Here is a 41,936-nt window from a genome sequence, read left to right on the forward strand (position 1 = left end):
AGCGCCCTGATGCCCTGGTCGATATCCAGCACGTTGTCGAGCTGCAGCCGCCCTTCGCCCAGCGCGCGGGCGATCTCGATCAGCGCCGCCGCGCGCTTCAGCTGCACCCCGAGCGGGCGCAGTGCTTCGGGCTGCAGCTGCGCCACCCGTTCGGCGCTGGGGAAAACGTGGGTGATGCCCTCGTGCGGCGCCGCCAGCGGCTCTCCCCAGCGTTCGGCCATCCGCCCGGCGAAGGTCGCCGCCATTTTCACGCTGACCAACTGCCCCAGCACCGCCCGCGCCGCCTGCTCGAAGCTGTTCACGCAGCCCGGCAGGCGCAGCCCCGGCGCATCGGCCGCCAGCGAGCCCAGCGCCTCATTGATGCGATCCGGCGCGGCGTCCAGATCAAACAGCAGGCGCACGCGGCGCAGCACCTCCGTCGTCACCAAACTGAGCGCAGGCGCGATCTCGACCCTGACCCGGTTGCGCGCTTCCTCCGGCTGCACGCTGACCCAGCCGCGATATTCCGTGCCGCCCTGGTTGACGGCGATCGAACGCAGGTAGCGGCGTCCCTCGACCCGCTCCACCCCCTGCACGGCGCGCGCCTGCAGGAAATTCAGCATGCGATCCCAGTCATAGGGCGGCCGATAGCCCAGATGGAACACCAGCCCGCTGGCGGCGGCCCGCTCACCGCGCGCGCCGCCGCTGCGCAGCGCAGACGGGATCAGGCGATAGCGCGCCTTGAACAGCTCGTTGAAACGCCGCAGGCTGCCGAAACCGGCGGCGAACGCCACCTCGCTGAGCGGCAGATCGGTATCCGCCAGCAGGCGTTTGGCCTGCAGCAACCGGTGCGACTGCGCGTAATCGATCGGCGAAGCGCCAAACTGTTCGGCGAAGATGCGCCGCAGGTGGCGATCGGAAATGCCGAGCCGCGCCGCCAGCGCTTCGCAGCTGTGTTCGGACAGATAGCCCTGCTCGATGAGCTGCACCGCCACCTGCGCATAGCGGTTGCCCAGATCGATCAGCGCCAGGCCGGGCGCCAGCTCCGGCCGGCATTTAAGACAGGGGCGAAAGCCCGCCAGCTCGGCCGCCGCCGCGCTCGGATAGAAGGTGCAGTTTTCCAGCTTCGGCGTGCGGGCGCTGCACACCGGGCGGCAATAGATGCCGGTGGAAGAGACACCGACGAAAAAGCGACCGTCGAATTTGCGGTCACGCGCGCGCAGCGCGTCGTACAACGCTTGCTGTTGAGTATTCATGGCAACGCTCGGGTTCGGTTTTTTCTGCATTATGGGGCTCGCCTGGCGCGCTGACGTGCGGAATTCGGACATTAAGTTAAGCATGCCGATGCCGCGCCCGCTAAATTTTTCGACACTCGCGCATCGGCGCATTGCCCGCCGGCTCCGTCTCGGGTAAAGTCGCCCCCCTTCATTGGCATGGGGACAAAAAAGAGATGTTTATTGGATTCGACTACGGGACAGCCAACTGTTCCGTCGCGGTGATGCGCGACCACGGCCCCGAGCTGCTGACGCTGGAAAACAACGAACCGTATCTGCCTTCGATGCTGTGCGCGCCGACCCGCGAAGCGGTGAGCGAATGCCTGCACCGCCATTGGCAGGTGCCAACCGGCAGCGAAGAAAACCAACAGCTGCTGCGCCGCGCCATCAGTTACAACCGCGAAGAGGACATTCCGGTCAACGGCGACAGCGTGTTGTTCGGCCTGCAGGCGCTGGCGCACTACATGGAAGATCCGGAAGAGGTGTACTTCGTGCGCTCGCCGAAATCCTTCCTCGGCGCCAACGGCCTGAAACCGCAGCAGATCGCCCTGTTCGAAGACCTGGTGTGCGCCATGATGTTCCACATCAAACGCCAGGCGGAAAACGTGCTGCAGACCGGTATCGAGCAGGCGGTGATCGGCCGGCCGATCAACTTCCAGGGCATCGGCGGTGAAGAGGCCAACCGGCAGGCGCAGGGCATTTTGCAGCGCGCCGCCGAACGCGCCGGTTTCAAAGCCATTGAATTCCAGTTCGAGCCGGTGGCGGCGGGGCTGGACTTCGAGGCGACGCTGAGCGAAGAGCAAACCGTGCTGGTGGTGGACATCGGCGGCGGCACCACCGACTGCTCGGTGCTGCTGATGGGGCCGCAGTGGCGCGACCGCGCCGATCGCCAGCAAAGCCTGCTGGGGCACAGCGGCTGCCGGGTTGGCGGTAACGATCTGGACATCATGCTGGCCTTCAAACAGTTGATGCCGCTGTTCGGCCTGGGCGGCGAAACCGCGAAAGGCATCGCCCTGCCGGCGCTGCCTTACTGGAACGCGGTGGCGACCAACGACGTGCCGGCGCAAAACGATTTCTACAGCGCCGCCAACGGCCGCGTGCTGCGCGATCTGATCCTCGACGCGGCGGAGCCGGAAAAGGTCAAACGCCTGCTGAAAGTGTACCAGCAGCGCCTGAGCTACCGACTGGTGCGCGCGGCCGAAGAGAGTAAGATAGCCCTGTCCGGCCAAACCGCCATCAGCGCGCCGCTCGGCTTCGTGCAGGCCGATCTGGCGGAGAGCATCAGCCAGGCTCAGCTCGCCGACGCCATCTCGCAGCCGTTGATGCGCATCCAGGAACAGGTCAGCGCCGCGCTGGCCAGCAGCCAGACCGCGCCGCAGGTGATCTACCTGACCGGCGGCAGCGCGCGCTCCCCCCTGCTGCGCGCCGCGCTGCAACAGCAGCTGCCGGGCATTCCGATCGTCGGCGGCAACGACTTCGGCTCGGTCACCGCCGGGCTGGCGCGCTGGGCGCAAACGCTGTTCCGTTGACGGCCCAAGGGCGCGGCTCGCCGCGCCCTTGCTCATTGGAGGCTATGCATCATGTCAACCATCCTTACCCTCGACAGCGACAGGTTGCGGCTGCGCCCCTGGCGCGACGACGATCTGCCGGCCTTCGCTGCGCTTAACGCCGATCCGCAGGTGATGCGCTATTTCCCGGCGACGATGACGGCCGAAGAAAGCCGCACGCAGGCCGAACGCATCCGCGCCTTCATGCAACAACATGGCTGGGGGCTGTGGGCGGTGGAAGTGAAAGACGGCGCGCCCTTTATCGGGTTTGTCGGGCTGGCGCTGCCGGGCGACGATCTGCCCTGTTCCCCCTGCGTGGAGATTGGCTGGCGGCTGGCGGCGGCCCATTGGGGCAACGGCTACGCCGCTGAAGCGGCACGCGCGGCGCTGGCGTGCGCCTTCGACACGCTTCACTTGCCGGAAGTAGTGTCCTTCACCGCCGAAAACAACCAACCGTCGCGCCGGGTGATGACGCGCATCGGCATGCAATTTGACGGCGAAACCTTCCTGCACCCACGCCTGCCGGCGGGCCATCCGCTGCAAAAGCACGTCTTGTACCGGCTGAACCGGCAAACGTGGCGCGAACGCCGCGGCGATTAATACAGCGTATCCTTCAGCCGCTGCGGCAGCACCTGGTCGTACTCCTCACCGTCGAAGCGCGTTTGGCTCACCGCGGCCAAAATATGGCCGGGGCTGGGCAGCGCCGAACGTTCGAGGCGGCTGCCCTCTTCCCAGAGTCCCGAACGCAAGATCGCCCGGCTGCACTGGAAGAACACCGCCTCCACCCGAATGCGCAGCACCGAACGCGGCAGCTGATTGCGGTGGGCGAAGCGCTGCAGCACCGCCGGCGCCACCACGATCTCCGCCCGCCCGTTAATCCGCAGCGTTTCGCCGATGCCGGGGATCAGCAGCAGCAGCGCCACCCGGTTGTCGTGCAGGATATTACGCAGGCTGTCGATGCGGTTATTGCCGCGCCGATCCGGCAGCAGCAGGGTTTTCTCGTCTTCGATATGGATAAAACCGGCCGGATCGCCGCGCGGGGAGACATCCATGCCGTCCGGCCCGACCGTCGAGAGGGCGGCAAACGGCGCCGCCTCGATAAACGGGCGGTATGCCGGGTGGATATAGCTGACTTCTTTAAACACCGAGGGCGCGGCGGGTTTGCCGTACAGCTGTTCCAGCGTCGCGAGGTCGTTGATGGTATCGCCAGACATTGCAGTTTCCTGAATAAGTCATATTGACCCCTTCAGCATAGAGCAAAATCGCCGGCGGCTCTTACTCAGCGCTGGCGTGGTTCAGCGTCTGAATGTCGTCCGCATCCAGCGTCAGGCGAGTGGCGCTGACCAACTCATCCAACTGCGGCAACGAGGTGGCGCTGACGATCGGCGCGGTGATGCTCGGGCGCGCAATCAGCCAGGCCAGCGAGACCTGCGCCGGGGAGCTGCCGTGCTTGCCCGCCACCTGATCCAGCGCCGCCAGAATGCGGAAACCGCGCGGGTTAAGGTAGCGTTCGACGATGCGATCGCCGCGCTGGCTTTTGCCCTCGTCCGCTTTACTGCGGTATTTGCCGGTCAGGAAGCCGCTGGCCAGCGCGAAGAAGTTGATCACTCCGAGCCCGTGGCGCTGCGCCACGCCTTCCAGCTCGGCCTCATACCCTTCGCGCGCATACAGATTATATTCCGGCTGCAGGGTTTCGTAGCGCGCCAGCCCGTTGCTTTCGCTCACCCGCAGCGCTTCTTCCAGGCGATCCGCCTGATAGTTGGAGGCGCCGATCGCCCGCACCTTGCCGGCCTTGATCAGCGCATCGAACGCCGCCAGCGTCTCTTCCAGCGGCGTATCGCGGTCATCGTCGTGCGACTGGTAGAGATCGATATAATCGGTTTGCAGGCGGCGCAGCGAGTCCTCCACCGCCTGCTGAATATAGCGCGGCGACAGCCCCTGTTTGCCTTCGCCCATCGGTTTGCCCACCTTGGTGGCGATGATCACCTGGTCGCGCTTGCCGCTCTTCTTGAGCCATTCGCCGATGACGGTTTCCGATTCGCCGCCCCGGTTGCCCGGCACCCAGCTGGAATAGACATCGGCGGTATCGATAAAGTTAAGTTGATTGTCCACCAGCGCATCCAGCAGGCTGAAAGAGGTCGCTTGATCCGCCGTCCAGCCGAACACGTTGCCGCCGAAGGTCAACGCCGGCACCTGAATGCCCGAACGGCCCAGTTGTTTCTTGCTCATCACAAAGGCTCCATGGGTTAAATGATTTGCCTGTTAATTATTAGCGCCAAACACAGGAAATCGTTAAAACGCATTGGCTATAAGCCGGAATAAATCACTTATAAACATAGCACGCTCAAATCACCCACTTATTAGGACAATGCTGACGGTTCCTCCATATTTCCTTCATTTTTATGCCGTCTTCGCTGGCTAAACTAGTATCCTGTAAGGAGTGTCATTTTTGTGGCAATGAGTGCCCGCGCCCCTGCCTTTTGGAGAGAATTTTCACCACCATGAATGCAAAACCCCAACGTCGTTCCCTGCTGCTGCGCCTGCTGGTTGCGGCGATTGCGATCATCGTCGCCGTTCTGGCCTGGCGCCATTTCAGCGCCGCTCAACCGGCCGCCGGGACGACGCCGGGCGCGCACCAGGCCGCCGGTAAAACGGGAGCGGGCCGCGCGGCGGGCGGCAGACGCGGCGCGCCGATGTCGCCGGTGCAGGCGGCGACCGCCACCCGCCAGACGGTGCCGCGCTATCTTTCCGGCTTGGGCACCGCCACCGCCGCCAATACCGTCACCGTCACCAGCCGGGTCGACGGCCAACTGATGGCGATCCACTTTACCGAAGGCCAGCAGGTCAAAGCCGGCGATCTGCTGGCGGAAATCGATCCCCGGCCGTTCCAGGTTCAGTTGACCCAGGCTCAGGGGCAGTTGGCAAAAGATCAGGCCACGCTGGCCAACGCCCGGCGCGATCTGGCGCGCTATCAGCAGCTGGTGAAAACCAATCTGGTTTCCCGCCAGGAACTGGATACGCAGGCTTCGCTGGTGCAGCAGACCGAAGGCGCGATCAAGGCCGATCAGGGCGCGGTCGACAGCGCCAAGCTGCAGATCACCTACAGCCGCATCACTGCGCCAATCGACGGCCGCGTCGGCCTGAAACTGGTCGACGTCGGCAACTATGTCACCAGCGGCAGCACCACCGGTCTGGTGGTGATCACGCAAACGCACCCGATCGACGTGGTGTTCACGCTGCCCGAAGGCAACATCGCCGATCTGCTCAAGGCGCAAAAAGCCGGGCCGGTGAGCGTCGAAGCCTGGGATCGCACCAACCAGAGCAAGCTGACGACCGGTTCGCTGCTGAGCCTGGACAACCAAATTGATACCGCCACCGGCACCATCAAGCTGAAAGCGCGCTTCACCAACGAAGATGACGCGCTGTTCCCCAACCAGTTCGTCAACGCGCGGCTGCAGGTGGATACCCTGCACGATGCGGTGGTGATCCCGACCGCCGCGCTGCAGATGGGCAACGAGGGCAACTTCGTCTGGACGCTCGGTGAAGACAACAGGGTCAGCAAACATCGGGTCACCGCAGGCGTGCAGGACAGCCGGCAGGTGGTGATCAGCGCCGGCCTCAACGCCGGCGATCGGGTGGTGACCGACGGCATCGATCGCCTGACCGAAGGCATGCAGGTGGAAGTGCTCGCGCCGAGCGAAGCGCCGGCGGCGGCCAACGCCAAGCGCGAACCTGACGTTCAGAGGAAGCCCTGATGCAGGTGATGCCTCCCAACGCCGGCGGCGGTCCGTCCCGCCTGTTTATTCTGCGTCCGGTCGCCACCACGCTGCTGATGGTGGCGATATTGCTGGCGGGGATTATCGGCTACCGCGCGCTGCCGGTGTCCGCCCTGCCGGAGGTGGATTACCCCACCATCCAGGTGGTGACGCTGTACCCCGGCGCCAGCCCGGACGTGGTGACCTCCGCCATTACCGCGCCGCTGGAACGCCAGTTCGGCCAGATGTCCGGCCTCAAACAAATGGCGTCGCAAAGCTCCGGCGGTGCCTCGGTGGTCACCCTGCAGTTCCAGCTGGCGCTGCCGCTCGACGTTGCGGAGCAGGAAGTGCAGGCGGCGATCAACTCCGCCACCAACCTGCTGCCGACCGATCTGCCCTACCCGCCGATCTACAGCAAGGTTAACCCCGCCGATCCGCCGATCCTGACGCTGGCCGTGACCTCCACCGCCATGCCGATGACGCAGGTGGAAGACATGGTGGAAACCCGCGTGGCGCAAAAAATTTCTCAGGTGACCGGCGTCGGCCTGGTGACGCTGGCCGGCGGCCAACGCCCGGCGGTGCGCGTAAAATTGAACGCCGCGGCGGTCGCCGCCTATGGCCTGAACAGTGAAACCATCCGCGCCGCCATCAGCAACGCCAACGTCAACTCGGCGAAAGGCAGCCTGGACGGCCCGACCCGCTCGGTCACCCTGTCCGCCAACGACCAAATGAAATCCGCCGACGACTATCGCCAGCTGATCGTCGCCTATCAGAACGGCGCGGCGATCCGCCTGCAGGATATCGCCACCATCGAACAAGGGGCGGAAAACACCCGGCTGGCGGCCTGGGCCAACAAGCAACAGGCGATCGTGCTGAACATCCAACGCCAGCCTGGCGTCAACGTCATCACCACCGCCGACAGCATCCGCGAAATGCTGCCGACGCTGATTAAAAGCCTGCCCAAGTCGGTCGACGTCAAGGTGCTGACCGATCGCACCACCACCATCCGCGCCTCGGTCAGCGACGTGCAGTTCGAGCTGCTGCTGGCGATCGCGCTGGTGGTGATGGTGATCTACGTGTTCCTGCGCAACGTGCCGGCGACCATTATCCCCAGCGTGGCGGTGCCGCTGTCGCTGGTCGGCACCTTCGCCGCCATGTACTTCCTCGGCTTTTCCATCAACAACCTGACGCTGATGGCGCTGACCATCGCCACCGGTTTCGTGGTGGACGACGCCATCGTGGTGATCGAGAACATCTCACGCTACATCGAGAAAGGGGAAAAACCGCTCGACGCCGCGCTGAAAGGCGCCGGCGAGATCGGCTTCACCATCATCTCGCTGACCTTCTCGCTGGTGGCGGTGCTGATCCCGCTGCTGTTCATGGGCGACATCGTTGGCCGCCTGTTCCGCGAGTTCGCCGTCACGCTGGCGGTGGCGATTTTGATCTCCGCCGTGGTGTCGCTGACGCTGACGCCGATGATGTGCGCGCGCATGCTCAGCCACGAATCGCTGCGCAAGCAGAACCGGTTTTCCGCCGCCTCCGAACGCTTTTTCGAGCGGGTGATCGCGCGATACGGCCAGTGGCTGAAAACGGTGCTTAACCATCCCTGGCTGACGCTCGGCGTGGCCGTCGGCACTCTGGCGCTGACGGTATTGCTGTACCTGCTGATCCCGAAAGGCTTCTTCCCGGTGCAGGACAACGGCATCATTCAGGGCACGCTGGAAGCGCCGCAGAGCGTCTCGTTCAGCAATATGGCCGAGCGCCAGCAGCAGGTTGCGGCGCAGATCCTCAAAGATCCGGCGGTGGAGAGCCTGACCTCGTTCGTCGGCGTCGACGGCAGCAACGCCACGCTCAACAGCGGCCGGCTGCAGATCAACCTGAAGCCGCTGAGCGAACGCAGCGAGCGCATTCCGGCGATCATCAGCCGCCTGCAGCAGCAAACGGCGCAGTTCCCCGGCGTGAAGCTGTATCTGCAGCCGGTGCAGGATCTGACCATCGATACCCAGGTCAGCCGCACCCAGTACCAGTTCACCCTGCAGGCCATGTCGCTGGACGATCTCAGCCTGTGGGTGCCGCAGCTGATGGATGAGCTGAAGCAAACCCCGCAGTTGGCGGACGTCACCAGCGACTGGCAGGATCAGGGGCTGGTGGCCTACGTCAACGTCGATCGCGATTCGGCCTCCCGCCTCGGCGTCACCATGAGCGACGTGGACAATGCGCTGTACAACGCGTTCGGCCAGCGCCTGATCTCCACCATCTACACCCAGGCCAACCAATACCGCGTGGTGCTGGAGCACGACGTCAGCGCGACGCCGGGGCTGGCGGCGCTCAATGAGATCCGTCTGAGCGGCAACGACGGCGCCGTGGTGCCGCTGAGCGCCATCGCCAAAATCGAAGAGCGCTTCGGCCCGCTGTCAGTCAACCATCTCGACCAGTTCCCGTCGGCCACCGTTTCGTTCAACGTCGCCGACGGCTACTCGCTCGGCGAGGCGGTCGACGCGGTCACCCAAGCGGAAGAAAATCTCAACATGCCGAGGGACATCACCACCCAATTCCAGGGGGCGACCCTGGCCTTCCAGGCGGCGCTCGGCAGCACCCTGTGGCTGATTTTAGCGGCGGTGGTGGCGATGTACATCGTGCTGGGCGTGCTGTATGAAAGCTTCATTCATCCGGTCACCATCCTCTCCACCCTGCCGACCGCCGGGGTCGGCGCGCTGCTCGCGCTGATGATGGCCGGCAGCGAGCTGGACGTGATCGCCATCATCGGCATCATCCTGCTGATCGGCATCGTGAAGAAGAACGCCATCATGATGATCGACTTCGCGCTGGCGGCGGAACGCGAGCAGGGCTTATCGCCGCGCGACGCCATCTATCAGGCCTGCCTGCTGCGTTTCCGGCCGATCCTGATGACCACGCTGGCGGCCTTGCTCGGCGCACTGCCGCTGATGCTGAGCACCGGCGTCGGCGCGGAGCTGCGGCATCCGCTCGGCGTCTGTATGGTCGGCGGTTTGATCATGAGCCAGATCCTGACGCTGTTCACCACGCCGGTGATCTACCTGCTGTTTGACAAACTGGCGCGCAACACGCATCGCCAGCCGGATACGCAGGAGCTGCCGTGAAATTCTTCGCCCTGTTCATTCACCGGCCGGTGGCCACCACCCTGCTGACGCTGGCCATCGCCATCAGCGGCGCGATCGGCTTTCGCTTGCTGCCGGTGTCGCCGCTGCCGCAGGTGGACTTTCCGGTGATTTCGATCAGCGCGTCGCTGCCGGGCGCCTCGCCGGAAACCATGGCGTCCTCGGTGGCGACGCCGCTGGAGCGCGCATTGGGCCGCATCGCCGGGGTTAACGAAATGACCTCGATGAGCTCGCTCGGCAGTACCCGGGTCATTTTGCAGTTCGATCTCGATCGCGACATCAACGGCGCCGCGCGCGACGTGCAGGCGGCGATCAACGCCGCGCAAAGCCTGCTGCCGACCGGCATGCCGAGCCGCCCCAGCTACCGCAAGGTCAACCCTTCCGACGCGCCGATCATGATCCTGACGCTGACCTCGGACACCTACAGCCAGGGGCAGCTTTACGATTTCGCCTCCACCCAGCTGGCGCAGAAGATCAGCCAGACCGAGGGCGTCGGCGACGTTTCCGTGGGCGGTAGCTCACTGCCGGCGGTGCGGGTGGAGCTGAACCCTTCGGCGCTGTTCAATCAGGGCGTGTCGCTGGACACCGTACGGCAGGCCATCGCCAACGCCAACGTGCGCCGCCCGCAGGGCGCCGTGGAAAACCCGCAGCAGCGCTGGCAGATCCAGGCCAACGACGCGCTGAAAACCGCCGAGGCCTACCGTCCGCTGATCGTTCATTACAACAACGGCTCGGCGGTGCGTTTGGCCGACGTGGCCGAGGTCAACGACTCGGTGCAAGACGTGCGCAATGCCGGGATGACCGACGCCAAACCGGCGATCATTCTGGCCATCAGCCGCGCGCCGGACGCCAACATCATCGAAACCGTCGATCGCATTCGCGCCGAGCTGCCCGCCCTGCAGGAGAATATCCCGGCCTCGATTAAACTCAGCGTCGCGCAGGATCGTTCGCCGACCATTCGCGCGTCGCTGGCCGAGGTGGAACAGTCGCTGGCGATCGCCATCGGGTTGGTGATCCTGGTGGTGTTCATCTTCCTGCGCTCCGGGCGCGCCACGCTGATCCCGGCGGTCGCCGTGCCGGTGTCTCTGATCGGCTCGTTCGCCGCCATGTATTTGTGCGGGTTCAGCCTCAACAACCTGTCGCTGATGGCGCTGACCATCGCCACCGGCTTTGTGGTGGACGACGCCATCGTGGTGCTGGAAAACATTTCCCGTCATGTCGAAGCCGGCATGAAACCGATCAACGCCGCGCTGCTGGGCGCGCGGGAAGTCGGCTTCACCGTGCTGTCGATGAGCGTTTCGCTGGTGGCGGTGTTTATCCCGCTGCTGCTGATGGAAGGCCTGCCGGGGCGCCTGTTCCGCGAGTTCGCCGTCACCCTGTCGGTATCGATCGGGCTGTCGCTCATCGTCTCGCTCACGCTCACGCCGATGATGTGCGCCTACCTGCTGCGCCACCAGCCGCCGCGTTCGCAGCGGCGGGCGCGCGGCTTCGGCAAAATGCTGCTGGCGCTGCAGCAGGGCTACGGACGCTCGCTGAACTGGGTGCTCGGCCACTCGCGCTGGGTGCTGGCGGTGTTCCTCGCCACCCTTGCGCTCAACGTCTGGCTGTATATCAGCATCCCGAAAACCTTCTTTCCGGAACAGGATACCGGGCGCCTGATGGGCTTTATCCAGGCCGACCAAAGCATTTCGTTCCAGGCGATGCGCGGCAAACTGGAAGACTTCATGAAAATCGTGCGCGAAGATCCGGACGTGGAAAACGTCACCGGTTTTACCGGCGGCTCGCGCACCAACAGCGGTTCGATGTTCATCTCACTGAAACCCCTGTCGGTACGCAGCGACGATGCGCAGAAAGTGATCGCCCGCCTGCGTGCTCGCCTGGCCAAAGAACCGGGTGCCAGCCTGTTTCTGATGGCGGTGCAGGATATCCGCGTCGGCGGCCGGCAGGCCAACGCCAGCTACCAATACACGCTGCTGGCGGACGATCTCGCCGCGCTGCGCGAATGGGAGCCGAAGATCCGCACCGCGCTGGCCGCATTGCCCGAGCTGGCGGACGTCAACTCGGATCAGCAGGATAAAGGCTCGGAGATGGATCTGGTCTACGATCGCGAAACCATGGCGCGCCTCGGCATTTCGGTGTCCGACGCCAACAACCTGCTGAACAACGCCTTCGGCCAGCGGCAGATTTCGACCATCTATCAACCGCTCAACCAATACAAAGTCGTGATGGAAGTGGCGCCGCCCTACACCCAGGACGTGAGCTCGCTGGACAAAATGTTCATCATCAACAGCGAAGGCAAGGCGATACCGCTCTCCTACTTCGCCAGTTGGCGGCCGGCCAACGCGCCGCTGTCGGTCAACCATCAGGGGCTGTCCGCCGCCTCGACCATCTCCTTTAACCTGCCGGACGGCGGCAGCCTGTCGGACGCCACCGCCGCGGTAGAACGCACCATGACTCAGCTCGGCGTGCCGTCTACGGTACGCGGCGCGTTCGCCGGCACCGCCCAGGTATTCCAGGATACCCTGAAGTCGCAGCTGATCCTGATCCTGGCGGCTATCGCCACGGTCTATATCGTGCTCGGCGTACTGTACGAGAGCTATATCCATCCGCTGACCATCCTTTCCACGCTGCCTTCCGCCGGCGTGGGCGCGCTGCTGGCGCTCGAACTGTTCGGCGCGCCGTTCAGCCTGATCGCGCTGATCGGCATCATGCTGCTGATCGGCATCGTGAAGAAAAACGCCATCATGATGGTCGACTTCGCGCTCGAGGCGCAGCGCAACGGCGGCATCAGCGCCCGCGAGGCGATTTTTCAGGCCAGCCTGCTGCGTTTCCGGCCGATCATGATGACCACGCTGGCGGCGTTGTTCGGCGCACTGCCGCTGGTGCTGACCAGCGGCGACGGCGCGGAGCTGCGCCAGCCGCTCGGCATCACCATCGCCGGCGGTCTGGTGATGAGCCAGCTGCTGACGCTGTACACCACCCCGGTGGTCTACCTTTACTTCGACCGGCTGCAGGCGAAGTTCCGCCGCAACAAGCAACTGGCCCCGCTGCCCCATTAATGGCCGACCGATGCTGATGAAACACGCCGCCACGGTACGCTGGCAACTCTGGATAGTGGCATTCGGCTTCTTTATGCAGACGCTGGATACCACTATCGTCAACACCGCCCTGCCCTCGATGGCCGCCAGCCTGGGGGAGAACCCGCTGCGCATGCAGTCGGTGATCGTCTCCTATGTGCTGACGGTGGCGGTGACGCTGCCGGCCAGCGGCTGGCTGGCGGACAAGATCGGCGTACAGCGGGTGTTTTTCAGCGCCATCCTGCTGTTCACCCTCGGCTCCCTCCTCTGCGCCCGTTCGGAAACCCTGAACGAGCTGATCGCCTCGCGCGTGCTTCAGGGCGTCGGGGGCGCGATGATGGTGCCGGTCGGGCGCCTGACGGTGATGAAGATCGTGCCACGCGAGCAGTATATGGCGGCGATGACCTTCGTGACGCTGCCGGGGCAAATCGGCCCGCTGATGGGGCCGGCGCTGGGTGGCTTCCTGGTGCAATACGCCAGCTGGCATTGGATTTTCCTGATCAACATTCCGGTGGGCATCGTGGGCGCCATCGCCACGCTGTTGCTGATGCCCAACTACCAAATGCAGACCCGCCGCTTCGATCTCAGCGGCTTTATCCTGCTGGCGATCGGCATGGCGTCGCTGACGCTGGCGCTCGACGGCCACAAGGGCATGGGGCTGTCCGGCGGCGCCATCGCCGGCCTGGTGGCGCTGGGCGTGGCGGCGCTGTTGGGGTATGTTTGGCATGCCTACGGCAATAGCCGCGCCCTGTTCTCGCTGCGGCTGCTGCGCACCCCGACTTACAAGATCGGGCTGCTGGCCAGCCTGCTGGGGCGCATCGGCAGCGGCATGCTGCCGTTCATGACGCCGCTGTTTCTGCAGGTCGGCATGGGCTTCACGCCGTTCCACGCCGGGCTGATGATGATCCCGATGATCATCGGCAGCATGGGCATGAAGCGCATCGTGGTGCAGGTGGTCAACCGCTTCGGCTACCGTAACGTGCTGGTGGCCGCCACGCTGCTGCTGGCGCTGGTCAGCTTGAGCTTCCTGCTGGCGGCGATGCTCGGCTGGCTGTGGCTGCTGCCGGTGGTGCTGTTCTTCCAGGGGATGGTCAACTCGCTGCGCTTCTCGGCGATGAACACCCTGACGCTGAAAGATCTGCCTGACAGGCTGGCCAGCAGCGGCAACAGCCTGTTGTCGATGGTCATGCAGCTGTCGATGAGCCTTGGCGTCAGCGTCGCCGGCATCTTGATCGGCAGCTTCGCCCATCATCAGGTGGTGGCCGATAGCCCGGCCATTCACAGCGCATTTATTTACAGCTACTGCTGTATGGCGTTGATTATCGCTCTGCCCGCGCTGGCCTTCGCGCGCGTGCCGGCCGATAGCGCGCCCAACCGCACGCTGACCAAAGAGCCGGGTACCGGCTCAACGAGGTTGCAATGAGGATAGGCATTACCGGGAAACTGTTCCTGGCCATTTTCGCTACCTGCATGCTGGTGTTGATCACCATGCATTGGGGGGTGCGCGTCAGCTTTGAGCGAGGCTTTATCGATTACATCAAGAGCAGCAACGAGCAACGCATCAACATGCTGAGCGAAGCGCTGGAGGAACAGTACAGCCACCATGGCAACTGGATATTCCTGCGCAACAACGATCAGGTGGTCTACCAAATCATGCGCTCGTTCGAGCAGAACAGCGACAGCAGCCACAATCTGCCGCCCAAGGGCTGGCGCACCCAGTTTTGGGTGGTGGACAGCCAGTTCAATCGTTTGGTCGGGCATTCTGGCCCCCTGCCGAAAGAGGGGCCGCGCCACCCGATCCGCTACAACAACCAGATCGTCGGCTGGGTGCTCACCACCCCGGTCGAGCGCCTGACGCGCAATACCGACATCAACTTCGATCGCCAGCAGCGGCGCACCAGTTGGATTATCGTCGCGCTCTCCACCCTGCTGGCGGCGGCGGTGACCTGGCTGCTGTCGCGCGGCATGCTGGCCCCGGTCAAGCGTCTGGTGGCGGGCACCCACCGCCTGGCGGCGGGCGATTTCACCACCCGCGTGGCGGTCAGCAGCCAGGATGAACTGGGCCGGCTGGCGCACGACTTCAACCAGCTGGCCACCTCGTTGGAAAAAAACGAGCAGATGCGCCGCGCCTTTATGGCCGACGTATCGCACGAGCTGCGCACGCCGCTGGCGGTGCTGCGCGGCGAACTGGAAGCGCTGCAGGACGGCGTGCGCCAGCCGACGCCGGCGTCGCTCAGCTCGCTGCAGGCCGAGGTATCCACCTTGACCAAACTGGTCGACGATCTGCACCAGCTGTCGCTCTCCGATCTCGGCGCGCTGGCCTATCGCAAATCGTCGGTGGACTGCGTGCACCTGCTGCAGATCGCCGTCGCCGCCTTTCGCGAACGCTTCCGCGCCAAAGGGCTGGAGATCGTCACCCATCTGCCGCCCCAGGCGCCGCTGTTCGGCGATCCCGATCGCCTGAACCAGTTGTTCAATAACCTGCTGGAAAACAGCCTGCGTTACACCGACGCCGGCGGCCGGCTGGAGATCGGCGCTGAGCTGCAGCCGGGGCGGCTGATCCTCTACTGGCAGGACAGCGCACCGGGCATCAGCGATCAGCAACTGACGCGCATTTTCGAACGTTTCTACCGGGCGGAAGGTTCACGCAACCGCGCCAGCGGCGGTTCCGGGCTGGGGCTGGCGATCTGCCACAACATCGTGGAAGCACACGACGGGAAAATCCGCGCCGAGCATTCGCCTTTAGGCGGCGTGCGCATTACAGTAGAATTTGCTACCCCGATAAAAAATAAGGCGCCCTGATGGACATTCAGAATCAACCCGTGCAGATCATGATTGTTGAAGATGAGCCCAAGCTGGGCCAGCTGCTGGTGGATTATCTGCAGGCGGCGGGCTACGCCACCCGCTGGCTGACCAACGGCAACGAGGTGGTGCCGACCGTGCACCAGCATCCGCCGGCGCTGATCTTGCTCGACCTGATGCTGCCGGGCGCCGACGGGCTGACGGTGTGCCGCGAGCTGCGCCGCTTCAGCGACGTTCCGATCGTGATGGTGACGGCGAAAATCGAAGAGATTGACCGCCTGCTGGGGCTGGAGATCGGCGCCGACGATTACATCTGCAAACCCTACAGCCCGCGCGAAGTGGTGGCGCGGGTGAAAACCATCCTGCGCCGCAGCTATCGGCCGCAGGAGAGCGCGCGGGAAGATGACCTGCTGCACATCGATGAACCGCGCTTCCAGGCCAGCTATCAGGGGCAGTTGCTGGATCTGACGCCGGCGGAATTCCGCCTGCTGAAAACGCTGGCCAGCCAGCCGGGCAACGTATTTTCTCGCGAGCAGCTGCTGAACAACCTGTACGACGACTACCGGGTGGTCACCGACCGCACCATCGACAGCCACATCAAAAACCTGCGCCGCAAGCTGGAGCTGATCGACGGGGAAAAATCCTTTATCCGCTCGGTATACGGCGTGGGCTACCGCTGGGAAGCCGAGCCCTGCCGGCTGGTGAATGGGGTTTAGGGGGAAATCAGCGCGTCCAGTCTTCAACCGCCAACCCGGGCACCATGGCGAATGCGCGATCGTTGGTCACCAGCGTCGCGCCACGGCTCTGCGCGTGCGCGGCGATCAGTTGATCCAGCGCGCCCATGATTTTGCCTTTTTTCTCCATGTTCGCGCGCATTTCACCGTAGCAGCGGGCGGCCTCGCTATCCCATGCATAGACCGTCACCGCGGCAAGAAAGGCCTCGACCACGCTTTGCAACGCCTTGTTCCGCCGTTTAGCCACACCGTAAAGCAGTTCCGCCTCCGTGACGCTGGAAATACATACGGCAGAAGGCGGGAGCTTTTCCATGACGTTAAGCACCTGCGGATGCTGCCGAAACAAGTGGCTGACGGTGTTGGTATCAAACATGTACATCGCCTACTCTTCCTCTGAGAATGGATCGCGGTCTGCAACCCCTTGCTGACGATCTTCCGCGCCAAGAAACTCTTGCGGCACCGGCGTTTGGGCGATAATGCTCAGCAGCGGTGCCCAGCTGTCCGGCTTTGCCGGATATTTGGATAAAATCACGTTGCCCTCCCGATCGCGACGGATATAGACACGATCCGTATCAAATTCAAATTCCACCGGTAACCTCACCGCCTGATTTCTTCCGTTTTTAAACAGCTTTGCGATTCTTTCCATCTCGACAACCTCCACAGCAGGCATAGGCCAAAGCATATGCCTGTAGCGTGTCGATGCCAAGATGTATCGCTCATTTTTCATCCACATTGACGAAACGGCCAAACCGTAACGCACAATCCCACGGGGTGAAACCCTGTTCCCCTTGTTATGCGGCGCACTGCGCAATCACCGCGCCTTCCCTTAGCTTCCCGTGCGGCGCCAGGTTCACCGAATGAAAACTCCGCGCCGGCGCAAAAAAACTGCGCATTTTTTCGACTAAGCTGCTGTGAGGTTTAGCCGCCGATTTTCAAGCGATTGGCTACACTTACATCACGAATCGGAACCTACAGGAGAAGAACCATGGCAATCGGTCATTATGAGCTGAAAAAAGCAAAGAACGGGCAGTACCACTTCAACCTGAAAGCCAGTAACGGCGAGAGCATTCTGGCCAGCGAAATGTACGCCAGCAAAGCCTCGGCGGAGAACGGCATCGCTTCGGTGCAGACCAATTCACCGCACGAAGCGCAGTACGAACTGAAGCACAGCGCCAGCAATCAGCCCTATTTTGTGCTGAAGGCAAAGAACCATCAGGTGATCGGCGTCAGCGAAATGTACAGCTCCGAAAGCGCCGCCAAAAACGGTATCCAATCGGTGATGAAAAACGGCCCGACCACCGATATCCGCGATTTGAGCGCCTGATCTTTCCCTTTCTCCCGCGCGGTGGCCCGCCGCCGCGCATTTTCCGTTTGACCAAGATCAATCTCCCCTGAATAAATCCGGTTAACTGCTGATTTATTGCCGCGCTGCGGCTACAATTCCCCGCTTTTACTGCGCCATCAGGTGGCGTGGTGCTGACCTGAAATCAGACCGAGACACACTATGTTTACACCGGAACTTCTCTCCCCGGCCGGAACGCTGAAAAACATGCGTTACGCCTTCGCGTACGGCGCCGATGCGGTTTACGCCGGCCAGCCGCGCTACAGCCTGCGGGTGCGCAACAACGAGTTCAACCACGAGAATCTGGCGCAGGGCATCAATGAAGCCCATGCGCTGGGCAAAAAATTCTACGTGGTGGTAAACATCGCCCCGCACAACGCCAAGCTGAAAACCTTCCTGCGCGATCTGAAGCCGGTTATCGATATGGGCCCGGATGCGCTGATCATGTCCGATCCCGGCCTTATCATGATGGTGCGCGAAGCCTTCCCGCAGATGGACATCCACCTGTCGGTGCAGGCCAACGCCGTTAACTGGGCGACGGTGAAGTTCTGGCAGCAAATGGGCCTGACCCGCGTGATCCTCTCGCGCGAACTGTCGCTGGAAGAGATCGCCGAGATCCGCGCCGAAGTGCCGGACATGGAGCTGGAGATCTTCGTGCACGGCGCGCTGTGCATGGCCTACTCCGGCCGCTGCCTGCTGTCCGGCTACATCAACAAGCGCGATCCCAACCAGGGCACCTGCACCAACGCCTGCCGCTGGCAGTACAAAGCGGAGGAAGGCAAAGAGGACGACACCGGCAATATCGTGCACCTGCACGAGCCGATCCCGGTGCAAACCGTCGAGCCGACGCTGGGCATCGGCGCGCCGACCGACAAGGTGTTCATGCTGTCTGAAGCGCAAAAGCCAGGCGAATATATGAGCGCCTTCGAAGATGAACACGGCACCTATATCATGAACTCCAAGGATCTGCGCGCCATCCAGCACGTGGAGCGTCTGACGCAGCTCGGCGTGCACTCGCTGAAGATCGAAGGCCGCACCAAATCCTTCTACTACTGCGCCCGCACCGCCCAGGTCTACCGCCGCGCCATCGACGACGCGGCCGCCGGCAAACCCTTCGATCCGACTCTGCTTACCACGCTGGAAGGCCTGGCGCACCGTGGCTACACCGAAGGCTTCCTGCGCCGCCACGTGCACGAAGCGCAGCAGAATTACGACTACGGCTCCTCGCTCTCCGAGCGCCAGCAGTTCGTCGGCGAATTCACCGGCGTGCGCCGCGATGGCTGGGCGGAAGTCGACGTGAAGAATAAGTTCGCGCTCGGCGACAGCGTCGAGATGATGACGCCGGGCGGCAACGTGGTGTTCACCCTCGAGAGCATGCAAAATAAGAAAGGCGAGCCGATTGAGGTGGCGCCGGGCAACGGCCATATCGTTTATTTGCCGATCCCGCAGGATATCGATCTCAATTATGCGTTGCTGATCCGCAATTTGGCGGAAGAAAATAGCGCCGGGGCATAAAAATGAATCGCCGTCATTCGGCGGCGATTTTTAGCAAATATTAGAATTGGATCACATCAATGTGCGCGCAGCTTGGTTACTATCACGCTGCTTAAAACGAACAACGAAAATATTTGCATAGCAATACTAGGAACCACCTCCTTAGCCGGCCCAATCTCCCTTGGGCTGGCTTTTTCTTTATGGGGGCGCCTATTTTTTTCGCCGCGCCGATTTCCATAACTTATTCCCGTTATCCGTTTTAATAATAATAATCACGTCGCCTCGATATATAAATAACGCTACAGCGATTAATCCTCTCGTCTTTAAAACCTGGCTTATTTCCGGGTAAAATTCAGATAAATTCGCCTTGTTTCTTATTCACTGAACGCCGGGAAATAACCAGAATTAGCTGAATATTCTGATGGCCTGGTGGCGGTAGCTGGTTTATCTTGAGGCATTCTTGGTTTTCCGCCGGAGGATATCGGCAATGCCTCAACACTCACATGCGCCCGCCCTGCTTATCATCAACGGCAAAGGCGCCGGTAACGAAGAGCTGCGTCAGGCGGTCAAACGCCTGCGCGCAGAGCAAATCACGCTGCACGTGCGCGTGACCTGGGAGCACGGCGACGCCGCGCGCTATGTCGCGGAAGCCACGCAGCTCGGCGTCGGCACCGTCGTCGCCGGCGGCGGTGACGGCACCATCAACGAAGTGGCAGCCGCGCTGGTGCAACTGCCGGCGCACAACCGGCCGGCGCTGGGCATCCTGCCGCTCGGCACCGCCAACGACTTCGCCATGGCCTGCAACATCCCCCCTTCGCCGGAACAGGCGCTGCAGTTGGCGATCAAGGGCCGCTCGGTGCCGATCGATCTGGCGAAGGTCAACGGCGAGCGCTACTTCATCAACATGGCCACCGGCGGCTTCGGCACCCGCATCACCACCGAAACGCCGGAGAAGCTGAAGGCGGCTCTCGGCGGCGTGTCCTACTTCGTGCACGGCTTGCTGCGCATGGATACGCTGCAGGCCGACCGCTGTGAAATCCGTGGGCCGGACTTCCGCTGGGCCGGCGAGGCGCTGGTGATCGGCATCGGCAACGGCAAGCAGGCCGGCGGCGGCCAGGAGCTGTGCCCCAGCGCGCTGATCAACGACGGCCTGCTGCAGCTGCGCCTGCTGATCGCCGATGAGCTGCTGCCGGCGCTGGTCGCCGCCCTGTTCAACGACGAAGAGAGCAACAGCATCCTCAGCGCGGCGCTGCCGTGGCTCGAGATCGACGCGCCGCATGAGATGACCTTCAACCTCGACGGCGAACCGCTCAAGGGCCGCCATTTCCGCATCGAAGTGCTGCCGCAGGCCATCGAATGCCGCCTGCCGCCTAACTGCGCCCTGCTGGGCTGACCTTGTCGGGCGCAGTTCACCGCTGCGCCCCGTTTCTTCCCCCGTTTACCCGCTTCCGCTCGCGATCAAATGTGATCCTCTCCGGCAAATTCATCAAATCATACTTGTATGGTAGTTAGTTCATGGCGTATTTTCGCGCTATCTCTCCGCAGCTACAGGATGTGAAGGTTATGAAAATCGTCAACGCCGAGGTGTTCGTCACCTGCCCGGGGCGCAATTTTGTCACGCTGAAAATCACCACCGATGACGGCATCATCGGCCTCGGTGACGCCACGTTGAACGGGCGCGAATTGCCGGTGGCCTCTTACCTGAAAGATCACCTCTGCCCGCAGCTGATCGGCCGCGACGCGCAGCGGATCGAAGACCTCTGGCAATTCTTCTACAAAGGCGCTTACTGGCGGCGCGGCCCGGTGACCATGTCGGCCATTTCCGCTGTCGACATGGCGCTGTGGGACATCAAGGCCAAGGCCGCCAACATGCCGCTGTATCAGCTGTTGGGCGGCGCCTCGCGCTCCGGTGTGATGGTGTATTGCCACACCACCGGCCACTCGATCGACGAGGTGCTCGACGACTACGCCAAACATAAAGAACAAGGCTTCAAGGCGATCCGCGTTCAATGCGGCGTGCCGGGTATGAAAACCACCTACGGCATGGCCAAGGGCAAAGGCCAGGCCTATGAGCCGGCCACCAAGGGCGACTGGCCGGAAGAGCAGCTGTGGTCGACGGAAAAATACCTCGATTTCACCCCCAAACTGTTCGACGCGGTGCGCAACAGGTTCGGCTTCAACGAACATCTGCTGCACGACATGCACCACCGCCTGACGCCGATCGAAGCGGCGCGCTTCGGCAAAAGCGCCGAGCCGTATCGCCTGTTCTGGATGGAAGATCCGACGCCGGCGGAAAATCAGGCTTGCTTCCGCCTGATCCGCCAGCATACCGTCACGCCGATCGCCGTCGGCGAGGTGTTCAACAGCATCTGGGACTGCAAACAGCTGATTGAAGAGCAGCTGATCGACTATATCCGCACCACCCTGACGCACGCGGGCGGCATTACCGGCATGCGGCGCATCGCCGACTTCGCCTCGCTGTATCAGGTGCGCACCGGCTCCCACGGCCCTTCCGATCTGTCGCCGATTTGCATGGCGGCGGCGCTGCATTTCGATCTGTGGGTGCCGAACTTCGGCGTGCAGGAATACATGGGCTATTCCGAGCAAATGCTCGAGGTGTTCCCACACAGCTGGACGTTCGACGACGGCTATATGCACCCGGGCGACAAGCCGGGCATCGGCATCGAGTTCGATGAGAAGCTGGCGGCGCGTTATCCGTATGAACCGGCCTACCTGCCGGTCGCGCGTCTGGAGGATGGCACCTTATGGAACTGGTAAACACCATGCGCAGCGTCGTGATCGAACAGCCCGGGCGCCTGGCGCTGCAGACGCGCGCGCTGCCGCAGCCGGCGGCCGGCGAGGTGCGGGTCAAGGTGAAATTCGCCGGCATCTGCGGCTCCGACGTCCATATCTATCACGGCCATAACCCGTTCGCCCGCTATCCGCGGGTGATCGGCCACGAGTTCTTCGGCCTGATCGATGCGCTGGGCAAAGGCGTCGATCCAGCGCGCCTCGGTGAACGCGTCTCGGTAGATCCGGTGGTAAGCTGCGGCCACTGCTATCCCTGTTCGGTCGGCCGCCCCAACGTCTGCACCTCGCTGCAGGTGATCGGCGTGCACCGCGACGGTGGCTTCAGCGACTACGCCTGCGTGCCGGCGCGCAACGCCTATCCGATTCCGCCCGCCATCAGCGATCGCCACGCCGCGATGATCGAACCCTTCAGCATCGCCGCCAACATTACCGCCCATCTGCAACCGCGCCCCGACGACATCGCGCTGATCTACGGCGCCGGGCCGATGGGGCTCACGGTGATCCAGACGCTGAAAGGCGTGTACGGCGTCAAGCAGGTGTGGGTCGTCGATCGCATCGCCGAACGGCTGGACATGGCGCGCGCCAACGGCGCCGACGAGACGTTCAACAACGCCGAGGCCGCATTGCCGCAGATGCTGCAGCAGCGCGGCATTCAGCCGACGCTGATCGTCGATGCCGCCTGCCACCCCGCCATTTTGCCGGAGGCGATCAATCTGGCCTCGCCGGCGGCGCGCATCGGCATCATGGGCTTTTCCGGCGACGCCTGCACGCTGACCCAGCAGAGCATCACCAGCAAGGAGCTGTCGATCTTCTCCTCGCGCCTGAACAGCGCGCGCTTCCCGCAGGTGATCGGCTGGATGGCGGACGGCAAGCTAGACCCGCAGCGGCTGCTCACCCACTGCGTGCCCGCCGCCGACGTCGAACGGGCGATGCTGATGTTCGAGCGGGATCAGCGCACCTGCTGCAAGGTGCTGCTGCAGTTCGAGTAACGCCAAGGCCGCATCGGGGCATTGGGCGGCACCCGCCGCCCGTGCAAACAACGAAGCATCACGATTAAAACGACACCCAGTGGAGCGCTTTATGTTTAAAAACCTGCGTTGGACCATCGTGTTCCTGCTGTTCATGGTCTACATGATCAACTACCTCGACCGCGTGGCGCTGTCGATCACCGTGCCGATGATCGAACAGGATCTGATGCTGAACGCCGAACAGTTCGGCCTGATCTTCGGCAGCTTCTTTTTCGGCTACGCCATCTTCAACTTCATCGGCGGGCTGGCGGTCGATCGTTTCGGCCCGACGCTGGTGCTGGGCGTAGCGGTCGGTCTGTGGTCTATCTTCTGCGGCATGACGGCGATCGCCACCGGTTTTTACTCGATGCTGATCCTGCGCGTCCTGTTCGGCATGGCCGAAGGGCCGATCTGCGCCTCGGCCAACAAGATGATCAACGGCTGGTTCCCGAAGAAGCAGGCGGCGACCGCCATGGGCCTGCTCAGCGCCGGTTCGCCTTTGGGCGGCGCGGTGGCCGGGCCGATCGTCGGCTATCTGGCGCTGGCGTTCGGCTGGCGACCGGCGTTTATGATCATCTGCGCCATCGGCATCGTCTGGATGCTGGTGTGGTTCTTCGTGGTGGCGGATAACCCGGCGAAAAGCCAGCGCGTCAGCGCCGAAGAACGGGCGCTGATCGCGCGGCTGAAACAGGAAAACCTCGGCGAGGAAAGCGCGCTGAGCGACGCCGCGCACGGGCTGGGTTACTACCTGAAGCAGCCGATCATTCTGGTCACCGCCTTCGCCTTCTTCTGCTACAACTATATTCTGTTCTTCTTCCTGAGCTGGTTCCCCTCGTATCTGGTGCAGGCGCACAACCTGAACATCAAGGAGATGAGCCTGACCACGATGATCCCGTGGATCGTCGGCTTCGTCGGGCTGGCGCTCGGCGGCTATATTTCCGACAAAATCTTCAACATCACCGGCAAATTGCTGCTGTCGCGCAAGATCGTGTTGGTCACCAGCCTGCTGGCGGCGGCAGTGTGCGTGGCGTTGGCTGGCACCGTCAGCAGCGTGGTGCCGGCGGTGATGCTGATGTCGGTGTCGATCTTCTTCCTTTACATCACCGGCGCTCTCTACTGGGCGATCATCCAGGACGTGGTGCATAAATCCCGGGTCGGCGGCGCCAGCGGGTTCATTCATTTGATCGGCAGCGTCTCCGGCATCATCGGGCCGATCGTCACCGGCTACATCGTGCAGAACACCGGCAAATTCGACAGCGCCTTTATGCTGGCGGGCGGCGTCGCCGCGCTGGGCGCGCTGCTGGTGCTGCTGGTGATCAAGGCGCCGCGCGCAACGGCGGGCGTGCAAATCTTAAAACCCTAACGCCAGGCGGGGCGGCTTCGCCCCTTTGCTTACCTCTCCAGGGACATTGAACATGAGACTTTCCGACCACAGCGCGCTGCCGGCCGCCGTTCTCCGGCCCGGCTACGCACGTGAGCGCGTGAAACCGCGCATGGTGCATATCGGCTTCGGCGCTTTTCACCGCGCGCACCAGGCGATGTACGCCGACAGGCTGGCCAGCGAGCACGGCAGCGACTGGGGCTACTGCGAAATCAGCATGCAGCACGGCCGGCAAAAGATCGCCGACCTACGGCAACAGGATCTGCTGTTCTCGGTGGCGGAGATGGACGACGACGGCTGGCAGGGCCGGGTCATCGGCGTGGTGCGCCAGGCGCTGCACCTGCAAACCGACGGGCTGGCGGCGGTGCTGGCGGCCCTGACGCAGCCTGAGATCGCCATCGTCTCGCTGACCATCAGCGAAAAGGGCTATTGCCACCACCCTGCCAGCGGCCGGCTGATGGCGGAACACCCGGCGATCGCGCATGATATCTCTCACCCGGCGCAGCCACAGTCGGCGCCGGGGCTGCTGCTGGCGGCGCTGCGCCTGCGCCGCGAACGCGGGCTGCCGCCGTTCGCCGTGATGTCCTGCGACAATATGCCGGCCAACGGCCGGGTCACGCGTCAGGTGCTGCTCGACCTGGCGCAGCGGCAGGATCCGGCGCTGGCCGACTGGATGCGTCAAGAGGTCGCCTTCCCTTCCACCATGGTAGATCGCATCGTGCCGGCGATGACGCAGGAAGCCCGCGAACAACTGTTTGCCTGCCTGGGCGGCGTCGAGGATGAGGTCGGCGTGGCCTGCGAGCCGTTCAGCCAGTGGGTCATTGAGGATCGCTTTCCCCAAGGGCGCCCGGCCTGGGAAAAGGTCGGCGCCGAGCTGGTGAGCGACGTGCTGCCGTACGAGGAGATGAAGCTGCGCATGCTGAACGGCAGCCATTCGTTCCTCGCCTACCTCGGCTATTTGGCCGGTTATCAGCACATCGGCGACTGCATGCAGGACGCGGATTTTGTCCGCGCCGCCCGTCACCTGATGCTGGCGGAACAGGCACCGACCCTGCAGGTGCCGAACGTCGATTTGGCGCAGTATGCCGACTCGCTGCTGCGGCGTTTCCGCAACCGCGCGCTGAAGCACCGCACCGCGCAAATCGCCGTGGACGGCACGCAAAAGCTACCGCAGCGGCTGCTGGACGCGATCCGCTGGCATCTGGCGCATGGTAGCCGCTTCGACTGCCTGGCGCTGGGCGTCGCCGGCTGGATGCGCTACGTCGGCGGCCGCGATGAGCAAGGCGCGCCGATCGACATCAGCGATCCGCTGCGCGACCCCATCGCCGCGTTGGTCGCCGGCAGCGAGGAAGGCCGGCCCCGCGTCCTGGCGCTGCTGCAGCTCGACAGCGTCTTCGGCCAGGATCTGCCCGACTCGCCTGACTTCGTCCGCGCCGTCAGCCACGCTTATCATCAACTGCTGAGCCTGGGGGCCAAAGCCGCCGTCGCCGCTCTGCCGCTTACCGACCGGGGGGTTTCCGATGACCGTCACCACGCATAACGCCGTCAATACCGGCAATCAACCGCTGCTGCGGCGCGTCGCCAGCGCTTCGGCCATCGGCACCGCCGCCGAATATTATGATTTCTTCGCCTACGGCACCGCCGCGGTGCTGTTCTTCGGCCAGCTGTTTTTCCCCAGCGCCGATCCGCTGATCAGCACGCTGGCGGCCTTCGCCACCTACGCGGTCGGTTTCCTGGCGCGTCCGCTGGGCGGCATCGTGTTCGGCCACATCGGCGACAAGGTCGGCCGCAAGAAGGCGCTAGTGATCACCATCCTGATCGTCGGCCTCGGCACCTTCTGCATCGGCCTGCTGCCCACCTATGAGCAGATCGGCATCTGGGCGCCGCTCGCGCTGATCTTTATCCGCGTGCTGCAGGGCTTCGGCGTCGGCGGCGAACAGGCCGGCGCGGTGCTGATGACCGCCGAATACGCGCCGCCGCCGCGGCGCGGTTTCTACGCCAGCTGGGTACAGATCGGCGCGCCCGCCGGTTTCCTGCTGCCATCCGGGCTGTTCGCGCTGCTGACCGCCGTGTTGTCGCCGGCGCAGATGCTGGACTGGGGCTGGCGCATTCCGTTCCTGCTCAGCCTGCTGCTGGTGATTGTCGGGCTGTTTATTCGCCTGAAGATCGACGAGTCGCCGGTGTTTACCCAAATCCGTGCCACCAAGGCGGTGGAGAGCCGGCCGGTGGTGGAAGTAGCCCGCCGCTATCCCGGCCTTATCGGCAAAGGGGTGTGCGCCAAGCTGATTGAAGCCTGCGCCTTCGCCATGTTCACGGTGATCGTGCTGGCCTACGGCAAAGCCAACCACCTCAACGAAAGCATTCTGCTGGAGGCGATGATCGTGGCGGTGCTGCTGGAGATTTTCGCCATTCCGCTGATGGGCCGCCTCTCCGATCGGGTTGGGCGAAAACCGGTGTACATCGCCGGCGCGCTGCTGCAGGTGGTGTGCATCGTGCCGTTCTTTATGGCGATCAACCTCGATAATTTCTGGGTGACGCAGATCGCCATGATCGTGGTGCTGACCTTCGGCCACAGTATGTGCTACGCGCCGCAGGCCTCCTACTTCCCGGAACTGTTCCCCACCCGCGTGCGCTGCAGCGGCATCGCGCTGATCTGGCAGATCGGATCGCTGATCGGCAGCGGCATTCTCGGGCTGCTGGCGGTGAAGATCCTGCAGGTGACCGGCGGCCACTACTACGGGCTGGCGGGTTACATGATGGTGTTGGGCGTGGTGTCGGCCATCGGCCTGAGCCTGATGCCGGAAACCGCGCCAGGGCGGCGCAAGCAGGAATATCAGGATTGGCATCACTGAGTTACCCTGCCCGGCGGGTGGATTTATCCACCCGCCCTCAACCAATAATCTGCTAGTATGGTGGCATTCGAATTCCAGCCAGATGCCTGATTGTCGCCATGTCTGAAACGTACAGTCTCACCAACAACGTCCCGGTCAACCAACAGATCTATCGCTTCCTGCGCAAGGATATCGTCGACTGCACCATCCCCCCCGGCACCCTGTTGTCCGAGAAAGAGATTTCTACGCGCTTTTGCGTTTCGCGCCAGCCGGTGCGCGAAGCTTTCATCAAGCTGGCGGAGGCCGGCCTGGTGCAGATCCTGCCGCAGCGCGGCACTTTCGTGATGAAAATCTCCGCCAAGCGCGTGGCCGACGGGCGCTTTATCCGCCAGGCGGTGGAATGCGCCATCGTGCGCCGCGCGGCCGAGCGCGCCACCCCGGCGCAGCTGATGACGCTGGAGCATAACCTGCACCGCCAGGCGCTGGCGGCGCAGAACGGGCAAACGCGCGAGTTTCTGGCGCTGGACGACGAATTCCACCAGCTGCTGACCCAGTTCGCCGACTGCCCGCTGGCGTGGGAGACCATCGAAACCATCAAGGCCACCATGGATCGGGTGCGTTTCCTCAGCCTGAGCGAAGTCTCGCCGCCGGAGAGCCTGATCAAGCAGCACTACCGCATCTACGAGGCGCTGAAAGCGCGCGATGCCGAGGCGGCGGAGCGCGCCATCCACGATCACCTGCAGGAGATGATCTACTCCATCACCCCAATTGCCCAGCAGAACACCGAGTGGTTCGAGATCGAATAATCAATCGTTTAGCGCGCCGGGGGCGATCGTGCCCGCGTATTTGGCCTCGCAAATGGCATTTCCTCTCAATCGCATCTATTGTTTGTCCTTGCCGGATCCAGTTCGGTAGTATCGCTTTACAGCTTCAATCACCGCTTTTTTACTGCGCCGGTGGTCAAAAACCCTTGCATTGCCGGTGTATGAAGAAGCTTAATCGGGAGTGAATCATGACTGATATTGTGCAGTTGCTAGGAAAGGAAGCGGAAGATCTGCTGCAACACCGCTGTACCACTATCCCCGCCGAGAATCTCTACCTGCCGGGCGACGACTTCGTCGACCGCGTAATGATCGATAACAACCGCCCCAACAGCGTGCTGCGTTCGATGCAAACCCTGTTCAACCACGGCCGCCTGGCCGGCACCGGCTACCTGTCGATCCTGCCGGTCGATCAGGGCATCGAGCACTCCGCCGCCGCCTCGTTCGCCGCCAACCCGCTGTATTTCGATCCGAAGAACATCGTCGAGCTGGCGATTGAAGCCGGCTGTAACTGCGTCGCTTCCACCTACGGCGTGCTGGCGTCGGTATCGCGCCGCTACGCACATAAAATTCCGTTCCTGGTCAAACTCAACCACAACGAAACGCTGAGCTACCCGACCCAGTACGACCAGACCCTGTACGCCAGCGTCGAGCAGGCGTTCAACATGGGCGCGGTGGCGGTCGGCGCCACCATTTACTTCGGCTCCGAGCAGTCGCGCCGCCAGATCGAAGAGATCTCGATCGCCTTCGAGCGCGCGCATGAGCTGGGCATGGTCACCGTGTTGTGGGCCTATCTGCGCAACCCGGCATTCAACAAGGACGGCGTGGACTACCACTCCAGCGCCGATCTGACCGGCCAGGCCAACCACATCGCCGCCACCATCGGCGCCGACATCGTCAAACAGAAAATGGCGGAAAACAACGGCGGCTACCGCGCGGTGAAATTCGGCTATACCGACGATCGCGTCTACACCAAGCTGACCACCGATCACCCGATCGATCTGGTGCGCTACCAGTTAGCCAACTGCTACATGGGCCGCGCTGGGCTGATCAACTCCGGCGGCGCCGCCGGTGAGAACGATCTGCAGGAATCGGTGCGCACCGCGGTGATCAACAAACGCGCCGGCGGCATGGGCCTGATCCTGGGGCGCAAGGCGTTCAAGAAATCGATGAAAGACGGCGTGGCGCTGATCAACGCCGTGCAAGACGCCTACCTGGACAAGAAGGTCACCATCGCCTGATGTGACGGACCGCCTGTCCTCAAGCCCGGTTCGCCGGGCTTTTTTGTGCATCGAGGGAGGTCTTGACAAGGAAATAATGCAACCGAATGTATTTTATGAGCAAAAATAAGAGCTGGTTTTTATTTAATCTTCCTGCGCTTTTTTTATTCCAAATATGCGAAAGAGAACGACATAAATCATTAAAGATTGAAAGTTAACCTTATCAAACTTCAAATTTCCCACCTTTTCCGAAAACACAAAAACTTAGCGCATTAATAATTGTTATAGTTCATTGTTATTTATGGACTTTTGACTAAATTTTACGCTAGTTAATCCACATTTTTATGGTGGTGCCATCATGAAAGTCAATATTGTAATCATCTCCCTGCTCATCCTTTCGCTATCGTCTTGCGCGCTATTTAAATCTCCGGCCTCCAGGCATGAGTTGAAGCCTGGAGAAACGTATTGGTTTGACTATGACTCAACAAGAAGCAGCGCCATTTATATTCCCGCAGACTCAAATATCAAGTACTGCGTGGCTCCACCGCCTGATGTCGCGCAGTCCGTTATTGCCGCGCTGAAAGCTGAAATGAGTACGGAACAAATTCAAAAAGTCAGTGGCGATGCAGGGTTCAGCACCGCCGTAATCGATCTGGCTCGGCGCACCACAACGGTAAATTTTATCCGCGATACGTTGTATCGCGTCTGCGAAGCCAGACTACAAGGCCCGCTCACCGCGACGGAAAAAGAAATTTTCCTGGCCGCGATAGCCGCCGCCAAAGATATGGCAATCGCTGAAAAAGACAAACAAAAGCAAGAACTGGCCCAAACGGCCGAAAGAAACGGTGCTTCCGTACAGACAATACAAAAGATTCTCGAGCAGTAACAGAAGCACGCTAACAACGGCGATTTCCGTATACCCCCTACCCAAAGCCCGGTTCGCCGGGCTTTTTTGTGCCCGCTCTCTCCCCCTCATGCCACAGACCTTCTCTTTCTTTCACTTCAAACTTTCAAAATAAAATATTTATCTTTCAAATTGTGATCTATTTAAAACAAATAGCCCAACAAAGTGACTACTGTAAGGCCCATGGCGACAGAGCCGCCGTTCGCTCCAGGCCATATCAGTCCATTACAGGAGAACATAATGATTGAGCTAATCACCCACGGCGCCGAGTGGTTTATCGGCCTGTTTCAGAAAGGCGGTGAAGTGTTTGTCGGCATGGTGACCGGCATTTTACCTTTGTTGATCAGCCTGTTGGTTATCATGAACGCGCTGATCAAATTTGTTGGCCAGGAACGTATCGAACGATTGGCGCAGCGCTGCGCGGGCAACCCCGTGTCGCGTTATCTGCTGCTGCCGCTGATCGGCACCTTTGTCTTCTGCAACCCGATGACCCTCAGCCTGGGGCGCTTCATGCCGGAGAAATACAAGCCGAGCTACTACGCGGCGGCCTCCTACAGCTGCCACTCGATGAACGGCCTGTTCCCGCACATCAATCCCGGCGAGCTGTTCGTTTACCTCGGCATCGCCAGCGGCCTGACCACCCTCGGCCTGCCGCTCGGCCCGCTGGCGGTGAGCTATTTCCTGGTGGGGCTGTTCACCAACTTCTTCCGCGGCTGGGTCACCGATCTCACCACCAGCCTGTTCGAACGCAAGATGGGCATCCGTCTGGATCGCCAGGTGCAACTTTAATTCGTGGAGTGCAGCATGAGTGCTTATATCCGTATTGAAAAAGGCGCCAGCGGCTGGGGCGGCCCCCTGGAGCTGCCGATAGAGCCCGGCAAGAAAGTGGTGTACATCACCGCCGGCACCCGACCTTCGATCGTCGATCGCCTCAGCGAATTGACCGGCTGGCCGGCCGTCGACGGCTTCAAAGAAGGTGAACCGCCGGCGGAAGAGATCGGGGTGGCGGTGATCGACTGCGGCGGCACCCTGCGCTGCGGCCTGTATCCGAAACGCCGCATTCCGACGGTCAACATCCACGCCACCGGCCAGTCCGGCCCGCTGGCGCAGTTTATCCTCGAAGACATCTATGTCTCCGGCGTGCGCGACCACAACATCAGCCGAATCGAAGCGGCAGATAGCCAACCCGCCACCACCGTTGCAGCGCCGCCCAAGGCACGCGACTACGACACCAGCAAGAAGATCACCGAGCAAAGCGACGGGCTGCTGGCGAAGGTCGGCATGGGCATGGGATCGGTGGTGGCGGTGTTCTTCCAGGCCGGGCGCGACACCATCGACACCGTGCTGAAGACCATCCTGCCGTTTATGGCGTTCGTCTCGGCCTTGATCGGCATCATCATGGCCTCCGGCCTCGGGGACTTTATCGCTCACGGCCTGACGCCGCTGGCCAACAGCCCGATCGGCCTGGTGACGCTGGCGTTGATCTGCTCATTCCCGCTGCTGTCGCCGTTCCTCGGCCCCGGCGCGGTCATCGCCCAGGTGATCGGCGTGCTGGTCGGGGTGCAGATCGGCCTCGGCCATATTCCGCCGCAGTTGGCGCTGCCCGCGTTGTTCGCCATCAACGCGCAGGCCGCCTGCGACTTCATTCCGGTCGGCCTGTCGCTGGCGGAAGCCAAGCAGGACACCGTGCGAGTCGGCGTGCCTTCGGTGCTGGTCGGCCGCTTCCTGACCGGCGCGCCGACGGTGTTGATCGCCTGGGCCGCCTCGGCCTTCATTTATCAATAAGCTGATTTCCAGGGAGACGTTTATGCACACCATTTTTCACACCACCATCACGCAGATCGGCGGCTGCGCCCGCGACGCGTTGCTGGACAACATGCTGATCACCTTCCGTGAAGGCGCGCCGGCGGATATCGAAGAGTTCTGCTTCATCCACCGCCACGGCGCGACCGCCGGCGAGCTGCAGGTCGGCGGCGTGATGGAGCTGGCGCAGCGGCGCTACGCCATCACCGCCGTCGGCAGCGTCGCCACGCAGAACCTGCGCGAGCTGGGCCACATCACCGTGCGCTTCGACGGCGAAGCCGAAGCCGAATTCCCCGGCTCGATCCACGTATCCGGCCCGACGCCGACCGATATCCCGTTGGGCAGCACGCTGTCATTTATCGCATAAGGAGTAGACCATGTCTGAAGTAGCTGTAGTGATTGGCGGCGGCCAAACGTTAGGCGCCTTTTTGTCCCACGGGCTGGCGCAGGCCGGTTATCGGGTGGCGGTGGCCGATCTGAACGCCGACAACGCCAATCAGGTGGCACAGCAGATCAACGAAGAGTACGGCACAGGCAGCGCCTGCGGTTTTCAGGCCGACGCCACCGACGAGCAGAGCGTGATCGCGCTGGCGGCGGCGGTTGACCGGGCGTTCGGCCAGGCCAACCTGCTGGTGTACAGCGCCGGCATCGCCAAGGCGGCGCCAATCACCGATTTCCCGCTGGGCGACTTCGATCGCTCGCTGCAGGTGAACCTGGTGGGTTATTTCCTCTGCGCCCGCGAGTTCTCGCGCCTGATGATCCGCGACGGCATCGCCGGGCGCATCATTCAGATCAACTCCAAGTCCGGCAAGGTCGGCAGCAAGCACAACTCCGGCTACAGCGCCGCCAAGTTCGGCGGCGTGGGGCTGACGCAGTCGCTGGCGCTCGATCTGGCGGAGTACGGCATTACCGTGCATTCGCTGATGCTCGGCAACCTGCTGAAGTCGCCGATGTTCCAGTCGCTGCTGCCGCAGTACGCGCAAAAACTGGGCATAGCGCCGGACCAGGTGGAGCAGTACTACATCGACAAAGTGCCGCTGAAGCGCGGCTGCGACTACCAGGACGTGCTGAACACCCTGCTGTTCTACGCCAGCGACAAGGCCTCTTACTGCACCGGCCAATCGATCAACATCACCGGCGGCCAGGTGATGTTCTGACGCCATCGACGCCCCCTTCGGCGGAAGGGGGCTAAGGAGAACCCCATGACTCAAGCTCTGATCGCCTTCGCGCTGCTGGCCTGGCTGCTGCAAATCGCCTTTGGCTGGTGGCAACTGCAGCGCTTCAACCGCGCCTTCGACGGCCTGTGCCGGCTGGGCGCCGTCGGCGTCGGCCGTTCCGGCGGCCGCTTCCGCCCGCGAGTGGTGCTGGCACTGGCCTTCGACGCCGATCGGCGGGTGTGCGGCAGCCTGTTGCTGCGCGGCCTGACCGTTTTCGCCCGGCCCCGCCCGCTGCCTCGATTGCACGGTTTGCATCAGCGGGATTTGCGCCCGGATGTGATCTTCCCCGAGGATCGCGCATGCCAGTCTGCACTATCGTTAGCGATTGAACCCAAATCGTGATATTTTCACATTAAAAGACATTACCTTTCATAGTGAATTATTCAGCGAGGGGAAATGCCCAACTCTTGTGAACGGGAATCGCGATGAAACCAAAGCAGCGGCAGGCCGCTATCCTTGAATATCTGCAGCGGCACGGCAAAACGGCAGTGGATGCCCTGGCCGAGCATTTCTCCACCACCGGCACCACCATCCGCAAGGATCTCACCCTGCTGGAAGAAGAAGGCGAGGTGATCCGCACCTACGGCGGCGTGGTGCTCAGCCGCGACGACGGCGATCAGCCGATCGACCGCAAAACCCATATCAACACCGAGAAAAAACGCCACATCGCCAGCGCCGCCGTGGCGCTGATCGCCGACGGCGACTCGCTGATCTTCGATGCCGGCAGCACGGTGCTGCAGATGGTGCCGCACCTGGCGCAGTTCAATAACATCACGGTGATGACCAACAGCCTGACCATCGTCAACGCGCTGGTGGAGCTGGACAACGATCAGACCATCCTGATGCCCGGCGGCACCTACCGCAAAAAATCGGCTTCGTTCCACGGCAACCAGGCCGAATCGGCGTTTCAGCAGTTCAGCTTCGACAAGCTGTTTATCGGCGCGGACGGCGTCGATCTCAACGCCGGCGTCACCACCTTCAACGAAGTGCACAACGTCAGCAAAGCGATGTGCGAAGCCGCCGGCCGCATTATTCTGTTGGTAGACTCCTCGAAATTCGGCCGCAAGAGCCCGAACGTGGTGTGCGAACTCAGCGCCGTCGACACGCTGATCACCGACCGAGACATCAACCCCGATTACCTCGCCGCCCTGCAGGCGAAAGGCATCAATATCCTTCTGGTAGGAGACCCCGATGAGTAACGCCAACGCCCTGCTCGCCTTCGCCCGCGAAACGCTGGAGATCGAGCTGACCGAAGCGCAACGCCTGCTGGCGCGCCTGGACGACAACTTCGTCAGCGCCTGCGAACTGCTGCTGAACTGCCGTGGCAAAGCAGTGATTTCCGGCATCGGCAAGTCCGGCCATATCGGCAAGAAAATCGCCGCCTCGCTGGCCAGCACCGGCACGCCGTCGTTCTTTGTGCACCCGGCGGAGGCGCTGCACGGCGATCTCGGCATGATCGGCGCCGACGACGTGGTGGTGTTCATCTCCTACTCCGGCCGCGCCAAAGAGCTGGATCTGATCCTGCCGCTGCTGGCGGAGAACGGCATTCCGGTAATCGCCGTCACCGGCGGCAAAGAGTCGCCGCTGGCGCTGGCCGCAGCCTGCGTGCTGGATATCGGCGTCGAGCGCGAAGCCTGCCCGATGGGGCTGGCGCCGACCTCCAGCGCGGTCAACACGCTGATGATGGGCGATGCTCTGGCGATGGCGTTAATGCGCCAGCGCGGTTTCAACGCGGAAGATTTCGCCCGCTCGCACCCGGGCGGCAGCCTGGGGGCGCGCCTGCTGAACCGCGTGCATCACCTGATGCGCACCGGCGATCGCCTGCCGCGCGTGAGCGAAAGCGCCAACGTGATGGAAGCGATGCTGGAGCTGAGCCGCACCGGGCTCGGGTTAGTGGCGGTCTGCGACGCGCAGCAGCGGGTAGTGGGCGTGTTTACCGACGGCGACCTGCGCCGCTGGCTGGTGAAGGGCAACAGCCTGCAGGATCCGCTCAGCCCGGCGATCACCCGCCCCGGCTATCGGCTGCCGGAGCAGTGGCGCGCCGGCGAGGCGCTGGAGGCGCTGCACGAACAGCACATCAGCGCGGCCCCGGTGGTCGATATGGACGGCGTACTGGTGGGGGCGCTCAACCTGCACGATCTGCATCAGGCCGGCATCGGCTGACCAACGCCGGGGGCGCCATCACCGGCGCCCCCGGTCAGATCATTTCCAGTCGGGATTGTTCTCGAACTGCTGCTTCAGCAGCGCTTTCATGTCGTCATCCGGCTTGCCGAGCCACTGATACTTGGCGTATTTCTTCGGATGGTCGACGGCTTCCGGCCGGTCTTCCACCGCCACTCGCACGCCCCAGGCCTGGGATTTGTCCGCGCTGAACGCCACGATCAAAAAGTTGTTGCCGCAGTCGTGCGGCTTGCACAGGTTGCCGACCAGATACTCTTTGCCCTTCCAGCTCAGGTTCTGCGCCGGCGTCGAGGTGCCGACGCCCTTGCGCGCCCAGCCCGGCATCCGCGCCTGGCCTTTCACCATGTTTTGCCAGCTGGCCTGATACCCCGGCTGCTGAATCAAATCCGACGTGGTGACGATTTGCTGAGCAAAGCTGCCCGCGCTGAAGCTGAGCAATGCGCCGAAGAGGGCGCAACGCAGCGCCTGGTGTCCCGTCATAGTCCTTCTCCCTAGGTTAAATCAGGTTTCGCCCATAAAACCGGGCCTGAACTAGTCAGACCACGGTTGCGGCAAAAAGTTGACTCACCACCAGGCGTGGAAATGATGCACCGGCCCGATGCCGTGCCCCACTTCCAGCGTGTCCGCCTGTTGCAGCGCTTGTTGCAGGTAGTCCTTGGCGGCGGCCACCGTGGCCGCCCAGTCGGCATGGCGCGGGCGCAGCGCCGCCAGCGCGGCCGAGAGCGTGCAACCGGTGCCGTGGGTGTGGCGGGTGGCGACGCGCGGCGCGGTAAAGCGCTGCTCGCCTTCTGCGGTAAACAGCCAGTCCGGGCTCTCGCTTTCGCTCAGGTGGCCGCCCTTCATCAGCACCGCCCGGCAGCCCATCGCCAGCAGCGCCCGCCCCTGCTCGCGCATCTGCGCTTCATCTTCCGCCGGCGCGCACGCCAGCAGCGCCGCCGCTTCCGGCAGGTTCGGCGTAATGATCGACACCAGCGGCAACAGCTCGCGTCGAATAGACGCCACCGCCTCCGGCGCCAGCAACGGATCGCCGCTTTTCGCCAGCATCACGGTGTCCAGCACCACGAATTCCGGCCGGTAATGGCGCAGCCGTTCGGCCACCGCCTGCACGATGTCGGCGTTGGCCAGCATGCCGATCTTGACGCTGTCGATGCGCACGTCGCTGAACACCGAGTCCAACTGCGTGGCGACGAACGCCGGATCGATGTAATACACCGACTGCACGCCGCGGGTATTCTGCGCCACCAGCGCGGTGATCACCGAGGTGCCGTAGGCGCCGAGCGCCGAGAAAGCCTTCAAATCGGCCTGAATGCCGGCGCCGCCGCTGGGATCGGTGCCGGCGATGGTCAGGGCGTTAATGCGTTTCATCACAGATCCTCCCCGCGCAGCTGATACAGGGCGTCGAGGAACGCCGGCGTAAAGCTGCCCGGCCCGGTGGCCTGTCTGGCCGCGAGGCCGCCGCAGTGGGACATCACCCGGCAGGCGGTCGCCACGTTGTCCAGGCGATCGCCCGGCAGGGCGCAAAACGCTGCCACGACCGCCGACAGCGCGCAGCCGGTGCCCACCACCCGCGTCATCAGCGGGGAACCGCCTTCGATCGCCCAATCGCGTTGGCCGTCGGTGACGTAATCCACCGCGCCGGTGACCGCCACCACCGCGCCGCTGCGCTGCGCCAGCTCACGCGCGGCGGGCAATGCCGCCAGCGAATCGTCGCCGCTGTCCACGCCGCGGCCGCTGGCCAGCAACCCGCTGAGCGCCATGATTTCCGAGGCGTTGCCGCGTATCGCCGCCGGTTTCTCGTCCAGCAGCTGTTTAGCAAAGGCGGTGCGGTAGGAGAGCGCGCCGACCGCCACCGGATCCAGCGTCCAGGGCTTGCCGGCCTGATTGGCCGCGGCCACCGCCGCCCGCATAGATTCGGCGCGCAGCGCATTGAGGGTACCGACGTTGATCAGCAGGCCGTCGGCCAGCGCGCTGAACTGCGCCGCCTCTTGCGGCTCCACCACCATCGCCGGGGAGGCGCCGAGCGCCAATAGCACGTTGGCGGTCAGCGATTGCACCACCTCGTTGGTCAGGCAGTGGATCAGCGGAGGCCGCTGTTGGAATTGGGTCAGACAGGCCGCGGCGCGCGCGCCGGGTAGTGCATCAGGTCGAGCGATCATATTCCTCCCAACCGGCGTTCAAGAAGGCGGCGCCGGCTGGGCGGCCGTGACTTCCCTACGCTGGCATTATCCAGATCAGGTAATACGGGTATTTCTCAGCCTTCACGTAGAAGGGCACCCCGAGTCATGAAAATCAATAGGTTGTGATCAACGTTGCGTTAATCCCTGCAGGGGATCATGCCAGCGGCGACGCGGACAAACAAGCGAATAAATTGCCCGGCGAGCATACGCCGCGCTATGCGCTATAGTGAGCACAAACCACCGGGAGATGCCATGCAGATAAGACCCTACCAAGAAACCGATCGCCCCTTCCTGCGCACGCTGTACCTGGCGTCGCGCAAGGCGGCGTTCGGCTGGCGCGATACCTCAAACTATCAGTTGGAAGATTTCGACGGCGCGACGCTGGGCGAAGCGATTTTGGTGGCGGAAGACGGCGGCGTGCTGCTGGGATTCGTCTCCGTCTACCGCGAAGACAACTTCATTCATAACCTGTATGTCGATCCCCATCAGCCGCCGCGCGGCGTCGGCAGTGCGCTGCTGCAGGCGGCGGAAGCTACCTTCACCGCCACCGGCTCGCTGAAATGCCTGGTGAAGAATGAAAAGGCGCTGGCGTTCTACCGCAAACACGGCTGGCGCATCATTTCTACCGGCAACGACGGCGAAGAAGATTATTACCTGCTGCATTCGCCGGCCCGCTAACGCTGCCTTTCCCGTCACAGAACTTATTAATGATAATGGATTTCATTATCACTTAAGCATACCCTTCCTTGTCTCTCTCAATGAACTTTGCAAGGAAGGTTATGCAACACCAAACGGATACTCGCTTCCCCGATGCCGCGGCGGCGGACTACGATCGCCGTATTCTGACCCTCGTGCCTGGCTATCAGTTTGCTCAGGCGCTGCTGACGGCGACGCTCGCGCAGACGCTGCCGAATGACGCCACGCTGTTGCTGGCCGGTTGCGGCACCGGCAGCGAACTGTCGGCGCTGGCCGCCGCCAACGCCAGCTGGCGTTTCAGCGCCGTGGAACCCTCCGCCGGCATGCTGGCGGCCGCGCGCGCCAAGGCCGAAGCCGCGGGTTATGCACAACGGGTGAGTTTCCAGCCCACCTTGCTGCAACAAGCGCCGCAAACCCGCCACGACGCAGCGGTGTGCTCATTGGTGCTGCATTTTATCGCCGACGATGGCGCCAAACTGGATTTCCTGCAGCAGTTGGCGCAGCGCCTCTCCCCCGCTGCACCGCTGCTGCTGTTCGACTATCAACCGGAGGGCCTGCCCGTCAGCCATTACCAACACTGGCTGCAAAGCGCCGGGCATTCGGCGGCGCAGGCGCAGGAGGTGATCGAACGCACCCGCCGCAACTGGCACCCGATGGCGGCGGCACGCAGCCGTCTCCTCCTGGCGGAAAGCGGCTTCACCGCGCCTCAGCAGTTGTGTGGTGCGCTGGGCTTCCAGCTTTCACTGCTCCACCGCCGTCGCTGAGGGCGGCATGCCGCGCAGCGTCAGCCGCCAAAACAGCAGCGCGCTCAGGCTGACGCCCGCCCCCAGCCAGCAGACGCCGCTCCAGCCCGCCCAGGCATACATATGGGTGCCGGCAAAGGCGCCCAACCCGCTACCGACGGCGTAAAACAGCATGTAGCAGCCCACCAGCCTGCTGTGCGACTGCGGGTGCGCGCTGAAGATCATGCTCTGGTTCAGCACGTGGATCGCCTGGCCCGCCAGATCCAGCAGCACGATGCCCGCCACCAGCCAAACCAGGCCGCTGCCGAGCAAACCGAGCGGCAGCCAGGCCAGCGTCAACAGCAGCAGACACACGCCGCTGGCCGCCTGCCCCAGCCCGCGATCCGCCAGATGCCCGGCGCGCACCGCCGCCAGCGCGCCCACCGCGCCGACCAGGCCGAACGCCCCCACCGCGGCGTGGGTGAAGTTGAACGGCGCCTGGCTCAGCGGCAACACCAGCGAACTCCAAAAGAGGCTGAAAGCGCCGAACATTAGCAGCGCCAAAATGCCGCGAATTTGCAGCGTGCGGTCATGCAGCAACAGGCTCAGCATCGAACGCAGCAGCGCGGGATAGCTCAGCGTACTGGGAGCGGTGCGCGGCGCGGGCAGCAGGCGCGACAGGATCGGCAGCAATACCAGCGTCACCCCGGCGGAGAAGAAGTACACCGTGCGCCAGCCGCCAACGTCCGCCAGCGCGCCGGACAGGGTGCGCGCCAACAACAGCCCCAGCACCACCCCGCCCTGCGCCGCACCGACCACCCGCCCGCGCTCCTGCGGCGCCGCCAGGACTGCGGCGAAAGCGATCAGCCCCTGCGTCATGGCGGTGCCCAATAAGCCTACCAGCAACATCCCTACCAGCAGCCAGGGCGCGCTGTGCGCCCAGCCCACCAATAGCAGCGCGCCGATCAGCCCCAGCTGTTGCCCCGCCAGCAACCAATGCCGGTTCAGCCGATCCCCGAGCGGCACCACCAACAGCAGCGCCAGCGCGCAGCCCAGTTGGGTCACGGTGATCACCATGCCGACCGCCGCCAGGCTGATGGAAAAATCATGGGCGATGGCGTCCAGCAGCGGCTGCGCATAGTAAACGTTGGCCACGCTAAAGGCGCTGGCGGCGACCAACAGCAGCACCAGAGGGGCCGGCAGGCGCCCCAGCGCCGCACAGGGGGGATCCAGCAGTTTGTCGCTCATCGCACACCTCAATCTGGTTTCATTATTAAACCCAATGAACTTTAGGCGCGGAGGTTTTATAATGCAACCAGAATATGCAGCTGGAGATAACCGTCGTGAAACGTAAAAGCCTGGAAAACGCGCCGTGCCCGGTGGCGCGTACGCTGGATGTGATTGGCGACTGGTGGTCGCTGCTGATCGTGCGTGACGCCTTCGACGGCGTCACCCGCTTCAGCGAATTTCAAAAAGGGCTGGGGATGGCGAAGAACATCCTTGCCACCCGCCTGCGCGCGCTGGTGACGCACGGCGTGCTGGAAATCGTGCCCGCCGCAGACGGCAGCGCCTATCAGGAGTATGTGCTGACCGAGAAAGGCCGCGCGCTGTTTCCGGTGATCGTCGGCCTGCGCCAGTGGGGGGAAGATCATCTGTTCGCCGAGGGAGAAGCGCACTCAACGCTGGTGGAAAGCGACAGCGGCCGCCCCGTCCCGCGCCTGACGCCGATCGGCAGCGCCGGGCAGACGCTCACCCCGCTGAATACCCGGGTGGTGAAGGTGGAGGAACGGTGATGAGAGTTAGTGGCGGTGCCCGCAGCTCACCCGCTGAAAAACCTGGCGGATAAAGAGCCACTCCAGACACCCGACCAGCAGATAAAACGCGCCAAAAACGAGCGCACCAAACCATTCCGTATCGTTAAAATGAAAAAACCCACTGGCGTCAATCAGCCAAGCGGTTTGGTTCTGGTTTAGCCTGGGTACAGGAAAAAGCTTTATTGTCAGCACAGCCAGCCCAACAACAGCCAATGCGTTAGCGAGCAACAGGGCAAGTTTTTTCATAGCCTTTCATTCTACAACCTAACGCAGTCCAACAAACTAAACCTAAGAACATGCGTTAATGGTTAACCCTCAGGTTGCCCCGTTCGTCGGAGACAACCATGAATGCGGCGGTAATCAAATGCGAACCTTCGGGTGTCTGTATATCGTAGGCGACGGAATAACGCTTCCCTGGCCGAAAAGCATAGTCGAATACCGGCATGCACCTCCCCGGCTCAACGAAGAAAACGTCATTATCGATAGCTTTAATGAGCTTATCGCCTGATTCGCTATAAATCTGAACGAAGCGGATATTATCCCCCGCCTTCATAGAAGAAAGAATGCAGACATGGTTATCTTTGGCAGTGACAACGGCGGGGAAGCGCGGAGCCAGCTTATCGCCAGGCCCCGGACAGCCGACCAGGAAGCAGGCCGTGAATAGAACCACATATTTTTTCATGCTCCCTCTCATCCCTTAATAATTTTTTGATAAAGTGCATGAATGTCACGCAAACTATCGGTTCCCCTGTACTTACCCACTCGTCCAGGACGTTGATAATAACGCCACGTTTCAATACCATAAACCAACAGCAGCCAGTAATCAGCAAAAATCGAAGCTTGTTGCTCCAGCGAGTAATCAGTAATTTTATTCTTATCAAGACGATAGTTGTACTCAGCCGCCCAACTAAACAACCCACGCATTCTTACCCATTGTCCATGCTGATGCTGCCATACATGCCCCAACTCATGGATGAAAAGATGTTTATCTTCTATCAGAACCGTGTTATCAGAAAAATCGTCTTTATAGAGTTCCCTTCGTAACCATAACTCACCATTAGGTGCCATGGCATAACTTCTGTTTTGTAAGCCAAACGGGAAATAGCTATCACAGTGTATCCATACACGACCATATATAATTGAGCTTCCATATATATGGCGAGCCAATTTTATTTCCCCCATGGTCATACGTCGTAACGTCCCCTCTTCA

Annotated in this window: 41 protein-coding genes and 1 riboswitch (1 of these 42 cut by a window edge); of the genes, 29 read left to right on the forward strand and 12 right to left on the reverse strand. The window is 62.5% G+C overall.

Going from position 1 to position 41,936, the window contains the following annotated elements; all coding sequences use genetic code 11:
* On the reverse strand, window positions 1-1,265 hold the 5' portion of the coding sequence (gene alkA, locus ACJ8IN_RS21070) for a DNA-3-methyladenine glycosylase 2 (RefSeq protein WP_033654567.1). 226 nt of this gene lie to the left of the window's left edge; 1,265 of the gene's 1,491 nt are visible here — the first part of the coding sequence; it begins with the start codon at window positions 1,263-1,265; the stop codon falls past the left edge of the window.
* 164 nt (window positions 1,266-1,429) lie between these two features.
* Between alkA and yegD the strand changes: the two genes are divergently transcribed.
* Together yegD and ACJ8IN_RS21080 are read left to right on the forward strand one after the other, a co-directional pair.
* The gene (yegD, locus tag ACJ8IN_RS21075) at window positions 1,430-2,782 is read left to right on the forward strand and encodes a molecular chaperone (protein WP_033648831.1); all 1,353 of its coding nucleotides are present in this window, start codon (window positions 1,430-1,432) and stop codon (window positions 2,780-2,782) included.
* 51 nt (window positions 2,783-2,833) lie between these two features.
* Entirely contained in the window at window positions 2,834-3,400 is a 567-nt protein-coding gene (locus ACJ8IN_RS21080) for a GNAT family N-acetyltransferase (RefSeq protein ID WP_308325961.1), read from the forward strand.
* Here the strand turns inward: ACJ8IN_RS21080 and ACJ8IN_RS21085 are convergent.
* Both ACJ8IN_RS21085 and ACJ8IN_RS21090 read right to left on the reverse strand, forming a co-directional pair.
* Window positions 3,397-4,014, reverse strand: coding sequence for a pyridoxamine 5'-phosphate oxidase family protein (locus ACJ8IN_RS21085; RefSeq protein WP_308325962.1), 618 nt, complete (start codon window positions 4,012-4,014; stop codon window positions 3,397-3,399). The genes ACJ8IN_RS21080 and ACJ8IN_RS21085 overlap by 4 nt on opposite strands.
* Window positions 4,015-4,075: 61 nt before the next feature.
* Complete coding sequence (locus ACJ8IN_RS21090) at window positions 4,076-5,029, reverse strand: aldo/keto reductase (RefSeq protein ID WP_049194869.1); 954 nt, start codon at window positions 5,027-5,029, stop codon at window positions 4,076-4,078.
* A 272-nt stretch (window positions 5,030-5,301) separates the two neighbouring features.
* Between ACJ8IN_RS21090 and ACJ8IN_RS21095 the strand changes: the two genes are divergently transcribed.
* From ACJ8IN_RS21095 to baeR, 6 genes are read left to right on the forward strand one after another with little or no spacing between them, the layout of a single operon-like run.
* The gene (locus ACJ8IN_RS21095; protein ID WP_308325963.1) at window positions 5,302-6,555 is read left to right on the forward strand and encodes an MdtA/MuxA family multidrug efflux RND transporter periplasmic adaptor subunit; all 1,254 of its coding nucleotides are present in this window, start codon (window positions 5,302-5,304) and stop codon (window positions 6,553-6,555) included.
* The gene (locus ACJ8IN_RS21100; protein WP_060453050.1) at window positions 6,555-9,674 is read left to right on the forward strand and encodes an MdtB/MuxB family multidrug efflux RND transporter permease subunit; all 3,120 of its coding nucleotides are present in this window, start codon (window positions 6,555-6,557) and stop codon (window positions 9,672-9,674) included. Before ACJ8IN_RS21095 ends, ACJ8IN_RS21100 begins: the two co-directional genes overlap by 1 nt.
* Window positions 9,671-12,751, forward strand: coding sequence for a multidrug efflux RND transporter permease subunit MdtC (gene mdtC / locus ACJ8IN_RS21105; RefSeq protein WP_047570975.1), 3,081 nt, complete (start codon window positions 9,671-9,673; stop codon window positions 12,749-12,751). Before ACJ8IN_RS21100 ends, mdtC begins: the two co-directional genes overlap by 4 nt.
* A gap of 10 nt (window positions 12,752-12,761) precedes the next feature.
* On the forward strand, window positions 12,762-14,192 hold the full coding sequence (gene mdtD, locus ACJ8IN_RS21110) for a multidrug transporter subunit MdtD (RefSeq protein ID WP_308325964.1): 1,431 nt from the start codon (window positions 12,762-12,764) through the stop codon (window positions 14,190-14,192).
* Complete coding sequence (gene baeS, locus ACJ8IN_RS21115) at window positions 14,189-15,571, forward strand: two-component system sensor histidine kinase BaeS (protein ID WP_049194878.1); 1,383 nt, start codon at window positions 14,189-14,191, stop codon at window positions 15,569-15,571. The genes mdtD and baeS overlap by 4 nt, the downstream gene beginning before the upstream one ends.
* The gene (baeR, locus tag ACJ8IN_RS21120) at window positions 15,571-16,287 is read left to right on the forward strand and encodes a two-component system response regulator BaeR (protein ID WP_033635542.1); all 717 of its coding nucleotides are present in this window, start codon (window positions 15,571-15,573) and stop codon (window positions 16,285-16,287) included. Before baeS ends, baeR begins: the two co-directional genes overlap by 1 nt.
* A gap of 7 nt (window positions 16,288-16,294) precedes the next feature.
* On the opposite strand, the gene ACJ8IN_RS21125 is transcribed toward baeR, so the two are convergent.
* Together ACJ8IN_RS21125 and ACJ8IN_RS21130 are read right to left on the reverse strand one after the other, a co-directional pair.
* Entirely contained in the window at window positions 16,295-16,684 is a 390-nt protein-coding gene (locus tag ACJ8IN_RS21125) for a type II toxin-antitoxin system VapC family toxin (protein ID WP_033648839.1), read from the reverse strand.
* A 3-nt stretch (window positions 16,685-16,687) separates the two neighbouring features.
* Window positions 16,688-16,951 (reverse strand): antitoxin, encoded by a 264-nt coding sequence (locus tag ACJ8IN_RS21130; protein WP_004941563.1) that lies wholly within the window; start codon window positions 16,949-16,951, stop codon window positions 16,688-16,690.
* 339 nt (window positions 16,952-17,290) lie between these two features.
* On the opposite strand from ACJ8IN_RS21130, the gene ACJ8IN_RS21135 reads away from it, so the two are divergent.
* The 18 genes from ACJ8IN_RS21135 to gutQ all read left to right on the forward strand — a co-directional run bounded on the left by ACJ8IN_RS21135 (window position 17,291) and on the right by gutQ (window position 35,299).
* The gene (locus ACJ8IN_RS21135) at window positions 17,291-17,629 is read left to right on the forward strand and encodes a YegP family protein (protein ID WP_033635544.1); all 339 of its coding nucleotides are present in this window, start codon (window positions 17,291-17,293) and stop codon (window positions 17,627-17,629) included.
* A 180-nt stretch (window positions 17,630-17,809) separates the two neighbouring features.
* On the forward strand, window positions 17,810-19,162 hold the full coding sequence (gene trhP / locus ACJ8IN_RS21140; protein ID WP_033635545.1) for a prephenate-dependent tRNA uridine(34) hydroxylase TrhP: 1,353 nt from the start codon (window positions 17,810-17,812) through the stop codon (window positions 19,160-19,162).
* Window positions 19,163-19,628: 466 nt separating this feature from the next.
* Window positions 19,629-20,534 carry a lipid kinase YegS gene (gene yegS, locus ACJ8IN_RS21145; RefSeq protein WP_033635546.1) on the forward strand — a complete coding sequence of 302 codons (906 nt, stop codon included), beginning with the start codon at window positions 19,629-19,631 and terminating at the stop codon, window positions 20,532-20,534.
* A gap of 170 nt (window positions 20,535-20,704) precedes the next feature.
* Window positions 20,705-21,919, forward strand: a complete 1,215-nt coding sequence (gene manD, locus ACJ8IN_RS21150; RefSeq protein ID WP_025303867.1) for a D-mannonate dehydratase ManD — start codon at window positions 20,705-20,707, stop codon at window positions 21,917-21,919.
* A gap of 5 nt (window positions 21,920-21,924) precedes the next feature.
* Window positions 21,925-22,941, forward strand: a complete 1,017-nt coding sequence (locus ACJ8IN_RS21155) for a Zn-dependent oxidoreductase (RefSeq protein ID WP_308326155.1) — start codon at window positions 21,925-21,927, stop codon at window positions 22,939-22,941.
* Window positions 22,942-23,032: 91 nt separating this feature from the next.
* A complete protein-coding gene (locus ACJ8IN_RS21160; RefSeq protein ID WP_107227829.1) occupies window positions 23,033-24,322 on the forward strand; it encodes an MFS transporter in 1,290 nt (429 codons plus the stop codon).
* 52 nt (window positions 24,323-24,374) lie between these two features.
* Complete coding sequence (locus ACJ8IN_RS21165; protein ID WP_308325965.1) at window positions 24,375-25,880, forward strand: mannitol dehydrogenase family protein; 1,506 nt, start codon at window positions 24,375-24,377, stop codon at window positions 25,878-25,880.
* On the forward strand, window positions 25,861-27,192 hold the full coding sequence (locus ACJ8IN_RS21170) for an MFS transporter (protein ID WP_101427223.1): 1,332 nt from the start codon (window positions 25,861-25,863) through the stop codon (window positions 27,190-27,192). Before ACJ8IN_RS21165 ends, ACJ8IN_RS21170 begins: the two co-directional genes overlap by 20 nt.
* Before the next feature lie 98 nt (window positions 27,193-27,290).
* Window positions 27,291-27,977, forward strand: coding sequence for a GntR family transcriptional regulator (locus tag ACJ8IN_RS21175; protein ID WP_033635552.1), 687 nt, complete (start codon window positions 27,291-27,293; stop codon window positions 27,975-27,977).
* A gap of 206 nt (window positions 27,978-28,183) precedes the next feature.
* Window positions 28,184-29,233: a class I fructose-bisphosphate aldolase gene (fbaB, locus tag ACJ8IN_RS21180; RefSeq protein WP_033635553.1), complete on the forward strand. Its 1,050-nt coding sequence runs from the start codon at window positions 28,184-28,186 to the stop codon at window positions 29,231-29,233.
* Between the two features lie 337 nt (window positions 29,234-29,570).
* Window positions 29,571-30,098 carry a hypothetical protein gene (locus tag ACJ8IN_RS21185; protein ID WP_060423925.1) on the forward strand — a complete coding sequence of 176 codons (528 nt, stop codon included), beginning with the start codon at window positions 29,571-29,573 and terminating at the stop codon, window positions 30,096-30,098.
* Between the two features lie 258 nt (window positions 30,099-30,356).
* Entirely contained in the window at window positions 30,357-30,905 is a 549-nt protein-coding gene (srlA, locus tag ACJ8IN_RS21190) for a PTS glucitol/sorbitol transporter subunit IIC (RefSeq protein WP_004941528.1), read from the forward strand.
* 15 nt (window positions 30,906-30,920) lie between these two features.
* Window positions 30,921-31,901 carry a PTS glucitol/sorbitol transporter subunit IIB gene (gene srlE, locus ACJ8IN_RS21195; protein ID WP_041036293.1) on the forward strand — a complete coding sequence of 327 codons (981 nt, stop codon included), beginning with the start codon at window positions 30,921-30,923 and terminating at the stop codon, window positions 31,899-31,901.
* Between the two features lie 22 nt (window positions 31,902-31,923).
* Window positions 31,924-32,286, forward strand: coding sequence for a PTS glucitol/sorbitol transporter subunit IIA (srlB, locus tag ACJ8IN_RS21200; RefSeq protein WP_021504438.1), 363 nt, complete (start codon window positions 31,924-31,926; stop codon window positions 32,284-32,286).
* A gap of 10 nt (window positions 32,287-32,296) precedes the next feature.
* Window positions 32,297-33,076, forward strand: coding sequence for a sorbitol-6-phosphate dehydrogenase (gene srlD / locus ACJ8IN_RS21205; protein WP_197847095.1), 780 nt, complete (start codon window positions 32,297-32,299; stop codon window positions 33,074-33,076).
* A gap of 45 nt (window positions 33,077-33,121) precedes the next feature.
* Window positions 33,122-33,478, forward strand: coding sequence for a transcriptional regulator GutM (gene gutM / locus ACJ8IN_RS21210; protein WP_033648849.1), 357 nt, complete (start codon window positions 33,122-33,124; stop codon window positions 33,476-33,478).
* Between the two features lie 83 nt (window positions 33,479-33,561).
* The gene (srlR, locus tag ACJ8IN_RS21215) at window positions 33,562-34,335 is read left to right on the forward strand and encodes a glucitol operon DNA-binding transcriptional repressor SrlR (protein WP_308325966.1); all 774 of its coding nucleotides are present in this window, start codon (window positions 33,562-33,564) and stop codon (window positions 34,333-34,335) included.
* Window positions 34,328-35,299 carry an arabinose-5-phosphate isomerase GutQ gene (gutQ, locus tag ACJ8IN_RS21220; protein WP_047570967.1) on the forward strand — a complete coding sequence of 324 codons (972 nt, stop codon included), beginning with the start codon at window positions 34,328-34,330 and terminating at the stop codon, window positions 35,297-35,299. Before srlR ends, gutQ begins: the two co-directional genes overlap by 8 nt.
* Before the next feature lie 39 nt (window positions 35,300-35,338).
* Here gutQ and ACJ8IN_RS21225 read toward each other — a convergent pair whose 3' ends face one another.
* The 3 genes from ACJ8IN_RS21225 to thiM form a co-directional block, all read right to left on the reverse strand.
* Window positions 35,339-35,797, reverse strand: coding sequence for an inhibitor of vertebrate lysozyme family protein (locus ACJ8IN_RS21225; protein WP_033648850.1), 459 nt, complete (start codon window positions 35,795-35,797; stop codon window positions 35,339-35,341).
* 84 nt (window positions 35,798-35,881) lie between these two features.
* On the reverse strand, window positions 35,882-36,682 hold the full coding sequence (gene thiD, locus ACJ8IN_RS21230; RefSeq protein ID WP_161764743.1) for a bifunctional hydroxymethylpyrimidine kinase/phosphomethylpyrimidine kinase: 801 nt from the start codon (window positions 36,680-36,682) through the stop codon (window positions 35,882-35,884).
* The gene (gene thiM, locus ACJ8IN_RS21235; RefSeq protein ID WP_041036301.1) at window positions 36,682-37,473 is read right to left on the reverse strand and encodes a hydroxyethylthiazole kinase; all 792 of its coding nucleotides are present in this window, start codon (window positions 37,471-37,473) and stop codon (window positions 36,682-36,684) included. Before thiM ends, thiD begins: the two co-directional genes overlap by 1 nt.
* 35 nt (window positions 37,474-37,508) lie before the next feature.
* Window positions 37,509-37,605: riboswitch (TPP riboswitch) on the reverse strand.
* 141 nt (window positions 37,606-37,746) lie between these two features.
* Between thiM and ACJ8IN_RS21240 the strand changes: the two genes are divergently transcribed.
* Together ACJ8IN_RS21240 and ACJ8IN_RS21245 are read left to right on the forward strand one after the other, a co-directional pair.
* A complete protein-coding gene (locus tag ACJ8IN_RS21240) occupies window positions 37,747-38,172 on the forward strand; it encodes a GNAT family N-acetyltransferase (protein ID WP_060423920.1) in 426 nt (141 codons plus the stop codon).
* Between the two features lie 101 nt (window positions 38,173-38,273).
* Window positions 38,274-38,954, forward strand: a complete 681-nt coding sequence (locus ACJ8IN_RS21245; protein WP_039568494.1) for a methyltransferase — start codon at window positions 38,274-38,276, stop codon at window positions 38,952-38,954.
* Here the strand turns inward: ACJ8IN_RS21245 and ACJ8IN_RS21250 are convergent.
* Window positions 38,931-40,160, reverse strand: coding sequence for an MFS transporter (locus tag ACJ8IN_RS21250; protein WP_060423919.1), 1,230 nt, complete (start codon window positions 40,158-40,160; stop codon window positions 38,931-38,933). The two genes, ACJ8IN_RS21245 and ACJ8IN_RS21250, sit on opposite strands and share 24 nt — an antisense overlap.
* Window positions 40,161-40,255: 95 nt before the next feature.
* Here ACJ8IN_RS21250 and ACJ8IN_RS21255 point away from each other — a divergent pair, with 95 nt between their 5' ends.
* Entirely contained in the window at window positions 40,256-40,705 is a 450-nt protein-coding gene (locus tag ACJ8IN_RS21255) for a winged helix-turn-helix transcriptional regulator (RefSeq protein ID WP_047571750.1), read from the forward strand.
* Window positions 40,706-40,711: 6 nt separating this feature from the next.
* On the opposite strand, the gene ACJ8IN_RS21260 is transcribed toward ACJ8IN_RS21255, so the two are convergent.
* The 3 genes from ACJ8IN_RS21260 to ACJ8IN_RS21270 all read right to left on the reverse strand — a co-directional run.
* On the reverse strand, window positions 40,712-40,972 hold the full coding sequence (locus ACJ8IN_RS21260; protein WP_060423917.1) for a DUF1158 family protein: 261 nt from the start codon (window positions 40,970-40,972) through the stop codon (window positions 40,712-40,714).
* Between the two features lie 55 nt (window positions 40,973-41,027).
* The gene (locus ACJ8IN_RS21265) at window positions 41,028-41,408 is read right to left on the reverse strand and encodes a putative T6SS immunity periplasmic lipoprotein (protein ID WP_049234936.1); all 381 of its coding nucleotides are present in this window, start codon (window positions 41,406-41,408) and stop codon (window positions 41,028-41,030) included.
* Window positions 41,409-41,416: 8 nt separating this feature from the next.
* Window positions 41,417-41,936 (reverse strand): type IV secretion protein Rhs (locus ACJ8IN_RS21270; protein WP_442519522.1); only part of this gene is annotated, 520 nt, incomplete at its 5' end.

The organism is Serratia sp. CY31944, assembly GCF_052169175.1.
Classification (GTDB): domain Bacteria; phylum Pseudomonadota; class Gammaproteobacteria; order Enterobacterales; family Enterobacteriaceae; genus Serratia; species Serratia sarumanii.

Excerpts from the sequence above, each read along its gene's own strand:
- ACJ8IN_RS21245 (WP_039568494.1), top strand. The coding sequence starts at position 38,274 with ATGCAACACCAAACGGATACTCGCTTCCCCGATGCCGCGGCGGCGGAC.
- ACJ8IN_RS21135 (WP_033635544.1), top strand. The coding sequence starts at position 17,291 with ATGGCAATCGGTCATTATGAGCTGAAAAAAGCAAAGAACGGGCAGTAC.
- srlB (WP_021504438.1), top strand. The coding sequence starts at position 31,924 with ATGCACACCATTTTTCACACCACCATCACGCAGATCGGCGGCTGCGCC.
- ACJ8IN_RS21080 (WP_308325961.1), top strand. The coding sequence starts at position 2,834 with ATGTCAACCATCCTTACCCTCGACAGCGACAGGTTGCGGCTGCGCCCC.
- ACJ8IN_RS21225 (WP_033648850.1), bottom strand. The coding sequence starts at position 35,797 with ATGACGGGACACCAGGCGCTGCGTTGCGCCCTCTTCGGCGCATTGCTC.
- ACJ8IN_RS21100 (WP_060453050.1), top strand. The coding sequence starts at position 6,555 with ATGCAGGTGATGCCTCCCAACGCCGGCGGCGGTCCGTCCCGCCTGTTT.
- thiM (WP_041036301.1), bottom strand. The coding sequence starts at position 37,473 with ATGATCGCTCGACCTGATGCACTACCCGGCGCGCGCGCCGCGGCCTGT.
- gutM (WP_033648849.1), top strand. The coding sequence starts at position 33,122 with ATGACTCAAGCTCTGATCGCCTTCGCGCTGCTGGCCTGGCTGCTGCAA.
- ACJ8IN_RS21250 (WP_060423919.1), bottom strand. The coding sequence starts at position 40,160 with ATGAGCGACAAACTGCTGGATCCCCCCTGTGCGGCGCTGGGGCGCCTG.
- fbaB (WP_033635553.1), top strand. The coding sequence starts at position 28,184 with ATGACTGATATTGTGCAGTTGCTAGGAAAGGAAGCGGAAGATCTGCTG.
- baeS (WP_049194878.1), top strand. The coding sequence starts at position 14,189 with ATGAGGATAGGCATTACCGGGAAACTGTTCCTGGCCATTTTCGCTACC.
- ACJ8IN_RS21185 (WP_060423925.1), top strand. The coding sequence starts at position 29,571 with ATGAAAGTCAATATTGTAATCATCTCCCTGCTCATCCTTTCGCTATCG.
- thiD (WP_161764743.1), bottom strand. The coding sequence starts at position 36,682 with ATGAAACGCATTAACGCCCTGACCATCGCCGGCACCGATCCCAGCGGC.
- yegD (WP_033648831.1), top strand. The coding sequence starts at position 1,430 with ATGTTTATTGGATTCGACTACGGGACAGCCAACTGTTCCGTCGCGGTG.
- mdtD (WP_308325964.1), top strand. The coding sequence starts at position 12,762 with ATGCTGATGAAACACGCCGCCACGGTACGCTGGCAACTCTGGATAGTG.
- ACJ8IN_RS21265 (WP_049234936.1), bottom strand. The coding sequence starts at position 41,408 with ATGAAAAAATATGTGGTTCTATTCACGGCCTGCTTCCTGGTCGGCTGT.
- ACJ8IN_RS21090 (WP_049194869.1), bottom strand. The coding sequence starts at position 5,029 with ATGAGCAAGAAACAACTGGGCCGTTCGGGCATTCAGGTGCCGGCGTTG.
- ACJ8IN_RS21260 (WP_060423917.1), bottom strand. The coding sequence starts at position 40,972 with ATGAAAAAACTTGCCCTGTTGCTCGCTAACGCATTGGCTGTTGTTGGG.
- ACJ8IN_RS21240 (WP_060423920.1), top strand. The coding sequence starts at position 37,747 with ATGCAGATAAGACCCTACCAAGAAACCGATCGCCCCTTCCTGCGCACG.
- srlD (WP_197847095.1), top strand. The coding sequence starts at position 32,297 with ATGTCTGAAGTAGCTGTAGTGATTGGCGGCGGCCAAACGTTAGGCGCC.
- srlE (WP_041036293.1), top strand. The coding sequence starts at position 30,921 with ATGAGTGCTTATATCCGTATTGAAAAAGGCGCCAGCGGCTGGGGCGGC.
- ACJ8IN_RS21095 (WP_308325963.1), top strand. The coding sequence starts at position 5,302 with ATGAATGCAAAACCCCAACGTCGTTCCCTGCTGCTGCGCCTGCTGGTT.
- ACJ8IN_RS21165 (WP_308325965.1), top strand. The coding sequence starts at position 24,375 with ATGAGACTTTCCGACCACAGCGCGCTGCCGGCCGCCGTTCTCCGGCCC.
- ACJ8IN_RS21125 (WP_033648839.1), bottom strand. The coding sequence starts at position 16,684 with ATGTACATGTTTGATACCAACACCGTCAGCCACTTGTTTCGGCAGCAT.
- srlA (WP_004941528.1), top strand. The coding sequence starts at position 30,357 with ATGATTGAGCTAATCACCCACGGCGCCGAGTGGTTTATCGGCCTGTTT.
- ACJ8IN_RS21130 (WP_004941563.1), bottom strand. The coding sequence starts at position 16,951 with ATGGAAAGAATCGCAAAGCTGTTTAAAAACGGAAGAAATCAGGCGGTG.
- trhP (WP_033635545.1), top strand. The coding sequence starts at position 17,810 with ATGTTTACACCGGAACTTCTCTCCCCGGCCGGAACGCTGAAAAACATG.
- ACJ8IN_RS21175 (WP_033635552.1), top strand. The coding sequence starts at position 27,291 with ATGTCTGAAACGTACAGTCTCACCAACAACGTCCCGGTCAACCAACAG.
- ACJ8IN_RS21170 (WP_101427223.1), top strand. The coding sequence starts at position 25,861 with ATGACCGTCACCACGCATAACGCCGTCAATACCGGCAATCAACCGCTG.
- gutQ (WP_047570967.1), top strand. The coding sequence starts at position 34,328 with ATGAGTAACGCCAACGCCCTGCTCGCCTTCGCCCGCGAAACGCTGGAG.
- srlR (WP_308325966.1), top strand. The coding sequence starts at position 33,562 with ATGAAACCAAAGCAGCGGCAGGCCGCTATCCTTGAATATCTGCAGCGG.
- baeR (WP_033635542.1), top strand. The coding sequence starts at position 15,571 with ATGGACATTCAGAATCAACCCGTGCAGATCATGATTGTTGAAGATGAG.
- yegS (WP_033635546.1), top strand. The coding sequence starts at position 19,629 with ATGCCTCAACACTCACATGCGCCCGCCCTGCTTATCATCAACGGCAAA.
- ACJ8IN_RS21155 (WP_308326155.1), top strand. The coding sequence starts at position 21,925 with ATGCGCAGCGTCGTGATCGAACAGCCCGGGCGCCTGGCGCTGCAGACG.
- manD (WP_025303867.1), top strand. The coding sequence starts at position 20,705 with ATGAAAATCGTCAACGCCGAGGTGTTCGTCACCTGCCCGGGGCGCAAT.
- ACJ8IN_RS21160 (WP_107227829.1), top strand. The coding sequence starts at position 23,033 with ATGTTTAAAAACCTGCGTTGGACCATCGTGTTCCTGCTGTTCATGGTC.
- ACJ8IN_RS21085 (WP_308325962.1), bottom strand. The coding sequence starts at position 4,014 with ATGTCTGGCGATACCATCAACGACCTCGCGACGCTGGAACAGCTGTAC.